The 57269-nt window shown below is 72.4% G+C and carries 49 protein-coding genes (1 of these 49 running past the window's edge); 34 read left to right on the forward strand and 15 right to left on the reverse strand.

Annotated elements, in window-relative coordinates; genetic code table 11:
- Window positions 1-141: 141 nt before the first annotated feature.
- Together ACIBI5_RS31255 and ACIBI5_RS31260 are read right to left on the reverse strand one after the other, a co-directional pair.
- Window positions 142-1170: an NAD(P)H-dependent flavin oxidoreductase gene (locus ACIBI5_RS31255; RefSeq protein WP_397252317.1), complete on the reverse strand. Its 1029-nt coding sequence runs from the start codon at window positions 1168-1170 to the stop codon at window positions 142-144.
- A 2-nt stretch (window positions 1171-1172) separates the two neighbouring features.
- Window positions 1173-1772 carry a flavodoxin family protein gene (locus tag ACIBI5_RS31260; protein ID WP_397252318.1) on the reverse strand — a complete coding sequence of 200 codons (600 nt, stop codon included), beginning with the start codon at window positions 1770-1772 and terminating at the stop codon, window positions 1173-1175.
- Window positions 1773-1822: 50 nt separating this feature from the next.
- Between ACIBI5_RS31260 and ACIBI5_RS31265 the strand changes: the two genes are divergently transcribed.
- Window positions 1823-2389 (forward strand): TetR/AcrR family transcriptional regulator, encoded by a 567-nt coding sequence (locus tag ACIBI5_RS31265; protein WP_397252319.1) that lies wholly within the window; start codon window positions 1823-1825, stop codon window positions 2387-2389.
- 12 nt (window positions 2390-2401) lie between these two features.
- On the opposite strand, the gene ACIBI5_RS31270 is transcribed toward ACIBI5_RS31265, so the two are convergent.
- Window positions 2402-3181, reverse strand: coding sequence for an alpha/beta fold hydrolase (locus ACIBI5_RS31270; RefSeq protein WP_397252320.1), 780 nt, complete (start codon window positions 3179-3181; stop codon window positions 2402-2404).
- Window positions 3182-3238: 57 nt separating this feature from the next.
- Here ACIBI5_RS31270 and ACIBI5_RS31275 point away from each other — a divergent pair, with 57 nt between their 5' ends.
- Window positions 3239-3694 (forward strand): MarR family winged helix-turn-helix transcriptional regulator, encoded by a 456-nt coding sequence (locus ACIBI5_RS31275; protein ID WP_397252322.1) that lies wholly within the window; start codon window positions 3239-3241, stop codon window positions 3692-3694.
- 366 nt (window positions 3695-4060) lie between these two features.
- Here the strand turns inward: ACIBI5_RS31275 and ACIBI5_RS31280 are convergent, their stop codons facing one another.
- Entirely contained in the window at window positions 4061-5584 is a 1524-nt protein-coding gene (locus tag ACIBI5_RS31280) for a beta-N-acetylhexosaminidase (protein ID WP_397252323.1), read from the reverse strand.
- Between the two features lie 96 nt (window positions 5585-5680).
- Here ACIBI5_RS31280 and ACIBI5_RS31285 point away from each other — a divergent pair, with 96 nt between their 5' ends.
- Together ACIBI5_RS31285 and ACIBI5_RS31290 are read left to right on the forward strand one after the other, a co-directional pair.
- Complete coding sequence (locus ACIBI5_RS31285; RefSeq protein ID WP_397252324.1) at window positions 5681-6028, forward strand: DUF1801 domain-containing protein; 348 nt, start codon at window positions 5681-5683, stop codon at window positions 6026-6028.
- A 61-nt stretch (window positions 6029-6089) separates the two neighbouring features.
- A complete protein-coding gene (locus ACIBI5_RS31290) occupies window positions 6090-6716 on the forward strand; it encodes a S1 family peptidase (protein WP_397252325.1) in 627 nt (208 codons plus the stop codon).
- Here the strand turns inward: ACIBI5_RS31290 and ACIBI5_RS31295 are convergent.
- From ACIBI5_RS31295 to ACIBI5_RS31305, 3 genes are all read right to left on the reverse strand, one after another.
- On the reverse strand, window positions 6670-7494 hold the full coding sequence (locus ACIBI5_RS31295) for an ion transporter (protein ID WP_397252326.1): 825 nt from the start codon (window positions 7492-7494) through the stop codon (window positions 6670-6672). The two genes, ACIBI5_RS31290 and ACIBI5_RS31295, sit on opposite strands and share 47 nt — an antisense overlap.
- Before the next feature lie 248 nt (window positions 7495-7742).
- Complete coding sequence (locus ACIBI5_RS31300; RefSeq protein WP_397252327.1) at window positions 7743-8933, reverse strand: FAD-dependent oxidoreductase; 1191 nt, start codon at window positions 8931-8933, stop codon at window positions 7743-7745.
- 6 nt (window positions 8934-8939) lie between these two features.
- Window positions 8940-9491 carry a TetR/AcrR family transcriptional regulator gene (locus tag ACIBI5_RS31305; RefSeq protein ID WP_397252328.1) on the reverse strand — a complete coding sequence of 184 codons (552 nt, stop codon included), beginning with the start codon at window positions 9489-9491 and terminating at the stop codon, window positions 8940-8942.
- Window positions 9492-9684: 193 nt separating this feature from the next.
- On the opposite strand from ACIBI5_RS31305, the gene ACIBI5_RS31310 reads away from it, so the two are divergent.
- The 7 genes from ACIBI5_RS31310 to ACIBI5_RS31340 all read left to right on the forward strand — a co-directional run bounded on the left by ACIBI5_RS31310 (window position 9685) and on the right by ACIBI5_RS31340 (window position 15959).
- On the forward strand, window positions 9685-10524 hold the full coding sequence (locus tag ACIBI5_RS31310; RefSeq protein WP_397252329.1) for a geranyl diphosphate 2-C-methyltransferase: 840 nt from the start codon (window positions 9685-9687) through the stop codon (window positions 10522-10524).
- A 24-nt stretch (window positions 10525-10548) separates the two neighbouring features.
- Window positions 10549-11685: a family 2 encapsulin nanocompartment cargo protein terpene cyclase gene (locus tag ACIBI5_RS31315; protein ID WP_397252330.1), complete on the forward strand. Its 1137-nt coding sequence runs from the start codon at window positions 10549-10551 to the stop codon at window positions 11683-11685.
- 143 nt (window positions 11686-11828) lie between these two features.
- Window positions 11829-12404, forward strand: a complete 576-nt coding sequence (locus ACIBI5_RS31320; protein WP_397252331.1) for a biotin transporter BioY — start codon at window positions 11829-11831, stop codon at window positions 12402-12404.
- Window positions 12395-13618 carry a class I adenylate-forming enzyme family protein gene (locus ACIBI5_RS31325; RefSeq protein ID WP_397252332.1) on the forward strand — a complete coding sequence of 408 codons (1224 nt, stop codon included), beginning with the start codon at window positions 12395-12397 and terminating at the stop codon, window positions 13616-13618. Before ACIBI5_RS31320 ends, ACIBI5_RS31325 begins: the two co-directional genes overlap by 10 nt.
- Window positions 13615-14736, forward strand: a complete 1122-nt coding sequence (locus tag ACIBI5_RS31330; protein WP_397252333.1) for a thiolase family protein — start codon at window positions 13615-13617, stop codon at window positions 14734-14736. Before ACIBI5_RS31325 ends, ACIBI5_RS31330 begins: the two co-directional genes overlap by 4 nt.
- On the forward strand, window positions 14737-15411 hold the full coding sequence (locus ACIBI5_RS31335) for an energy-coupling factor ABC transporter ATP-binding protein (protein WP_397252334.1): 675 nt from the start codon (window positions 14737-14739) through the stop codon (window positions 15409-15411).
- Entirely contained in the window at window positions 15408-15959 is a 552-nt protein-coding gene (locus tag ACIBI5_RS31340; protein ID WP_397252335.1) for an energy-coupling factor transporter transmembrane component T family protein, read from the forward strand. Before ACIBI5_RS31335 ends, ACIBI5_RS31340 begins: the two co-directional genes overlap by 4 nt.
- 43 nt (window positions 15960-16002) lie before the next feature.
- On the opposite strand, the gene ACIBI5_RS31345 is transcribed toward ACIBI5_RS31340, so the two are convergent.
- The 3 genes from ACIBI5_RS31345 to ACIBI5_RS31355 all read right to left on the reverse strand — a co-directional run bounded on the left by ACIBI5_RS31345 (window position 16003) and on the right by ACIBI5_RS31355 (window position 18855).
- Entirely contained in the window at window positions 16003-17331 is a 1329-nt protein-coding gene (locus ACIBI5_RS31345) for a sensor histidine kinase (RefSeq protein ID WP_397252336.1), read from the reverse strand.
- 78 nt (window positions 17332-17409) lie between these two features.
- Window positions 17410-17952 (reverse strand): dihydrofolate reductase family protein, encoded by a 543-nt coding sequence (locus ACIBI5_RS31350; protein WP_397252337.1) that lies wholly within the window; start codon window positions 17950-17952, stop codon window positions 17410-17412.
- A gap of 99 nt (window positions 17953-18051) precedes the next feature.
- Window positions 18052-18855: an alpha/beta fold hydrolase gene (locus ACIBI5_RS31355; RefSeq protein WP_397252338.1), complete on the reverse strand. Its 804-nt coding sequence runs from the start codon at window positions 18853-18855 to the stop codon at window positions 18052-18054.
- A 74-nt stretch (window positions 18856-18929) separates the two neighbouring features.
- Between ACIBI5_RS31355 and ACIBI5_RS31360 the strand changes: the two genes are divergently transcribed.
- Together ACIBI5_RS31360 and ACIBI5_RS31365 are read left to right on the forward strand one after the other, a co-directional pair.
- Entirely contained in the window at window positions 18930-19550 is a 621-nt protein-coding gene (locus ACIBI5_RS31360) for a TetR/AcrR family transcriptional regulator (protein ID WP_397252339.1), read from the forward strand.
- A gap of 55 nt (window positions 19551-19605) precedes the next feature.
- A complete protein-coding gene (locus ACIBI5_RS31365) occupies window positions 19606-20751 on the forward strand; it encodes a cytochrome P450 (protein ID WP_397252340.1) in 1146 nt (381 codons plus the stop codon).
- On the opposite strand, the gene ACIBI5_RS31370 is transcribed toward ACIBI5_RS31365, so the two are convergent.
- Both ACIBI5_RS31370 and ACIBI5_RS31375 read right to left on the reverse strand, forming a co-directional pair.
- Window positions 20708-21514 carry a family 1 encapsulin nanocompartment shell protein gene (locus ACIBI5_RS31370; RefSeq protein WP_397252341.1) on the reverse strand — a complete coding sequence of 269 codons (807 nt, stop codon included), beginning with the start codon at window positions 21512-21514 and terminating at the stop codon, window positions 20708-20710. The genes ACIBI5_RS31365 and ACIBI5_RS31370 overlap by 44 nt on opposite strands.
- The gene (locus tag ACIBI5_RS31375; RefSeq protein ID WP_397252342.1) at window positions 21511-22500 is read right to left on the reverse strand and encodes a Dyp-type peroxidase; all 990 of its coding nucleotides are present in this window, start codon (window positions 22498-22500) and stop codon (window positions 21511-21513) included. The genes ACIBI5_RS31370 and ACIBI5_RS31375 overlap by 4 nt, the downstream gene beginning before the upstream one ends.
- Before the next feature lie 99 nt (window positions 22501-22599).
- Between ACIBI5_RS31375 and ACIBI5_RS31380 the strand changes: the two genes are divergently transcribed.
- From ACIBI5_RS31380 to ACIBI5_RS31415, 8 genes are all read left to right on the forward strand, one after another.
- Window positions 22600-23982, forward strand: coding sequence for an MFS transporter (locus ACIBI5_RS31380; RefSeq protein WP_397252343.1), 1383 nt, complete (start codon window positions 22600-22602; stop codon window positions 23980-23982).
- A gap of 240 nt (window positions 23983-24222) precedes the next feature.
- Complete coding sequence (locus tag ACIBI5_RS31385; RefSeq protein WP_397252344.1) at window positions 24223-25134, forward strand: hypothetical protein; 912 nt, start codon at window positions 24223-24225, stop codon at window positions 25132-25134.
- Window positions 25131-26222 carry a low-specificity L-threonine aldolase gene (gene ltaE, locus ACIBI5_RS31390; protein ID WP_397252345.1) on the forward strand — a complete coding sequence of 364 codons (1092 nt, stop codon included), beginning with the start codon at window positions 25131-25133 and terminating at the stop codon, window positions 26220-26222. Before ACIBI5_RS31385 ends, ltaE begins: the two co-directional genes overlap by 4 nt.
- Window positions 26191-27081 carry a cupin-like domain-containing protein gene (locus ACIBI5_RS31395; protein ID WP_397252347.1) on the forward strand — a complete coding sequence of 297 codons (891 nt, stop codon included), beginning with the start codon at window positions 26191-26193 and terminating at the stop codon, window positions 27079-27081. The genes ltaE and ACIBI5_RS31395 overlap by 32 nt, the downstream gene beginning before the upstream one ends.
- A 26-nt stretch (window positions 27082-27107) precedes the next feature.
- Complete coding sequence (locus ACIBI5_RS31400; RefSeq protein WP_397252348.1) at window positions 27108-27626, forward strand: CGNR zinc finger domain-containing protein; 519 nt, start codon at window positions 27108-27110, stop codon at window positions 27624-27626.
- 7 nt (window positions 27627-27633) lie between these two features.
- Window positions 27634-28929, forward strand: coding sequence for a pyridoxal phosphate-dependent aminotransferase (locus ACIBI5_RS31405; protein ID WP_397252349.1), 1296 nt, complete (start codon window positions 27634-27636; stop codon window positions 28927-28929).
- Between the two features lie 747 nt (window positions 28930-29676).
- A complete protein-coding gene (locus tag ACIBI5_RS31410) occupies window positions 29677-30195 on the forward strand; it encodes a hypothetical protein (protein WP_397252350.1) in 519 nt (172 codons plus the stop codon).
- 145 nt (window positions 30196-30340) lie between these two features.
- On the forward strand, window positions 30341-31849 hold the full coding sequence (locus ACIBI5_RS31415) for an MFS transporter (protein ID WP_397252351.1): 1509 nt from the start codon (window positions 30341-30343) through the stop codon (window positions 31847-31849).
- Window positions 31850-31928: 79 nt separating this feature from the next.
- Here ACIBI5_RS31415 and ACIBI5_RS31420 read toward each other — a convergent pair whose 3' ends face one another.
- Both ACIBI5_RS31420 and rplK read right to left on the reverse strand, forming a co-directional pair.
- On the reverse strand, window positions 31929-32564 hold the full coding sequence (locus ACIBI5_RS31420) for a helix-turn-helix transcriptional regulator (protein ID WP_397252352.1): 636 nt from the start codon (window positions 32562-32564) through the stop codon (window positions 31929-31931).
- 45 nt (window positions 32565-32609) lie between these two features.
- Window positions 32610-33035, reverse strand: a complete 426-nt coding sequence (gene rplK / locus ACIBI5_RS31425) for a 50S ribosomal protein L11 (protein WP_397094681.1) — start codon at window positions 33033-33035, stop codon at window positions 32610-32612.
- 45 nt (window positions 33036-33080) lie between these two features.
- On the opposite strand from rplK, the gene ACIBI5_RS31430 reads away from it, so the two are divergent.
- Complete coding sequence (locus tag ACIBI5_RS31430; protein WP_397252353.1) at window positions 33081-33968, forward strand: MerR family transcriptional regulator; 888 nt, start codon at window positions 33081-33083, stop codon at window positions 33966-33968.
- Here the strand turns inward: ACIBI5_RS31430 and ACIBI5_RS31435 are convergent.
- The gene (locus ACIBI5_RS31435; RefSeq protein WP_397252354.1) at window positions 33965-35134 is read right to left on the reverse strand and encodes an MFS transporter; all 1170 of its coding nucleotides are present in this window, start codon (window positions 35132-35134) and stop codon (window positions 33965-33967) included. The genes ACIBI5_RS31430 and ACIBI5_RS31435 overlap by 4 nt on opposite strands.
- Window positions 35135-35238: 104 nt before the next feature.
- Here ACIBI5_RS31435 and ACIBI5_RS31440 point away from each other — a divergent pair, with 104 nt between their 5' ends.
- The 12 genes from ACIBI5_RS31440 to ACIBI5_RS31495 all read left to right on the forward strand — a co-directional run.
- Entirely contained in the window at window positions 35239-36255 is a 1017-nt protein-coding gene (locus ACIBI5_RS31440; RefSeq protein ID WP_397252355.1) for a cysteine synthase family protein, read from the forward strand.
- Window positions 36252-37643, forward strand: a complete 1392-nt coding sequence (gene argH, locus ACIBI5_RS31445) for an argininosuccinate lyase (protein WP_397252356.1) — start codon at window positions 36252-36254, stop codon at window positions 37641-37643. The genes ACIBI5_RS31440 and argH overlap by 4 nt, the downstream gene beginning before the upstream one ends.
- A complete protein-coding gene (locus ACIBI5_RS31450; RefSeq protein ID WP_397252357.1) occupies window positions 37640-38836 on the forward strand; it encodes an ATP-grasp domain-containing protein in 1197 nt (398 codons plus the stop codon). Before argH ends, ACIBI5_RS31450 begins: the two co-directional genes overlap by 4 nt.
- Before the next feature lie 69 nt (window positions 38837-38905).
- Window positions 38906-41881: an amino acid adenylation domain-containing protein gene (locus ACIBI5_RS31455; RefSeq protein ID WP_397252359.1), complete on the forward strand. Its 2976-nt coding sequence runs from the start codon at window positions 38906-38908 to the stop codon at window positions 41879-41881.
- Window positions 41878-42120 carry a phosphopantetheine-binding protein gene (locus ACIBI5_RS31460; protein WP_184966298.1) on the forward strand — a complete coding sequence of 81 codons (243 nt, stop codon included), beginning with the start codon at window positions 41878-41880 and terminating at the stop codon, window positions 42118-42120. The genes ACIBI5_RS31455 and ACIBI5_RS31460 overlap by 4 nt, the downstream gene beginning before the upstream one ends.
- 3 nt (window positions 42121-42123) lie before the next feature.
- The gene (locus ACIBI5_RS31465; RefSeq protein WP_397252360.1) at window positions 42124-42360 is read left to right on the forward strand and encodes a phosphopantetheine-binding protein; all 237 of its coding nucleotides are present in this window, start codon (window positions 42124-42126) and stop codon (window positions 42358-42360) included.
- Complete coding sequence (locus ACIBI5_RS31470; protein ID WP_397252361.1) at window positions 42357-43517, forward strand: acyl-CoA dehydrogenase family protein; 1161 nt, start codon at window positions 42357-42359, stop codon at window positions 43515-43517. Before ACIBI5_RS31465 ends, ACIBI5_RS31470 begins: the two co-directional genes overlap by 4 nt.
- A 2-nt stretch (window positions 43518-43519) precedes the next feature.
- A complete protein-coding gene (locus ACIBI5_RS31475; RefSeq protein WP_379608903.1) occupies window positions 43520-44245 on the forward strand; it encodes a thioesterase II family protein in 726 nt (241 codons plus the stop codon).
- On the forward strand, window positions 44242-45603 hold the full coding sequence (locus tag ACIBI5_RS31480; RefSeq protein ID WP_397252362.1) for an amino acid adenylation domain-containing protein: 1362 nt from the start codon (window positions 44242-44244) through the stop codon (window positions 45601-45603). Before ACIBI5_RS31475 ends, ACIBI5_RS31480 begins: the two co-directional genes overlap by 4 nt.
- On the forward strand, window positions 45600-48698 hold the full coding sequence (locus tag ACIBI5_RS31485; RefSeq protein WP_397252363.1) for an amino acid adenylation domain-containing protein: 3099 nt from the start codon (window positions 45600-45602) through the stop codon (window positions 48696-48698). Before ACIBI5_RS31480 ends, ACIBI5_RS31485 begins: the two co-directional genes overlap by 4 nt.
- An 11-nt stretch (window positions 48699-48709) precedes the next feature.
- On the forward strand, window positions 48710-48877 hold the full coding sequence (locus ACIBI5_RS31490; RefSeq protein ID WP_184966286.1) for an MbtH family NRPS accessory protein: 168 nt from the start codon (window positions 48710-48712) through the stop codon (window positions 48875-48877).
- A gap of 18 nt (window positions 48878-48895) precedes the next feature.
- Window positions 48896-57269, forward strand: the 5' portion of a protein-coding gene (locus tag ACIBI5_RS31495) for an amino acid adenylation domain-containing protein (protein ID WP_397252364.1). Its footprint extends 167 nt past the window's final position; 8374 of the gene's 8541 nt are visible here — the first part of the coding sequence; it begins with the start codon at window positions 48896-48898; the stop codon falls past the right edge of the window.

Below are 57269 nucleotides of genomic sequence, written 5' to 3' on the forward strand. Positions count from 1 at the left end.
TACTGTGACGTCGGGTCGGTCTGTGACGTCGGGTCGGTCTGTGACGTCGGGTCGGTCTGTGACGTCGGGTCGGTCTGTGACGTCGGGTCGGTCTGTGACGTCGGGTCGGTCTGTGACGTCGGGTCGGTCTGTGATGCCGGCTCAGTCTGTGGTGAGGGCGGCCAGGACGTCGGCCGCCCTGGCCGCGCGGGCCAGCGGGGCCGCCTGGCCCGCCCACAGGTTGACCAGGCCGGGCAGGCCCCTGGCCGCTGCTTCACGGCGGATCGGGAGCATCAGGGCGTTCTGCACCGGGTAGGGCGGGACGTCCTGTTCGTGGGGTTCCATCTCGCGCAGGAAACGGTTGGGGATGGCGCGGGCCGTACGCCCGGAGAACAGGCGCGTCAGGACGGTCACCCGCGCGTCCGGCCCGAGCAGCGCGTCCTTGTGCGTACGGCTCGCGCCCGACTCCTCGGTGGCCAGGAACGCGGTGCCGACCTGCACACCGTCGGCCCCGAGCGCCAGCGCGGCGCGCACCCCGCGGCGGTCGGCGACGCCTCCGGCGGCGATCACCGGGATGTCCACGGCGTCGGCCACCTGCGGCACCAGCGAGAACGTGCCCACCAGCGACTCGCGCACCGGCCGCAGGAACGCGCCCCGGTGGCCGCCGGCGTCGCTGCCCGAGGCGACGACGGCGTCCAGCCCCGCCTCGCGCAGGGCCACCGCCTCCTCGACCGTGGTCGCGGTGCCGATCGTGACGACGCCCGCCCGCCTGGCCCCCTCCAGAACCCATGCGGGCGGCACGCCCATCACGAAGCTGATCACCGGCGGCGCCGCCGCGAGCAGCGCCTCCGCCTGCTCGGCGAAGCCGGGGTGAGCCGCCCGCGCGGGCGGCTCGACCCCCAGTTCCTCGTAGTACGGCCGCAGCCGCTCCACGTCCGCCGGTACGGCCCGCAGCCCCTCCTCCTCCGCCAGCGGCACCCACAGGTTGACCGCGAACGGCCGCCCGGTGGCCGCCTTCAACTCGCCGACCAGCGACACGAGCTCGTCGGCGCCGAGGATGTGCCCGCCGTAGGAGCCGAGCCCGCCGCCTTCCGACACCGCGGCCGCCAGGGTGACCGACGACAGCCCGCCGCCGAACGGCCCCTGCACGACCGGATGCTCGATGCCCAGCAGCTCCTGGAGCCTGCCCATGGTCAGGCCACCGCCCGTTCGTGCCGCCCGCGGGCGAACTGCGCGGCGGTCGTGGCCACGCGCCGCCCGAGGTGTTCGGCGGTGCGCAGGTCGGACTCCATCGGCGCCGCGTCGGGGCCCAGGTCGGAGGGCGACTGCGCCATCGCGCCGAGGAAGCCGCCGAGCCGGTTGAGGTCCTGCGGGGAGCCGCCGGAGGTGTACAGCCAGCCGGGCGGCAGCCCGAGCGTCACCCAGTGCATGCCGTGCTGGGCGCCGAACAGGGCGAGGGAGGTCAGGGTGTTGAGCTTGTCGCCGTTGACGCCGGCGGAGTTGGTGAAGCCCGCGCCGATCTTGTCCCGCCAGCCCATCTCGCTCCAGACCTTCACGCTGGCCTCGGCGAAGGACTGGAAGGCCGCCGACTGGCTGCCCATGTACGTGGGGGTGCCGAAGATGATCGCGTCCGCGTCGGCCAGGGCCTGCCAGAGCGCCTCGTCCAGGACGCTCACGTCGCGCAGGTCGGCGCGGGCGCCGTCAACGGAGTCCACTCCTGCGGCCACGGCGCGGGCCTGGCGGGCGGTGTGGCCGTAGCCGCTGTGGTAGGCGATCGCCACTGTTGTCGTCATGAGACGGACACTAGACGACCGGTCAACTATTTTTCAAGTAGACTGCTCTCATGGGACGACAGAGTGACGCTCGCGAACGCCTCCTCGGCGCGGCCTGCCGGCTGATCCACAGCCGGGGCTACTCCAGCATCGGCGTGGCCGAGATCTGCGCGGAGGCCGACGTGCGGAAGGGAAGCTTCTACCACTTCTTCGACTCCAAGCAGGCGCTCACGCTGGAGGTCATCGACGCCCACTGGGCCGGTCAGCGCGCCTCCTGGCAGGCCATCCTGACCGCGGCGGCCCCGGCCGAGGACCGGCTCGAACGCCTCTTCCGCTCCCAGGCCGACGCCCAGCGCCAGACCAAGCAGAGCACCGGCGTGGTCAACGGCTGCCTGCTCGCCAACCTCGCCCTGGAGCTCAGCAACCAGGACGAGACGGTCAGGGCTCGGCTGCGGCAGATCTTCGACGAGCAGGTGGAGCTGGTCAGAACCGCCCTCGGGCCGTCGGGCACGCCGGAGACCGCCCGCGCGATGGTCGCCCAGTTGGAGGGCATGGTGTTGTTCGCCAAGCTCGGCAACGACCCGTCGCTCCTGGACGGTGTCTGGACCCAGGCCAGGCTGCTGCTGTCCTCCTCGTAGAGGTGAGGTCCGTCAGGTGTGTTCGCGGAGGAAGTCGGCGAGGATCCGGTTGTAGGCCACCGGCCGTTCCATGTTGGGGTGGTGCGCGGCGTCGCCGATCGTGACCGCGCGGCCGTGCGGGACGCTCGCGGCGAGCCGTTCCGCCATCCCCACGAGGTCGGGCGAGTCGAGGGCCCCGCTGATCGCGAGCACCGGAACCTCGATCTTGGCCGCACGCTCCCAGGTGTCGCGCACGGGCACGAGCAGGTTGGGCTCGCCCGCGGCGTGCTTGGACATGGTGCCCGTGGCCATGGCGCGCAGCCGCCGGGCGACGTCCGGGTCGAGGCCCTCGGGCCCGAGGCGCGGACCGGCGGACAACGTCATGAACCCCTCGACGGAACCGCAGAGATCCCCCGCGCCCATCGCGGCCTGCCACGCCGTCCACTCCCGGACGGTCCAGGGATCGGAGTAGTACGGCTCGCTCGTCCCGGCCCCGCTGACCACCACCGCGCTGACCAGATCGGGATGCTCGATCGCGGTGTCGACCGCGATGCCCGCGCCCATGGAGACGCCGGCCAGCACGGCGGGCCAGGCGCCGAGATGCCGCAGCAGCGCCGCGAGATCGTCGGTCTGCCGGTACGGCCGCGCCGCGTTGCCCGAGCGCCCGTGCCCCCGGGCGTCGGGCGCGATGACGCGGTGACCTGCGGCGAAGACCGGAATCTGGTCGTCCCACATGTGGTGGTCGAGGAAGCCGCCGTGCAACAGGACGAGCGGGCGGCCCTGGCCCTGGTCGGTCCAGAAGATGTCATTCATGACACCTAAGGTGTCATTTCTGCGTGAGAATGACAACTTGGGTGTCATTATGGTGGAGTGAGTGAGACAGAGAGGGCCGAACGGCTCGTCGCGGTGTTCGACCTCGTCGGCCCGCTGTACCGGCGGGCCTGGCGTCAGGTGGAGCAGGACGCGCCCGTCGAAGGGCTGACGGTGGGGCTGCGGGCCGTGCTCAGCATGCTCAGGCAGAACGGGCCGACGACCGTCCCGCAGCTCGGCCGGACGCTGGCGCTCAGCCGCCAGTTCGTGCAGCGCACCATCAACGACGGCGCCGCCCTCGGCCTGGTGGAGTCCGTGCCCAATCCGGCGCACAAGAAGTCCTCGCTCATCCGGCTCACCGGCCGGGGCGCCGCCGCCGTCGACGCCCTGGTCGGCCGCGAGCGCGCCGTCCTGCGCGAGGTCGGCCGCGACCTCACCGACTCCGACGTCGAAGCGTGCGTCCGCGTCCTCGCCCGCCTCCTCCACCACCTCGACGACCCCGCCCCAGCCCACTGAAACCACCAGCGGTACCCCCGGCGAACCGCCACCGCCCCACACCTCACCACCCAAGCCGACGCCGCGCCCGGCGAGGGGGCGCGCCGGAAGCGGTCTTCTGCCGGGCGCCGGGAAACCGCCGCCCCTACGCGCCGCACCACCCGGCCCGCACCAACCCGGCTGACGCCCGGCGGCGGCTGGTCCGCCACCGGTATGGCGGCCTTTGCCGGAGCCGGTGGCGGAGAAGCCGGTCGTGGTCTGCCCGGCCGGTCGGCGTTGCGGTCCGGCCGCAGCTCGGGGTGTAGGAGCGTGGGGTCGGGTGCCGGCCGGGTGTGGGAGTGCGGGGGCGGGGTGCTCGGCCGGGGAGAGGTGTTCTCGGGTGGGGGGCTATTTGGCCATGTGCCAGGTCTTTCGGGGTTTGTTGTGCATGCGGCCGGGGATTCCGGGGCGTCGCTGCCAGGGGAGCGGGCCGGTGGGCGGGCGGTAGGCGACGCCCAGCGCGTCCAGGCGGGCGTAGTGGGCGGCGTGCATCCGGTGCTCGAAGCCGGCGAAGTCGCGCTCGTCCGGCCCCGGCAGCCGCGACCACGCCACCTCGGCCAGCGCCGCGAGCCTGGGGAAGGCCTGATAGTCCACGCGCCCCCGGTTCTCGGCGACCTCGGTCCAGAGGTTGGCCTGGGCGCCGATCACCCGGGCCGCGTGCGGCGTACCGGCCAGGCGGGGTGGCACGGGCTCGAAGCGGTAGACGTCCTCCAGCGTGTGCACCCATCCGAACGGCACCGGCTCGTCCTCGCCCGCCGCCTGCACGTGGTCCAGGTACACCTCCTGCTGCGGGCACATCACCACGTCGTGCCCGGCCTCGGCGGCGGCGATGCCGCCGGCGTACCAGCGCCAGCACATGACGGCCGCGCCCGAGGCCAGGCCGCCCTGCGCGATCTCGTCCCACCCGATGAGACGGCGCCCGCGCGCGGCGAGGAACCGGTCGAAGTGCCGCACGATCCAGGACTGGAGCTCGTCCTCCCCGGCCAGCCCGAGCTCCCTGACGCGCGCCTGGGCCGTGGCCGACGCCCGCCACTGGTCCTTGAGGCACTCGTCGCCGCCGAGGTGCACGAACCGGCTCGGGAAGATCTCCAGCACCTCGTCCAGAACGTTCTCGTAGAAGCGCAGGACGCCCTCGGTGGGGGCCAGCACGTTGGGGTTGATCAGCCAGTCGCCGAGCACCTCCAGGGCGGAGGTGTCGATCACGTCGGTGTTGCCCAGCTCGGGATAGGAGGCGATCGCCGCCTGCGAATGGCCGGGCAGGTCGATCTCGGGGACGACGGTGACGTGGCGTTCGGCGGCGTACGCCACGATCTCCCGCAGATCGTCCTGGGTGTAGAAGCCGCCGTGCGGGCGTTCGTCCCAGGTGACCGGCTCGCCCCACCCGATCCGCGTCCGCCGCCGCCACGCCCCGACCTCGGTGAGCCGCGGATAGCGCCGGATCTGGACCCGCCACCCCTGATCATCGGTGAGGTGCAGATGAAGGACATTGAGCTTGTGTACGGCCAGCAGATCGACATACCTCAGCACGTCATCCTTGGGCAGGAAATGCCGGGCGACATCCAGCATGAACCCCCGCCAGGCGAACCGCGGCGCATCCTCGACGACCAGATACGGAACGTCGGCTGGCCCCGCCTCGATCGCCGCGCGCCGGAACGCGTCCGGCCCCCGAAGCTGCCGCAACGTCTGCCGCCCCCAGAACACCCCGGCCGGATCGCCCCCCACGATCTCCGCCCCGAGCGCGGACGTGCTCAGCCGGTAAGCCTCCGCCCCGAGCCCCGGATCCACCCGCGTCCGCACGTCCCCGCCCAGCGGCCCGGTCTCGCCCTGCCAGTCGACCCGCACGGGCGCGGGGACTAAGTTCACCTCGGTCACCCGCCCATTGTCCGCCCTGACGAACCGGGCGTCCGCGTTCCCTGTCACATCGTTCGATCGACGCGTAGATGTCAGCAACCTGAAGGGAACACCGAGATGACCGTCAACGACTACACCGCCAAGCTCGACCAGCCGCTGCGTGAGATCGCGGAGAAGCTCCAGGCCCTGATCGACGCGGCGATGCCCCAGCCCGGCGCGGTATGGCACGGGCACCCGGTCTGGAGCCTCGGGGGCGCGCCCGGCAAGACGCCGGTCGCGTTCTTCAAGGCCTACAAGAACTACGTCACCTTCGGCCTGTGGCGCGGCCAGGAGATCGAGGACCCGTCGAGCCGGCTGACGGCCGCCAACCGGCAGATGGCGGTGGTCAAGCTCCAGAGCGTCGAGGAGGTCGACGACGCCCTGTTCGCCTCCTGGATCCAGGCGGCCCGCGCCCTTGAGGCATAACGCGGGCGTTATAGCTGGTTGCGCATTGTTGAGGGCGGGCGGCCGCCGTACCGTCGAAGGCATGGCATTACGGAGCATCACCGTGAGCCTTCTGCTGGGCTTGGGGCTCATCAGCGCGCCGGCGGCCTACAGCGTCCGAGGTGGCGACGCGTTCTACGCCGGGCCGACGCGCTGCACGATCGGCGCGTCCGTCCAGGGCGGCTATGTGACCACCGGCGACTGCGCGCCCGCGGGTACCGCCGTGACCGGGCTCAACCGGGTGGCCCAGGGCACCGTCCAGGCGGTGGCCTTCCCCGGCAAGAACATGGGCTGGGTCCGGGTGAACGCGAACTGGACGCCACGCGGCGTGGTCAGCGACGGCCGGGGCGGCGAGATCCGGGTCGCCGGCGCGCAGCAGGCGCCGGTCGGGGCCGCGGTCTGCCGGTCGGGCGCCACCACCGGGTGGCAGTGCGGCATCATCCTGCGCCGCAACGCGTCCATCACCTACCCGCAGGGGACCGTTCACGGGCTGATCGAGACCAACATCTGCGCGGAGCCGGGCGACCGCGGCGGGCCGCTGCTGTGGAACGGGCACATCCAGGGCATCCTGGTCGGCTCCACGGGCAACTGCGCGACCGGCGGGCGCTCGTTCTACCAGCCGATCATCCCGATCCTTCAGACGTTCGGGCTGACGCTCCTGTCGTCGTGAGCTCGCGGGTGACCAGGACGTCCAGTTTGGCGGTCAGGGCGGCGAGCTCTTCTCGCACTGCCTTCAGCTCCTTCTGGGTCTCGGCTTCGGCGGGGGAGGCCTCGGCGTCGTTCATGGCGTTCACCACTACCGCTATGAAGAGATTTAGGGCGACAAATGTGGACATGAGGATGTACGCGATGAAGAAGAGCCACGCCCACGGCTTGTGATCCATGACCTCCTGGGCCACGTTGCCCCAGTCGTCCCCGGTCATGATCTGGAACAACGTGAACAACGAGCGCGGCAGCTCGTCGAAGCGCTCCGGCATGATCTCGCCGAACAACTTCGTGGAGACGACCGCGGCGATGTAGATCAGCAGGACGAGCAGGCCCATGATGGAGGCCATCCCGGGCACGGCGGCGAGCAGCGCGTGCACCACGCGGCGCATGCTCGGCACCGCCGAGATCAGCCGCAGCGCCCGCAGGATCCGCAGCGCCCGCAGGATCGAGGTCGGCCCGCTGGCCGGGATCAGGGAGACGATCACGATCACCGCGTCGAACCAGTTCCACGGGTCCTTGAAGAACGATCGCCCGTTCGCGTAGAGGCGGGCGGCGATCTCGACCGTGAAGATCGCCAGTGCTATGTGGTCGATCGTGACCAGGACGCCGCCGACGTGGCGCATCAGGTAGGTGCTGGTCTCGCAGCCGATGGTGACCGCGTTGACGATGATGACCAGGATGATCGCCCTTTGGACGACCTGTCGTTCGAGAAAGGCGCGCACCTGCGCTCGCCTTGTCACCTGTACCGCTCCAGGGGGTAGGAAGACTGCCATAAAGATCATCCCAGGGGAGATCTGGCAGTGTCCGGAAATCAGGCGATAAGCGGGTTTCTCCACCACCTCGCCCGGCTGCGCGCCTCCCGGAGCCGGCTCGCCCCGGCCCGCGACGCCACCGGGGTCCCGCTCGGGATGGTGAGCCCCGACGACCCGCCGGTGAAACGCCTCAACGGCGCGTGCGAAACGCCCCAGCGGTGCGCGTGGGAAGGGGCTCAGGAGCGGACGTGCTCCGGCCGTACGCCCAGCCCGACGAAGCGGCCCATCAGGTGGCGCAACGGCGGCAGGGCGCGGAAGAGCGAGAAGACCGCGGGCACGTGCTCCGTGGTGTCGTCCGACAGCCGCTTCGGATACAGGTCGCGCAGGATCGTCGTCTGGAACGCCTGCGTGACCCTGGCCGGGAACTGTCTGCGTGCCTGCACCGCCGCCAGCACCCGCTCGGGGGGCGGCCCGGAACGGCGCAGCGCCGGGCCGACCAGGTTGGCCGTGGCCACCGCGTCCTGCACGGCCAGGTTGATGCCCACCCCGCCGGCCGGCGACATGGCGTGGGCCGCGTCGCCGATGCACAGCAGGCCGGGCCGGTGCCAGCGGCGCAGCCGGTCGACCCGGACGGCCAGGTGGTGCACCTCGCTCCAGCCGAGCTCCCCGACCCGCTCGCGCAGGCCGGGGACGAAGGCCGCGATCCGCTCGTGGAAGGCCGGCAGCCCGCTCGCCTGGAGCCGGTCGTACGCGCCGGTCGGGATCGTGTAGGCGAACTGCCAGAAATCGCCCCGGTCGATGGCGACCAGCGAGCCCCTCCCGCCCTGGAAGAACGGCACCCGCTCACCCTCCCGCCGAGGCAGGCGGAACCACAGCACGTCCATGGGCGGCGAGCCCGCCAGAGGCCGCAGCCCGGCCTGGGCGCGCAGCACGGAGTGCCGGCCGTCGGCGGCGACCACCAGGTCCGCCCTGATCTCGATCGGGCCCTCCGCACCCGTGGCCCGCAGACCGGCGACCCGGCCGTCCTCGACGATCAGACCGGTCGCCTCCGTGGAACGCATCAGCCGGAAGCCGGGACAGGAGGCGGCCTTGCCGTACAGGAAGTCGAGAAGGTCCCACTGTGGCATGAACGCGATGTACGGGTGGCGCACCTTCAGCCGGGTGAAGTCGGCGAAGGTGACGCTCTGGCCGCCCATGCGTACCGCGACCTCGCTCATCTTGTTGTGCGGCAGCTTCAGGAACTCGCCGCTCCAGCCGAGCTCGGCGATGATCTCCAGCGTCGACGGGTGGACGGTGTCGCCGCGGAAGTCGCGCAGGAAGTCGGCGTGCTTCTCCAGCACGACCACCTCGACTCCCCGGCGGGCCAGCAGCAGTCCGGTCATCATGCCGGCGGGTCCGCCGCCGGCGACGAGCACTCTGGTACGCACCTCGTGTCACCTTCCCGTGGGGTAGAGCAGGCCGACCAGGGCGGGGACGTCGATCGGCGTGCCCGTGGCCCGGCTGACCGCCACCGCCGCGAACAGCGTCTTGGCGGCGGTCCCGGTGTCGTGCGGCGGCAGCTCGCCCGCCGCGACCCGGTCCGCCAGGAACGCGCCGATGAGCCGCTGCCCCTCGCCGGTCAGCTCGGCCAGCGCCGCGCGGGCGCGGGTGGCGCTGAAGAAGACCGCCACCAGCTCGGCGTTGCCCGCCAGCAGTCCGTCGAAGGCGGTGAGCAGCTCGGTCAGGACCTCCCTGGCCGGCCGTCCGGAGTGGCCGGCGGTCAGGAGCTCGCGCAGGCGCGTCATGAACCCACGCTCGCGCAGCAGGGTCTCGACCAGCGCCTCTTTGCTGTCGAAGTACCGGTAGAGCAGCCCCGGCGTCACGCCCGCCGCCTCGGCGAGGTCCTTGACCGACGCCCCGTCCACGCCCTTGGCGGCGAACACCCGCAACGCCGCGTCGAGCAGCTGCTCACGCCGCCACTCCGCCTGTTCCTTACGCGTCGCCATGATCTCCACATTTCATTGAATAAACGTTTACTCAACGAAATCTAGACGATCGGGTACGGCCCCGGCAAGCCGCACCTCGTTCCCTCCACCCGCACAGGAGAAACGGCGGTTCCGGAGACCGGAACGCCACATTTCACTTTCGGTAGCCGGGAGATAACTTCGCGTCGCACTCCTTCTCAGAAAGGCAGGCTTCATGTCCGTGGTCATCACCAGCCCCTACCAGCACTCCGTGGCCGACTACTGGAACCGCGAGAAGAACGCCGTCAACCTCCGCCTCGGCGAGGTCTCCGGCACCTACCACCACCACTACGGCATCGGCGCCGTCGACTGGTCCGTGCTGGACGAGCCGGAGGAGACCCGCGACGAGCGGATGATCGCCGAGATGCACCGGCTCGAGACCGCACAGGCCGTACTGCTGCTCGACCACCTCGGCCAGGTCCAGCCCACCGACCGGCTGCTCGACGCCGGATCGGGCCGCGGCGGCAGCAGCTTCATGGCGCACGAACGCTTCGGCTGCCGCGTGGACGGCGTCTCGATCTCGCAGAAGCAGGTCGACTTCGCCAACGAGCAGGCCCGCCTGCGCGGCGTGCAGGACAAGGTGGAGTTCCACTTTCGCAACATGCTGCAGACCGGCCTCGAACCCGGCAGCCTGAAGGCCATCTGGAACAACGAGAGCACGATGTACGTCAACCTCTCCAAGCTGTTCGCCGCCCACTCCCAGCTGCTCGCGCCCGGCGGCCGCTACGTGACCATCACCGGCTGCTACAACGACGTGTACGGGCTGCCCTCCAAGGCCGTCAGCGAGATCAACGCCCACTACGTCTGCGACATCCACCCGCGCAGCGCCTACTTCAAGGCCATGGCCGACAACCACCTCGTGCCCATCGACGTGATCGACCTGACCGAGGCGACCATCCCCTACTGGGAGCTGCGCGCGCGCTCATCCGTGGTCACCGGCATCGAGGACGCGTTCCTGACGGCCTACAAGGACGGCAGCTTCCAGTACCTGCTGATCGCCGCCGACCGCGTCTGACCTCAGCCCAGCGAAAGGAACGTCATGCCCAACCCCTCCGCGTTCCTGCCCGGACCCACCGGGCTCGGCACCTCCGCCGCCCGCCTGTTCGCCCAACCGGCGGGCGGCCTCGCCGTACCGCAGGACCTCGGGTGTGTGCCAGGTCCCCGCACCGTCAGACAGCCGCCGCTGGTGTTCGCGCAACGGCCCTGGGCCGACGGGAGCATGCCCGCGCTGTACTGCCCGCTCGCCGTGCGCGTGGACCACGCGCTCGGCGAGGTGGTCAACGAGCGGCTGGTGGAGTGGGCGGAGAAGATCGGCCTGCACGAGGGGCGCATCGAGACGTTCCGGCAAGCCGGCTTCGGCCACCTGGTCACCCTCGCCCACCCCGACGTCGACGACCCCGACCGGCTGCTGCTGGCCGGGCAGATGAACGCCGCCTGGTGGGCCTGCGACGACTACTACGCCGACGAGACCGAACTCGGCGCCGACCCCGCGTTGCTGGCCAGCCGGCTGGCCCTGGCGATGTCGGCCATGGACGCGCCGCCGCCGGCCGACGAGTTCGGCGACGAGCTGGAGGCGCAGCTCAGGAGCGACCCGGTGCTCGTCTCCCTGACCTCGGCCCGCGACCACGTGGCCGTGCACTCGACGCCGTCGCAGCTCGCCCGCGTCAACCTGACGTCCTTCCAGATGTGGGTCAGCTGGAACGCCTACGGCGCCTGGCGGCAGAGCGGCGAACCCGTGGAGGCCTGGCGCTACCTGGCCGCCCGCCAGCACGACAGCTTCTACACCTCGATGACCCTGTCCGACATCGTGGGCGGCTACGAGGTGCCGGGCAACCTCTTCTACGAGGAGCGGGTGCACCGCGCCGTCATGCGGGCGGGCACCGCGGCCGTCATCGTCAACGACCTGCACTCGGCGATCCGCGAGGCCGCCGACGAGCTGCCCGACTGCAACATCGTGCTGCTGGTGGCCGCCGAGCGCGGCTGCACCCTGCGCGAGGCGGCGGAACGCGCTGTCGCCCTGCACAACGACATCGTCGCGGCCTTCGAGGCCGACTGCCACGAGCTGCGTGCCCTACCCTCGCCCGAGCTCCACCACTTCCTGTGGGCGCTCGGCGCCTGGCTGGGCGGCGGCCTGGAATGGCACGGCACCACCAACCGCTACACGACCACGGAGTAGTGGGTCGTCAGGGGTTAAGGGCATTGACCGGCATCTCCTAGAGTCTGGGTGGCGCGCCACGACGACCGCGCTGGTTCCTCGGGGTGGATCTTGTCGTATACCTCCATACCTGGATCGCCGGAATGTGATGTGGGATCGATGCCATGAAGAACGCGGGAGACCTGGCGAGGGTGAGCGTGTTCGCCGCGCTCATCGCCGTGCTCGGACTACCGGGCACGCTCAACGTTTTCGGCAACGCCGTGCCGATCACTCTGCAGACCTTCGGCGTCATGCTCGCCGGTGCCATTCTGGGCACCTGGCGGGCGGCGCTGGCGGTGACCGTGCTGCTCGTGCTCGTCGCGGTCGGCCTGCCGCTGCTGGCGGGCGGACGGGGCGGGCTGGGGGTGTTCGCCGCCGCCTCGGCCGGCTACCTGATCGGCTGGATCCCCGGCGCCGCCCTCACCGGCTGGATCGTGCAACGCGGCGGGCGCAAGCCGGGCATCGTCCGGCTGCTGCTGGCCTGCGTCGCCGGCGGCATCGGGGTGATCTACCTGTGCGGCGTGCCCGTGCAGGCGCTGGTCACCGGCATCCCCCTGGGCAAGACGATGCTGCTCAGCACGGTGTTCCTGCCCGGCGACCTGATCAAGGCGGTGCTCGCCGCCTTCGTCGCGAGGGGCGTCCAGCGGGCCTACCCCGACGCCGTGCCGGCCATCTGGCAGGAGCGGCACACGTGGCGGTAGCGGCACACGTCCTGGAGCACGCCGCGCGCGACCCCGACAGGGTCGCGCTCGTCGGCCCGGAGGAGGAGGTCACCTACGCGGAACTGGCCGAGCGGATCAAGGCGCGCGACGTGCGTGCCACCGCCGGTCCCGCCGTGATCAGCGTGAAGGACCCGGTGGCCGCCCTCACCCAGGCGCTCGCCGCCGACCTGGCCGGGATCACGCCGCTGGTCTGCGACGACCGCGCCGCCCGCCTGCTGGCGGACCTCCCACCCGCTCCTCCGGCCGAGGGCGGGTGGGCCTGTTTCACCTCCGGCAGCACCGGGCGGCCGCGTGCGGTGGTCCGTTCGCGGGCCTCCTGGACCGACTCCTTCCGGCACCTCGGCCGCCTGTCCGGCATCGGCGGTGAAGACGTGGTGCTGATCCCGGGTCCGCTCGTCACCTCCCTGTACGCCTTCGCCGCCGCCCACGCCCTGGGCGCCGGCGCGACGGCGATCGTCCCCGGCCGGTGGTCCCTGGAGCACCTCGACGCGGCCACCGCGGTCCACCTGGTACCCCACCAGCTCCAGGAGGTCCTGCCCAAGCCCGACTCCCTGCGCGTGGCCCTCGTCGGCGGCGCCGCGCTCGACCCCGCCGCCCGCGAACGCGCCCAGGCCGGCGGCCTCCGGGTGCTGTCCTACTACGGGTCGAGCGAGCTCTCCTTCGTCGCCGCCGACGCCGACGGCACCGGCATGCGCGCCTTCCCCGAGGTGGAGATCGAGGTCAGGGCGGGCGAGGTGTGGGTGCGTTCGCCCTGGGTGGCCGACGGCTACCTGGCGGGCGCCGCCGGCCCGCTGCGCCGGGACGCCGCGGGCTGGGCCACGGTCGGCGACCTGGCGGAGCCGTACCGGCCGGGCGGGGTTCTGCGGGTGCGCGGCAGGGGCGACGGCGCGATCCAGACCGGCGGCGCGACCGTCGTGCCCGAGGACGTCGAGGCGGTGCTGCGGCGGGTGCCGGGCGTGGCGGACGCGGTCGTCGTCGGCGCGCCGCACCCCGACCTGGGCGCGCTCGTGTGCGCGGTGGTCGAGGGCCCGGTACGGCGGGCCGACCTGGAAGCCGCCGCCCGCGCGGGACTGGACCGGGTGCAACGGCCGAGACGCTGGTACGCGGCCGACACCCTGCCGCGCACCCCCACCGGCAAACCGGCCAGGGCGCTGATCGCCGAGACGCTGACCGGCTTCAGGAGGCTGGCGTGAGGCCGGTGGTGGTGGCCGCCCGGCGTACCCCGATCGGTACGGCAGGGCACGCCTTCAAGACCCTCACCGCCGACCGGCTCGCCGCCCCGGTGCTCGCGGCGGTGCTCGCCGACGTGCGCAAGGCGGCCGGCGGGTACCGGGACGTGGACGACGTGGTGCTCGGCAACTGCATGGGCCCCGGCGGGAACCTGGCCCGCGTCTCGGCGCTGGCCGCCGGGTTCGGGCACGAGGTGCCCGGTCTGACCGTCGACCGGCAGTGCGGCAGCGGCCTGGCCGCGATCCTGCTGGCCGGGCAGGCGGTGAGCGCCGGTGAGGCGGAGTTCGTGATCGCCGGCGGGGCCGAGAGCGCCTCGACCGCTCCGCTGCGCACGCGACGGGGGGCGGCGCAGCCGTACGAGCGGGCGCCGTTCACCCCGGACGGGCATCCGGACCCCGACATGGGACCCGCCGCCGAGGCGCTGGCGCGCGCCCGCGGCGTCGGCCGCGAGCGTCAGGACGCCTACGCGATCGACAGCCACGCCAAGGCGCTGGCCGGTGACTTCACGGGGGAGATCGTCGCGGTCGGCGAGCGGGAGACCGACGAGCGGCCGCGCGTCCTGCGGGAGCGGTCGCTGGCCAGGCTGCCGGCGGCGTTCGTGCCCGGCGGCACGGTCACCGCGGGCAACTCCTCGCCGATCAGCGACGGCGCGGCGGCGGTGGCCGTCGTGGACGAGCGGCTGGGGCTGCCGGGCCTGCGGCTGGTGGCCGGTTCCGTCGTGGGATGCGACCCGGAGCTGCCCGGCTGGGGGCCGGTGCCGGCCGTACGGCGGGTGCTGCGGCGGGCCGGGGCCGAGCTCGGGCAGGTGGCGGCGGTGGAGATCGTGGAGGCGTTCGCCGCGCAGGTGCTCGCGGTGACCGACGCGCTCGGCCTCGACCCCTTGGGCGCCGACCGTACGCGCGTCTGCGCCGACGGCGGAGCCCTCGCCCTCGGCCATCCGTGGGGGGCCAGCGGCGCGGTCGTGGTCACCCGCCTGTTCCACCGGCTGGTGGGCGCGGGCGCGCCGCGTGGCACGCTGGGGCTGGCGACGGCCGCGGTCGGCGGCGGTCTCGGGGTCGCGGCGTTGTTCGAGGTGGTGTAGATGATCGAGCTGAGCGGCGTCGGCGTACGGCTGGCGGAGCGCGAGGTCCTGGACGGCCTGACGCTGACCCTGTCCGAGCGGCGGATCGGCGTGGCCGGGGCCAACGGCTCCGGCAAGAGCACCTTCGCCCGCCTCCTGAACGGCCTGGCCCTGCCCACCACCGGCACCGTCCGCGTCCTGGGCATGGACACCCGCCGCGAGGCGGCCAAGATCAGGCGCCGGGTCGGATTCCTGTTCACCGACCCCGACGCGCAGATCGTGATGCCGACGGTGGCCGAGGACGTGGCCTTCTCCCTGCGCCGCAGGGGCCTGCCGAAGGCGGAGGTGGCCGCGCTGGTGGAGGAGGTGCTGTCGCGCTACGGCCTGGCCGCCCACGCCGACCACCCCGCGCACCAGCTCTCCGGCGGCCAGAAGCAACTGCTCGCCCTGTGCTCCGTGCTGGTCCTCGAACCCGACATCCTCGTCATGGACGAGCCCACCACCCTGCTCGACCTGCGCAACTCCCGCCAGGTGGCGCGCATCCTGCGTGAGCTTCCCCAGCACGTCGTGGTCGTCAGCCACGACCTCGCGCTGCTGGCGGACTTCGACCGGGTTCTTGTGCTCGACCAGGGCAAACTCGTCGCCGACGGCGCGCCCGAGGCAGCGCTCGACCACTACAGGGACCTGATGGCATGACCGGTCTCAAGCTGCTCGGACTGGCCGCCGGATGCACGGTGCTGGTCCTGCTCCAGACCCCGGCGGCGCTGGCCGGCGCGACCGCCGTCGTCCTGGCTCTGTACGCGGTGGCCCGGGTACGCCCGGCGGCCGCCTGGGGGCAGATCCGGCCGGTGCGCTGGTTCGCGCTCGCGCTGTTCGTCACCCAGCTCCTGCTGGCCGACCTGCCGGCCGCGACGGTCACGACGATGCGCGTGGTGCTCATGGTCGCACTGGCCGGGCTGGTCACGCTCACCACGCCCGCCTCGGTGATGCTCGCCGCCCTGGAGCGCGGGCTCGCGCCGCTGCGGCTGGTGCGGGTGGACCCGTTCCGGGTCTCGCTCATGCTCACGCTCACCCTGCGCAGCGTGCCCCTGCTCACCGACCTCGCACGCCGGGTCAGGGAGGCGCAGCGGGCGCGCGGGGTGTCGTGGAGCGTGCGGGCCTTCGCCGTACCGCTGGTGGTGGGAGCGCTGCGGCACGCCGACGCGCTCGGCGAGGCCCTCAGCGCCCGCGGCCTGGACGACTGAGCCCCTACGGCGCGAGTCGCCCGCGGTCTGGACGACTGAGCCCCTACGGCGCCAGCGGGAAGACGGCGCGGAACTGCGCGCCGGGCCCGTGATCGGTGATCGCGAGGCTGCCCCCGTGGACCGAGGCGATCTGCCGCGACAGCGCCAGCCCGAGCCCGCTGCCGCCCTGGTCGCGCTCGCGTCCCTCCCGCAGGCGGGTGAAGCGCTCGAAGACCCGCTCCCGGTCCTGCGGGGCGATGCCGTTGCCGTCGTCGGTGACGGTCAGCACCACCTCGCCGCCGTCCACGGCGACCGCCACGTCGACGCGCGAGCGGGCGTGGCGCTCGGCGTTGTCGAGCAGGTTCGTCAGCAGCCGGTCGAGCTGGATGGGGGAGCCGTCCACGAAGGCGCCGTCCGGGGCCTCCGCGTGGACGCCCGCCCGCCGGTCCGCCTGTTCGCGCGCCAGCTCGCCGAGGTCCACCCGCCTTCTGTCCGGTACGGCTCCCGCGTCCAGCCTGGCCATCATCAGCAGCTCGTCGATGATCCCCGACAGCCGGTCGACGGCTTCGAGCGAACGGGCGCCCACCTCGGGCCAGTCGGTGTCCGCCGGGTAGGCGACGGCCAGCTCCAGCTGGGTGCGCAGCGCGGTGATCGGGCTGCGCAGTTCGTGCGAGGCGTCGCTGACGAAGTGGCGCTGGGTCTCGGCGGAGCGTTCGAGGCGGGCGAGGGTGTCGTTGGTGGCGGCGGCCAGGGTGGCGATCTCGTCGCCCGTCCCCGGCACGGTCACCCGTTGCCCCAGGTCACCGGCGGTGATGGCGGCGAGCTGGGTGCGTATCCGCTTGACCGGGCGCAGGGCCTGGCCGACCGCGGTCCAGGCGGCCAGGCCGACCATGAACAGCAGCGCGGGCAGGGCGACGGCGAGCGTGAAGTAGAGCAGGCGGATCGCCTCCCGGGTGGCGGAGACGTCCTCGGCGCCGTACACGGTGATCGGGCCGCTGGGGGTGGTGGTGCGCAGGGCGGCGATGTAGTACTCCTCGCTCGCCTCGGGCAGATCGGGCCGGCCGTAGGTGGTGGTGAGGCGTTCCGGCGCCGGGGTGGGCAGGGCGGCGAATCGGTTCTGGTCGCCGGCCTGCGTCGAGGTGCCGAGGACGGCGCCGTCGGCGGCGATGACCTGCAGGAGGTCGATGCCGGGCGGGGTGGACAGCTCGGCGGGCAGGTCGCCGCGGCGGGCGTCGGCGGCCTGCGCCTGCACGGCCTGGTTCACCCGGGCGGCGAGCTGGGCTTCGAGCGTGCGGGGGATGGTCATGGCGAGGATGGCCGCGGCGGCGCCCAGCGCGATCGCGGCCGCGAACGTGGCGGCCAACGTCACCCGGCCCCGAACGGAGCGCGGCATGACCTTCATGGGAAGGTCGTTGCCGCGACCGGTTCGGGGCAAAGCCAGCAACGCTGCCGGATTCGCCCAAGCGGCGGGCTATGCCTTGGGCTTGTAGACGAGCACCTGGACGCCCGAGCTCAGCGGCGTCGACTTCACGAAGTCCAGGTGGGTGATGTCCAGGCCCTCGAACACCCGGGTGCCCTCACCGCCGATGACCGGCATGACCCAGAGGTGGTACTCGTCCACCAGCTTGTGCTCCAGCAGCGTGCGGTCGAGCTCGCCGGTGCCGTACTTCAGGATGCTCTGGCCGGGCTCCTGCTTCAGCTTGGCGACCGTCTCGGCCACGTCGCCCTCGATGAGGGTGGCGTTCCACTTGGTCTCCTTCAGGGTCCTGGAGGCCACGTACTTGGGCAGGGCGTTCATCCGCACGGCGTACTCGCCCTCGGACGCCTCCATCAGCGGCCAGACCTCGGCGAAGCCCTCGTAGGTCTCCCGGCCGAGCAGCAGGGCGTCGGCGCCGTACAGCAGGTCGGCGGCGTATCCGGCATAGTTCTCGTCCCAGTAGGGAGTGCTCCACTTCTCGGGCGAGCTGATGACTCCGTCGATGGTCATGAAGGTGGACTCGATGAGCTTACGCATGTCCGGCGTCCTCTTTCGGGGGTTGTTCTCGGTTCGATGAGGTAACTCTGCCGGACCGTTCTTACCGTTTCTTTTCCGCCCGCCGTAACCCGGCGGAAGTCAGAGGGCGCGGAGGACCTCGCGCAGCCGTACGGCGAAGCCCTCCGCGTCCTCCGTCCAGGCGACGTGCCCGCCGGGGAACATCGTGGGCTCGGTGCCGATCGAGGTGGCCAGCGCCCTGGAGGCGCGGTCGCAGAGCTGGCCGGTGGAGTCCTCGCCCAGCCCGACCAGCACACGGACCGGTCCGTCGCGCAGCGCGGCGACGTCGGGTTCCCAGCGGACGGTGCCGCGCATCATGTGCAGGTAGGAGTAGCGCTCGTCGGCGACGTACTGGGGGTCGGGCTCGGCGGGGAACATGTGCTCCAGGGCGCCCTCCGGCAGGTGGATGTCGGCGTTCTCGAAGAAGATCGCCCATGCGGTCGCGGTGTCGCCGGCGGCGTAGGCGGCGATCATGTCCTCCATGCGGGCGTCGAGCTTCTCGCGGTCGGGCAGCTGCGTGTAGTGGGGCGGCTCGTGCGCGATCACCGCGCGTACCCGCTCGGGGTGGGCCTGGGCGAGGGCGAGCACGCTCACGGCGCCGCCGCTGCTGCCGAACACGACCGCGGGGCCCGCGTCGACCTCGGCGAGGAGCAGGGAGAGGTCCGCGGCGCGGAGGGCGGGGGTGGAGTCTCGCCCGGGGTCGTCGAGCACGCTGCGGTGGATGCCGCGGGGGTCGGTGGTCAGCACCGTGTACTCATCGGCCAGCAGGTCGGCCAGCGACGCGAACGCCCCGGCGTCCATCGGCGCGCCGAACAGGACGACGAGCGGTCCCTGGCCGCGCACCTCGTAGTGCAGCGTGCCGTCGGGGGTCTTCAGGGTGGGCATGTTCATCTCCTCGGCTCCGGTACTGGACGGTACAGTACTCGCTTCGGTACTGGACCGTCCAGTACTATTCCGTCATGGACACCGGACGCACCGCCCAGAAGCGTCGCGCGATCGTCGACGCCGCGCGCACCCTCTTCCTGCGCAACGGCTACGCGGGCACCAGCATGGACGAGATCGCCGCGATGGCCGAGGTCTCCAAGCAGACCGTCTACAAGCACTTCGCCGACAAGCAACGGCTGTTCACCGAGCTGATCACCCTCGACATCTCGCGGATCGAGGTCGAGGTGCACCCGCTCGAAGCCGCCATGCCCGGCACCGACGACCTGGAACGCGACCTGCGGGAGTACGCCCGCACGCACCTGGCCGTGGTCATGCAGCCGCATCTGCTCCGCATGCGCCGCGTCCTCATCGGCGAGGCGGACCGCTTCCCCGACCTGGCTCGTGCCTGGTACGAGAACGGGCCGGTGCGATCGAGCGCGCTGTTCGCCGGGTGGTTCGAGGCGCTCGGGCGGCGCGGGCTGCTCAACGTGCCGGACCCGCTGCTGGCGGCCCAGCACTTCAACTGGCTGGTGTTGTCGATCCCGCTGAACAGGGCGATGTCCTTGCCGGTCGAGGCGGCGCTCTACGAGGAGAAGGAACTGCACCACTACGCCGACGAGGGGGTGCGCGTCTTTCTGGCCGCCTACGGAAGATGACTTCACGATAGAGATACTTTATGGTGGAGGTATATCTGCGACCTCTGGAGTGCCGATGATCGACCCCTTCGCCCCGAGCACGCGCGGCCTCGCCGACCCCGACCCCGCCCGCGAAGCGCTGCGCGCCGCGGGGCCGATCGTGAAGGTGGCCGCGCCCTCCGGCGGCTCGGTGTGGATCGTGACCGAGGAGAACCTGGCCCGCGAGGTGCTGGCCCATCCCGACATCGCCAAGGACCCGGCCAACGCGCCGGAGAGCTGGGACCCGCGGCGCGCCGGGCTCGAACCGGCCGCGGCCGCGCGGCCGTCCCTCACCACGCTCGACGGACCCGCCCACACCGAGCTGCGCCGCGCCCACGCCCCGCTGCTCAACGCCAGGCGGATCGCCGCGCAGTCCGATCGCGTCCACGAACTGGCCCGCGAACTGCTGACCGAGCTCGCCGGCGGGCCGCAGCCGGTCGACCTGATGGCCGGATTCACCGTCCGCTACCCGCTCACCGTCCTGCTCGACCTGCTCGGCATCCCGCTCGACCGGGTGGAGCAGGCGACGGAGGCGTGCAAGCTGATGTTCGACCCCGAGCCGGGCGCGCAGGGCCGCGCGATGGCCGAGCTCGCCCGGCTGGCCGAGGCGGGACTGGACGGCGAGCGCGGCGGGCTCGCCGCCGAACTGCGCGAGCGCGTGCCCGAGGGCACCACCCGCGAGCAGCTTCTCTACTACCTCTTCGGGCTGATCTTCGCCGGCCAGCTCACCACCGACGCCGCGCTCGGCTTCCTGGTCGCCCGCGCGCTCGCCACTCCGTCCGTCGGGGACGATCTCGTGCGCGAGACGTTGCGTGACCACCCGCCCGCGCCCTACACGCTCTGGCGGTTCACCACCGCTGAGATCGAGCTCGCCGGGGAGCGTGTGCCCGCCCGCTCGCCCGTCCTGGTGGACATCCAGGGCATCAACACCGATCCCGGCCGCGAGCCCGGCCCCGACCTCACGTTCGGCGCCGGCGCGCACTTCTGCGTCGGGGCCCAGCTCGCCCAGCTCGAACTGCGCGCGGTGGCCGACGTCCTGGCCGCCGACTTCCCCGACGCCCGGCTCGCCGTACCCTACGACGAGCTGCGCCAGAGCACCTACGGCGGCATCATGGGCGTGCGGCTCACCGCCCTGCCCGTCACCCTTGGCGCTGGGCGAGCGGGACCGCCGCCTCGCTCGTGAAGGGCAGGAACGTGAACGACTCCTGCAGGTAGAGCGTCACCGTGTCGGCGGTGTGCGACAGGTAGCCGATCGACAGGTCCTCGCCCAGGTGCAGGTCGTAGTCGCCGCCGCGGGTGGTCAGCACCAGTGCTCCGGCGAGCGCGGGCGCCCAGATGATGTCGCCGTCCACCATCCGCTCGATGTGCGAGCGCACCGGGTAGCCGTGGTCGCTGGTCTCGGTGACGCCCGTGTACGCCTCCGGGCCCAGCAGGACCGTGTACGGCCCGTCCACGCCGGCCACCCGCAGGGCGCTGAGCGCCTGGGCGATCGCCTCCGGGTAGCCGGTGAACTCGGCAGGCAGCGGGATCGGGCGGTGCGAGCTGGCCGGGACGATGCCGGTGATGCCGGCGGCGCCGTACCCCTGGAAGATCGCGCGGTCCTCGGCGATGGCGAGCGCGGTCGCGGCGTCCTTGGCGGGCTGCCAGTCGGAGTCGCCGGAACCGCGCTCGACGTCGTCGATCGCTTCACGGCTCAGCTCGAACGGCCGGCGCAGCTCCACCAGCGCCGCCACACCCCGCTGCCGGGCCTCGACGCCGTCGCCGGGCGGCTGGATCCCGGTGACGTGGCCGGTTCCGACGGCAGAGCTGTCGGCGCCGGTCGGGCCGTGGGTGTCGACCACGCGGCGGCCGGCGAGGTTGCGCTTGAACGTGCGGGCCACCTCCTCCTCGATCTGCGCCCAGGCGGCGTCGGAGATCGGGGCGAGCTCGCGGTGCAGGTTGTTCATGACTGCGGGACTCCTTTGAGGCTGCCGATCTCCAGAGCGCCCGGCGCCTGCGGTTCGGCTAGCCGTTCGAGCAGGTCGGGCGTCGGGACGAAATAGGTCGAGCCGGTCAGGGCGGTGGAGAAGTCCAGGATCCGGTCGTAGTTGCCGGGAGGGTCGCCGGCGAACATGTTCGTGATCATCCGGTCGATGACGTCAGGGGTCCTGGAGTAGCCGATGAAGTAGGTGCCGAACTCGCCGGCCGCGGCGTTGCCGAACGGCATGTTGTCCCGCACGATCTTCAGCTCCCTGCCGTCCTCCTCGATGACGGTCAGCGCGTTGTGCGCCCAGGTCGGCTTGGTCTGGTCGTCCAGCTCGACGTTGGCCAGCTTGGTACGGCCGATGACGCGCTCCTGGTGCTCGACGGGCAACGCGTTCCAGGCGGCCAGGTCGTGCACGTACTTCTGCACGGTGACGTACGTGCCGCCGGCGAACAGCGGGTCCTCCTCGCCGATCAGCACCGAGTCGGCGGCCAGATCGTCCTCGGGGTTCTCCGTGCCGTCCACGAAGCCGAGCAGGTCGCGGGCGTCGAAGTAGCGGAAGCCGTGCACCTCGTCCACGCCCGACAGCGCGCCCGACAGCCGGTCCATGATCAGCGCGGCCAGCTCGAAGCAGAGGTCCATGCGTCCGGCCCGCAGGTGCAGCAGCAGGTCACCGGGCGTCGAGGGCGCGTGGTGGACGCCGCGCACCTCGGGCATCGGGCGCAACATGGCCGGACGCGGCAGGTCGAACCACCGGTCCCACGCCTCGGCGCCGATACCGAGCACGCAGGACAGATCGCCGTCCAGACTGCGGAAGCCGACCGTGCGCCGCAGCGCCGCCAGGTCGCCGCAGAGCGCCCTGACCGCCTCGCGGGCCGCGGCGTCGTGCTTCACCGTCGCCACGGTGAAGACGGCCGCCCTGCTCAGCGGCCCGAGAACCGCCTGCAGTCCATGCTGTCGTGAGCTCACCTGTCGAACCTTGCCGCCCGGCGGTAAGGCCAACCTCACGGCTCAGCCAACGGAGAGAATGTCAGGTTTCCCCTGGTCTGTGGCGGACACAGGCCCAGCGTGAGACGACTGCCCGCCCTGGGTGTCTGCCTGACGGCCGCGTTCATGTCCGGCCTCGACGTGAGCATCGTCAACGTGGCGCTGCCGTCCATCCAGGAGAGCCTGCACGCCGGTGAGGACGGCCTGCAGTGGACGCTGTCCGGGTACGCGCTCACGTTCGGGCTGCTGCTCGTGCCCGCCGGACGGCTCGGCGACGCGCGCAGCCGGCGGGCCGTGTTCATGGTCGGCGTCGCCCTGTTCACGCTGGCCAGCACCGCCTGCGGTTTCGCGCCCACCATGCCGCTGCTGATCGCCGCCCGGCTGGTCCAGGGCGTCGCGGCCGGCATGCTCAACCCGCAGGTGTCCGGGCTGATCCAGCAGATGTTCCAGGGCCAGGAACGTGGCAGGGCCTTCGGCGCGTTCGGCGCCACGATGGGCATCGCGACCGCGGCCGGGCCCACGATCGGCGGCGCGCTCGTCACCGCGTTCGGCCACCAGGAAGGCTGGCGGTGGGTGTTCCTGGTCAACCTGCCGATCGGCGTCATCCTGCTGCCGCTGGCCTGGAAGCTGCTGCCGCCCGGCGTGAAGGGGCGCCAGGAGAGCATGGATCCCGTCGGCGTGCTGCTGCTCGGAATCGGCGTGTTCGGCCTGCTCCTGCCATTCGTGCAGCAGCACCAGTGGGAGGGACAGGTCAAGTGGCTGCTCGTGCCCGCCGCGCTGGCCGTACTGGCGCTCTTCGTCGCCTGGGAACGCCGCTACAAGCGTGAGCCGCTGATCCAGCTCGGCCTGTTCGCCAAACACTCCTACAGCCTCGGCGCCGTCATCGCCCTGTTCTACTTCGCCGGATTCACCGGCATCTTCTTCATCTACACCCTCTACCTGCAGAACGGCCTGCACTACACCCCGCTCCAGGCAGGGCTGGCCATCACCCCGTTCGCCATCGGCTCCTCCCTGGCCGCCATCGCCGGCGGACGCCTGGTCGGGCGGGCCGGGCGGCTGCTCGTCGCCGTCGGCCTCGCCGTCGTCATCGCCGGACTCGCCGCCACCATCGTGGTCACCGGAATCTGGACCGGGCCCGAACTCGGCTGGGCCAACGCGCCGACCCTGCTGATCGCCGGACTCGGCAGCGGGCTCGTGATCGCGCCCAACCAGGCGATCAGCCTGTCGGAGGTGCCACCGGTCCACGGCGGCAGCGCCGTCGGCGTGCTCCAGACCGGCCAGCGGCTCGGCTCCGCCTTCGGCATCGCCGCCACCGGATCGATCTTCTTCGGCGCGCTCCACGCCGGGTGGCCCTCGGCGTTCCGGCACGGGCTCGTGGTGGTCATCGCCTTCGTCGCCGTGGCGCTCGCCGCCGCCGTCTTCGACCTGGTCCACAGCAGGAGTACGGCCCGCCGTACCGGATAGCCGGATCTTGCAACCTACCCCCCAAACCCACTGTGACCTGCGACTATCGCCGCGCGTTCGGGGCGATAGCGAAACGGTAGTGGGACGATGCCCGCCCGCTTGAGCCTGAGGCCAGTTGATCCACAGGAACCAGCCCAATACGGGTGAGGCGAAGGAGACGCAGGCCATGTTCACCGCCAAATTGACTCGGACTCTCCGGCTTCTGGTATCGCGCTCCGCCAACAACCCCTGGGAATAACGGTGTCGATCCACGTAGAGGTGCCGGCGATCTCCGAGACTCTCGGAACCGGACAGGCGTGCGGCACCTTCGGCGAACTGCTCCAAGGCGCACTGGCGGACCCGCAGGTGGACTTCCTGGTCACCCTGCCGATCGAGGCGGGCAGCACCGCCCGCTTCCGCTACGACCGGCGGACCACCGACATCCGGGTGGTCCCCGGAGACCGGAAGAAGGCCAGGTCGCTGGCCCGCTCGATGCTCACGTTCCGCGGCTACCGCGGCGGCGGCGACCTCCACGTCGACACCGACCTGCCCATCGGCAAGGGGCTGGCCAGCTCCTCCGCCGACCTCGTGGCCACGGCGTGGGCCGTGGGCCGGGCGCTCGGCGAACTGCCCACACCGGGCGAGATCGAGGAGCTCATGCGGAGGATCGAGCCGTCCGACGGCGTGATGTACCCGGGCACCGTGGCCTTCCGCCACCGCGACGTACGGCTCCTCGAACGCCTCGGCCACCTTCCCGACATGACCATCGTCGGCGTCGACGAGGGCGGCAGCGTGGACACGGTCGCCTTCAACCGCGGCCACCGGCGTTTCTCCGACTCCGCCCGGCAGGAGTACCAGCGGCTCCTGGACACGCTACGCGTCGCGGTCCCGGCCGGCGACACCGCCGAGATCGGCCACGTGGCCAGCAGGAGCGCCGCCATGCACCAGCGGATGCACCCCAAGCGCATGCTCCGCGACATGCTCGGCATCTGCGGCGCCGTCGGCGGCCTCGGCGTCGTCACCGCGCACAGCGGCACCATGCTCGGCATCCTGCTCGACGAGGCCGACCCCGACTACACCGCCAAGCTGGGAAAGGCGATCGGCGAATGCTCCGCGCTGGCCGGCGGCTCCCACCTCTTCCGCACCGCCCGCCCGGCTAGGAGGCCGACGTGAGTTCCCCCAAGCGGCGAGTCGAACTGCGCAGCGACACCTTCACCCTGCCCTCGCCGCGGATGCTGGAGGCGATGGTGGCCGCCGAACTCGGCGACGACGTCTACGGCGAGGACCCGACCGTCAACGCGCTGGAGGTCCTGGCCGCGAGACTGCTCGGCAAGGAGGCCGCCTGCTTCATGCCCAGCGGCACCATGAGCAACCTGGCCAGCATCATGACCCACTGCCCGCGCGGCTCGAAGGTCATCGTCGGCGAAGAATCCGACATCTACGTGTACGAGGCCGGCGGGGCCTCGGTATGCGGGGGAGTGATCTACCACCCGATCCCCAACAAGCTCGACGGCACGATGGACCTCGACGCCATCGCCGCCGCCTTCCCGCCCGACTCCGACGATCCGCAGTTCGCCCTGCCCGCGCTGCTCTGCCTGGAGAACCCGCAGAATCACCGGGGCGGCAAGGTGCTGCCCGCGGCGTACCTGCGCGAAGTCACGGACTTCGCCCGGGAGAACGGCCTGACCGTGCACATGGACGGCTCGCGCATCTTCAACGCCGCGCTGGCCGCCGACGTGCCCGTCGCCGAGCTGGCCGGCTACGCGGACTCCGTCATGTTCTGCCTGTCCAAGGGGCTCGGCGCGCCGGTCGGCTCGATGGCCGTCGGGACCGGGCCGTTCATCCGCGACGTGCGCCGCCTGCGCAAGATGCTCGGCGGCGGGATGCGGCAGGCCGGCGTACTGGCAGCGGCCGCGATCGTCGCCCTGGAGAACAGCGGGCGGCTGGCCGAGGACCACGAGAGCGCCCGGCGGCTCGCCGACGGCCTCGACACCATCCCCGGCATCGCGGTCGACCGCGCCGAGCCCGGCATCAACATGGTCTTCTTCCGCGTCCTCACCATGGACAACCCCACGTTCGTCGCCGCCGCGCAGGCCCAGGGCGTGGCACTGGCCGAGCTCGGCCACGGGCAGATCCGGGCCGTGACCCACTACGGAGTCGAGCCAGAGGACATCGGCTACGTGCTCGACGTGATCCGTTCGATCCTCGCCGACTCCACCAGGAGGAGCCATGCCGATCACAAGCCCGTACTCGCCGGTTGACGTCCGGCCGCAGCTCTCCGCCGAGGAGTTCTACGCCGAGTACGTCAACAAGAAGCCGGTCCTGATGCCCGGCGCCCTCGCCGAGCTTCCCGCCGCCCAGCGCTGGTCGCTGCCCTACCTCGCCTCGATCGCGCCCGACCTGCCGGTACGGCTCAAGACCGGGCGCGTGGCCGAGGGCAAGACCACGACCGTCCGGCTCGACGACTACTCCAAGACGGTCATCGCCTGGGAACAGCGCGGATCCGACGACGTGGAACGGCCCGCGTACCTGCACGACGTGCCGCTGCTCACGTTCATCCCCGAACTGCGGCAGGACCTCGAACCCTTCCCCGGGCACCTGTTCCCCGCGTTCTTCCGCGACAACTGGGCGGTCTTCCCGCAGTTCTTCGTCGGCCCCTCGCAGGCCGTCACCACGCTGCACTTCGACACCCTGCTCACCCACAACCTGTTCTTCCAGCTCGACGGCAGCAAGCGCTTCGTCATGGTCGCCAACGAGGACCGCGACCGCTGCTACACCTACAACTGGCGCTGGGCCGAGGTGAACCCGGAAGACCCCGACTACGACCGCCACCCCGACTTCCGCGGCGTACGCGTCATGGAGGCGCACGTCCAGGCCGGCGACCTCTTCTACATGCCGCCCGGCACCCTGCACCAGGTCTCCTCACTCAGCTCGTCGGTGTCGTTCAACATCGACTGGCACGACAAGGTCAGCGCCCTGCGCGGCATCGCCGCCGTACGCCACGGCATGCCGCGCCAGAACCTGCGCTACAACCTGCTGCTCGCCCTCGGCGTCTACGGCCGGGTGCCGCTCAAGGTGCTCATGCCGGCCCTCCGGTCGTACTTCACGTACATCTCCTAATCCTTCCTCTCCGGCCGGGAGAACGCATGCTGTTCAGCCAAGACCTGATCCGTTCGCTGGCCACGGCGGTCGACCTGGTCAACACGCAGCTCGTCACCGTCGCCGACCTGGTCGCGCTCGTCGAGCGCCGCCAGGTCGGATACCCCGACGAGCTGACCGGGGCCGACCTCGAAGCCGTGCGCGGTTCGCGGGAGGAGTTCCACCACGTCTTCATCGCGCCCGACCAGGGCGTCGAGCGCCTCAACAGGCTGCTCGGGCGGACCAGGCTCACCCTGCGGCTGTCCGAGTACGACGGCCAGCGGCTGCGCCTGCAGCACCACGCCGGGGAGGCGCCGGTGGCAGAACAACTCACCGCCGACTGCGGGCTCGCCCTCGCGTACCTGTTCGTCCACGGCGAGCAGACCCGGCTGCGGACCTGCGCCGCCGACGGTTGCTCCCGGGTCTTCGTGGACGCCTCACGCAACCGCTGCCGGGTGTACTGCGACAGCCGTACCTGCGGAAACCGCGCCCACGCGGCGGCACACCGAGCACGTCGCCGGACCTAGGGACGATATGAGCGCCCATGCCTTCCCGCCCTCGCCCAATCTGGCCCTCGACGAACTCGTCAACCACAGACGTCGGGCCGGGCAGCCGCTGATTCACCTGGGGTTCGGCGAATCGCAACTGCCCGTGCCCGACTTCCTCGCCGACCGGCTGCACGCCGGCGCGGCCAGGAACCGCTACGGCCAGATCGGCGGCGAACTCGACTGCCGCGAAGCCGCCGCCGGCTACTTCACCCGCCGGGGCCTGCGCACCCACGCCGACCAGGTCGTCATGGCCCCCGGCAGCAAACCCGTCCTGCTCGCCCTGATGGCGGCCCTGCCGGGAGCCGTCGTGCTGCCCCGGCCCTGCTGGGTCACCTACGAGCCACAAGCACGGCTGTTCGCACGCGAGGTCGTCGGCGTGCCCGTGCCGCCCCAGTGCGGCGGAGTACCCGACCCGGACCGGCTCGTCCCCGCGTTGCGGGCGGCACGACGAGCCGGTCTGCGCCCCCGCTCCATCGTGCTCACCCTGCCCGACAACCCGACCGGCACACACGCGCCCGCCGCCGTGGTGCGCAGGCTGGCGGAGATCGCCGACGACTGGGACCTGCTCGTCATCTCCGACGAGATCTACCGCGACATCGTCCACCCGCCCGGCGAGGACATCACCAGCCCGGCCGAGTACGTGCCCGACCGGACCGTCGTCACCTCCGGCCTCAGCAAGAGCCTGGCGCTCGGAGGATGGCGGATCGGATTCGCCCGCTTTCCCGACACGGTCGACGGGCTGGCGCTGCAGAGCCGGGTCATCGGGCTGGCCAGCGAGATCTGGTCGTCCCTGGCGGGTCCGATGCAGGAGGTCGCACGGTACGCGCTGTCGGAACCGCCGGAACTGCGCCGGCACCTGGCAGCCAGCACGCGGCTGCACGGGGCGGTGGCGGCGGCGGTACACGAGGTGATGACAGGAACGGGCGCGGCCTGCCGCCCGCCGACAGGAGGCTTCTACGTCTACCCGGACTTCTCCCCGATCCACGGCAGACTGGCCGCGATGGGCGTACGCGACTCGGCCACCCTCGAACGCCACCTGCTCGACCGGCTGGGCGTGGCGGTACTGGGCGGCCACCACTTCGGCGACGACCCCAAGGCGCTCCGCTTCCGCGCGGCGACCAGCATGTTGTACGGCGAAAGCGACGAGGAACGCTGGCTGGCCCTGGAAAGCGCAGACCCGGTGGCCCTGCCCCACATCGAACGCCTCCTGGACAACCTGACCGACGCCTTCTCTACGTTGACCGGCGCATCCACCCGGTCCGCGGTGGCCGCGCTCCACTAAAGGCATCGTGTTCCGCTTCGCTCCACGCGTTCTTCCAGTCGAGCCGGGGGCTCGACCCCGCGCCGGACCTCGCTCCGCTCGGGCTGCCTTCCTTGAGCGCTTTCGCCCGCAAGGTGGGCAGCGGTGTGCGTGGGAGCAGTTCGAGCCGGTCGGTGTGCGACCGGCTCTGGGGTGTCGGATCCGCGGCGTCGGGTGTGGTGAGGCCCGGCGAATCACGTAGACCCTTGTCGGCGCTGGGTGCAGCCAGACTGCCGGCGTTCACAGCCGCCGAGGTCGGGGCGGTCTATCTGGAGTGATCGCGCCCGCGGGCCTGACCCGGTCGTGGGCCGCCCGGCAGTAGCCGGTTCAGTGCGCGATCTCCAATCTGATGTATCAGGCGACGCTTGCGGGTGCCGGTCGCTCGGTCCGGCTGACGTCGCGTACTCGTCCAGGACGACGATCGCGCGCTGGTACTAGGCAGCCCCTGTGGCGCGGCCCGTCTGTTGGGAGGCGAGTTTCGAGTAAGTGGTAATTGGGTCTGCACCGGAATGGTGGCTGGGGCGGTATGCGGTAAAGGGGGAGATTTGTCGTGGGGGAGATTGCTCGTTCGGGCCAGGCTTCTCGCGGATTCCCATTAAGTTGGTTCGGGCTCGGACACATTAACCAAGGGCCGACGCCAGGAATGCCGGTCGAAGGCCTGGCAACTCATGTTTGAGGTGCTACGTGAGCAGACGCAGACGTTTGCAGCGGCCGTGGGATCCGCCCTGGGTGAAGATCGCCGGACTTGCCGCCGCGTTGTTCTCGGTCGTCATCGCGATCTTGAGCTTCGCGGGTGACGAGAAGGGGCGGAGGGTGGTCGCGGGCGGGCCGTCCCCCACGTCCACGCAGCGTCATGAACCCATGGAGGTTCCCGGAGTCGCTGAGCCGACACCCACCGGGGCTGCCACGTCTCCCTCGGCGGCGGTCCCGGATCGTTTCATCGGGACTTGGGTCGGACTGGTTGCCGACGAAGACATGAAAACGCCATTTCCGGTGGAGATTCTCCTTCGGCAGGGTGGGCTTGGCGAGACCATAGGGAAAGTCCACTACGAGTCGCTCAGGTGTCAGGGTGTCGTCCGGCTCTATGAAGTCTCGTCGCGAGAACTCTCGGTGCAGGAAAGTCTTTCCGTGTCCACCGATATGTGCGACGAAGATCTTGTGACGCTGAGATATGAAGCGAATGGAACTCTTCACTACAGTTATGGCGCTGGGGAGGGGCGTGCGGTATTGAGGAGGCAAGTGCCGTAGAGCCGGGGGCCATCGGCTTTTGTTACATGCGTCACTCACCGGGCCTGGCGTGACGGGCGCTTCCTGGTTTCCTACCTTCGGGGCAGGCGCCTTACCTGAGGGTACGTCCTTACCTTCGGTAAGCCCGGCTCCTAGGGTCTCGGCCATGCCTGACACATCCAAGGAGACCGCACGGGCCGGGTGGAAGCAGTGGGCGGGGCTGGCCGTTCTCGCGCTCCCCGCCATGCTCGTGATGATCGATATGAGCGTGTTGCACCTGGCCATGCCGCGCCTGAGCGCCGATCTCGATCCCAGCGCCCCCCGGCTGCTCTGGATCACCGACATCTACGGCTTCCTCATCGCCGGCGCGCTGATCCCCATGGGCGCCCTGGGCGACCGGATCGGGCGGCGGCGGGTTCTGCTCGTCGGGGCGGCCACGTTCGGGGCCGCCTCCGTGCTGGCCGCCTACGCCCCCACCGCCGAGACCCTGATCGCCGCCCGCGCGTTGCTCGGTCTCGCCGGGGCGGCGCTGGGCCCGTCCACCCTGTCGCTGATCAGCGTCATGTTCCACGATCCACGGCAGCGTACAACGGCGATCACCGTCTGGATGGCCAGCTTCATGGCGGGCGGTGCCGTGGGCCCGCTGGTGGGTGGCGTGATGCTGGAGTACTTCTGGTGGGGGTCGGTGTTCCTGGCGGCGGTGCCGGTCATGGTGCTGCTGGTGGTACTCGGGCCGATCCTGCTGCCCGAGTACCGCGACCCCCGGCCCGCCCGGCTGGACCTGCCCAGCGCGGCGATGTCGCTGACGGCGGCCCTGGCGGTGGTGTACGGCATCAAGGAGATGGCCAAGGACGGCTTCGCGTCGGTGCCCGCGGTCGCCGTCGTGCTGGGGCTGGTCGCCGGGGTTCTGTTCGTACGGCGGCAGCGGCGGCTCGCCCATCCGGTGCTGGATCTGTCGTTGTTCGCCAACCGGGCCTTCACCGTTTCGCTGGGCACGCTGACCATCACCGTGATCTTCATGCTGGGCACGCAGTTCCTCATGGCCCAGTACATGCAGATGGTGCTGGGCCTGTCCCCGCTCACGGCCGGGCTGTGGGGGCTGCCCCTGGTCATCGCGGGCACCGTCGCGATCTTCGTCGCGTCGGCGCTCGCGGGGAAGATTCACCGCGCCTCCATCATCGGGACCGGGCTGGTCGTCGCCGCCGCCGGGTTCGCCGTGCTCACTCAGGCGGACGCGTCGGCCGGGCTGCCGGTCGTGGTGACCGGGTCGGTTCTGCTGTTCGCGGGGCTCATGCCGGTGTCGGGGCTGGGCATCGACATGATCGTGGGTGCCGCTCCGCCCCCGCAGGCGGGCGCGGCCGCCGCGGCCGGGGAGACCACCCAGGAACTGGGCGGCGCCCTGAGGATCGCCCTCCTCGGCAGCCTGGTCAACGCCGTCTACCACGGCCGCATGACGGAGACCGCCTTCGGCCACCCGCCCGCCGCCGCGGAAACGCTGCCGGCCGCCCTGGCCGTGGCCCGGTCACTTCCCGGGCCGGCCGGTGACGAGCTCGTCGCCTTCGCCCGGGACGCGTTCGCCGACGGGTTGCGGCTGACCTCGGCCATCGCCGTCCCCGTCCTGCTCGGGCTGGCCGGAGTGGTGGTGTTCCTCCTCAGGAAGGTAGAGCGGACCTAGAGTCTTCGCGCGCCGGTACGGCCAGGGGTGACCTGAGCCTCACGCTCCTGTGCTCGTTCGACGAGCGCTCGTGCCGGTCTCAGCCGTATCGCTCGACGAGCGCGTTGCCGATCGAGGCCAGGTGGTCCCGCACACTCGCGGGGCCGGTCACCTCAAGCCATTCGATCAGCCCGGAAAGCTCGCCGGCGAGCGTGTACTCGTCGTGGCCGCGGATCACGACCTCGACGCGGCCGTCGGTCGTGGAACCTCCCACCTCGAGCCGGCCGCCGAACCCTATCCGGAGCGGGCCTATCCCTTGGGGCGCGCAGAGGGCCTGGATCTCGAAAGGCGTTCGCTTGCGGTCGACCTCGTCGGCGATCTCACGCCAGCTCTCGGCAAGGTCGAAGTCCTCGGGACGGCGCACGGGATCGTCGGTCGGCTCGGCGGACGACACACGATCGATCCTGAAGGTCCGCCGGCCGGCCTCGGTGTGGGAGACGAGGTACCACGACGGACCTTTGGCGACGATGCCCAGCGGGTGGACGGTTCTCCCGGATTCGGCGCCTTCGCGGTCGACGTAGCCGAGCCGCACCTGGACGCCGCGGATCACCGCGTCCTGGAGTTCGTCGAGGAAGCGGGGCGGCCGGTGCTCGACCCGGGAGTTCGTGCCGAACGTGGAGGTGGTCAGCCTGGATTGCGGCCATTTGATCCAGCAAGAAAGGCCGGAAGAAACCAACCAGGTGATTCTCACGTGGCTGGGCCGAAAGCACTCGCGACGCAGCTAGTCGCGGACCGTGAGGCCCATGGAGCGGGCCGTACCCGCGATGATCTTCTCGGCCTGGTCGAGATCGGAGGTGTTGAGGTCGGGGAGTTTGGCCTGGGCGACCTCGCGGAGCTGGGCGCGGGTGATCGAGCCGCCGTTCACGTGTCCCGGGCGCGGGCTGCCGCCGTCGAGGCCGGTGACGCGCCGGATCAACGAGGCGGTGGTCGGCTGCTTGGTGGCGAACTCGAACGACCGGTCCTCGTAGACGGTGATGACCGCGGGGATCACGAAGCCGCGCCGATCCTGGGTCTGCGCGTTGTACTGCCGGCAGAACTCCATGAGGTTGATGCCGAGCGGGCCGAGGTCCTTGCCGACGCTCGCCGGGTTCGCCCCGCCGGCCTCGAGGTGCATGGTGACGACTCTGGTCACCTTGTTCTTCGCCATGTCGGGTACGCTAAAGTCTCCAGCAACTGGAGACTCAAGGGAATTATGAGTTACACGATCGGCCGCCTGGCGAAGCTGACCGGCATGCCCGTCAAGACGATCCGCTTCTACTCCGACTCGGGGGTGCTGCCCGAGCGGGAACGGACCGCCTCCGGCTACCGGATCTACGGGGACGAGGACCGGGCCCGGCTGGAACTGATCCGTACGCTGAGGGAGATCGGGGTCGATCTGGCCACGATCCGCTCGCTCGGCGATCGCAGGCTGAGAAACGTGCTCGATCTGCACCTCAAGGCGGTCGAGACCCAGCTCAAGTCGCTCCAGCGGACCAGGGCGGTGCTCAGGGCGACGCTCGGCAGGGACGGCGATCCGGCCGAGGACGATCTGCGCAGGCTGCACGCGCTCAGCCGGGTCGGGACTGCGGAGATGGAGCTGCTGCTCGACGAGTTCGTCGACGAGGTGGGCGGCGGCATCGAGGCCCGGCACGAGTGGCTGGCCGACATGCGCGACTGCATGCTCCCCGAACTGCCCGAGGAGCCGACCACCGTCCAGCTCGACGCGTGGCTGGAGCTGGCCGGCCTGCTCGCCGACGAGGACTACCGGGAGAGCCTGCGCCGCCAGAGCAAGGACTTCTGGGAGGGAGACATCGACATCGAGGCCTGGCAGGAGGCGAACACCCAGGTCATGCGGGAGGGGCTGGCCGCGGCGCAGGCGGGCGTCGAGCCCGGCTCGCCCGAGTCGGCGGTGGTTCTCGAGCGGATTCTGGCGGTCATGGGGCAGAGCCGGGAGGAGATGCTGCGCGCGTTCGACGAGCACGATCCTCGGGCGGCCAGGTTGTGGGAGCTGGTGTCGATCATCCAGGAGACGCCCTGGCCGGCGGAGCAGACGATCGCCTACGGCTGGATCGAGGCCGCGCTCCGGAAGCTGGATGGCTAGGTGTCGAGGGCGCGTACGCAGGTCAGGCCGGTCAGTGCGACGACGGCCATGACGGCGAACAGGGGGCGCAGGCCGATCTGCTGCGCGAGCAGGCCGCCCACGAGAGCCCCCAGCGGCATCGTGCCCCACGCGATCAGCCGGTAGCAGCTGTTGACCCGGCCCAGCATCGCGTCCGGGGTGATGCGCTGGCGTAGCGAGACCATGACCACGTTGGCCACCACGATGCCGATCCCGCCGACGAAGAAGCCCGCGCCGACGAGGTACGGGCTGGTAGTGGCCGCGGGGACGCCGATGAGCACCGCGCCGGCCGGCAGGGCCAGGACGAGTGTCCGGGTACGGCCCAGCCGCCGCTCCAGCCAGGCGCCGGCCAGCGAGCCCACCAGGCTGCCTGCGGCGATGGTGCCCAGGAGCAGGCCGTATCCGGCTTCCGGCAGGCGCATCGGGCCCGTGGCGTACAGGACGAGGACGGCCGTCGCGGCGTTGCTCGCGAAGTTGAACAGGCCGGTCAGCACCGCCAGACGGCGCAGCACCTTCTGCCGCCACAGGTAGCGCAGCCCGGCCGCGATGTCGGCGCGCAGGGTGGTGGTGGGCTCGGTGCGGTCGACGCGGTAGGAGCCGCGCACGAGGAACAGGGCGGCGACGGCCAGCAGCCACAGGGCGGCGGGGGTGGCGAAGGCGAGTGCCGCGGCGGCGGCCGCCAGCAGGCCGGCGAGTGGCGGGCCGACGAACTGGTTGGCGGTCAGCTCGGCGGCGAAGAGGCGGCCGTTGGCCTGGGTGAGGCGCTCGCGGGGGACGATCTGGGGGACGATCGACTGGGCCGCGGTGTCGTAGACGGTCTCGGCGGTGCCGATGAGGAAGGCGGCGCCGTACAGGAGCCAGATGGAGCCCCACCCGAGCAGGACGGCGGCGGTCACGGCGGCCAGGAGCGCGGCGCGCGTCAGGTTGGCGGCGAGCATGGCGCGGCGGCGGTCGAGGCGGTCGACGAGCGCGCCGGCCGGTAGCGCGCACACGAGCCAGGGCAGGGTGACGGCGACGGCGAGGCCCGCCACGAGCGGCGGGGAGCGGGTGAACTGGACCGCGACCAGGGGCAGCGCGACCTTGAGTATGCCGTCGGCGAGGTTGGACAGGCCGGATGAGGTCCACAGCTGCCAGTAGGCGCGCGACATCGGTGCAGGGTTTCACGTAGATCGCCGGTCGTGCAATGGCCAGGCGATAGGGCGGCAATAGCGACATTTGGCGTAGTGGCCTCATCACGGGATGGAGGCCGGCCTTGACAGAAGCGACAGCGGCATACCAGAACCCCCGCCTGGTACGACTGGGACCGAACCTGTGGGCTGCGTGCTTCACGCTGATGAAGCTCATCCCGGCGCGCTACATCCTGCGCCGGGCCGCCGAGCAGGGACTGCTGACGCCGGACACGGTGATCGTGGAGACCACCTCCGGCACGTTCGGGCTGGCGCTGGCGATGCAGGCGGTGCACCTCGACCGCCGCCTCGTGCTGGTCAGCGATCCGGCGATCGACGAGCGGCTGTACCGGCGGCTCACGGATCTGGGCGCGGTCGTGGACCGGGTGCCCAAGGAGGCGGGCGACGGGCCCGGCGGGTTCCAGACGGCGCGGCTCAACCGGCTGGCCGAGGTACGCGCGGGGCTGGAGCACTCCTTCTGCCCGGAGCAGTACACGAACCCGGACAACCCACGCTCCTACGCGATCGTCTCCGAGCTGCTGCGCGAGCGGCTGGGCCGGGTCGACTGCGTGGTCGGGCCGGTGGGCTCGGGCGGCTCGATGTGCGGGACCGTCACCCACCTGCGCCGCACCGACCCGCACTGCCGCGCCATCGGCGTGGACACCCACGGCAGCGTGCTGTTCGGCCAGCCCGAAGGCCACCGGGAACTGCGCGGGCTCGGCATGAGCGTGCTGCCCGCCAACCTCGACCACCGCGTCTTCGACGACGTGCACTGGTGCTCGGCGGCCGCCGCCTACCAGGCCACCCGCGAACTGCACCAGAGCCACGCCCTGTTCATGGGCCCGACCAGCGGCGCCGGGTACCTGGCCGCGCGCTGGTGGGCGCAGCAGAACCCGGAGGCGCGCACGGTCGTGATGATGCCGGACGAGGGCTACCGCTACCAGGACACCGTCTACGACGACGCCTGGCTGGCCGAGCACCGCCACGACCGGCTGCTCCTGCCCGCCGAACCCAAGATCGTCGACCTGGCCGCCGCGGCGGACGCCGCCTGGACCGGGTTCGCGTGGGGACGGCGTTCCTACGGCGAGGTCGTGGGGTCGTGAACAACGACGCCGGGCGCATACTCGGCGAGCTCGGTCTCAGGACCAGGCAGGTCGTGTACGGCACGGCCGCCCCCGACGAGCTCCCGATGATCATGAAGGTGGACCGGGCCCACCTGGTGATGCTCGCCGAGCGGCGGCTCATCGGCAGGAAGGCGGCCGCGGCCCTGCTGCGCTGCCTGGAGGACCTGACCCCCGGCGACCTGAGCGGGCGCCCGGCCCCCCGCGGCACCTACCTGATGTACGAGGGATACCTGATCGAGCGGCTCGGCCCCGACGTCGGCGGCGTCCTGCAGACCGGCCGCTCGCGCAACGACCTCAAGGCCACCATCACCTCGCTCCGGTGCCGCGCCTGGCTGCTGGACTTCGCCGAGCAGGCCATCCGCCTGGAGGCGATCCTGCTGGCGCGGGCCCGCGCCCACCAGCCGGTGGTCATGCCGGTGTACACGCACTTCCAGGCGGCCATGCCGATCACGTACGGCTACTACCTCCTGGGAGTGGCGCGGGCGGTGGGCAGGGAGATCGACGCGCTGGCGGCCGCCGCAGGCGGGCTGCACATCTGCCCTCTCGGGGCCTGCGCCGTCGCCGGTACGGACCTGCCCATCGACCCGTCGCGCACCGCCGGCCTGCTCGGCTACATCGACGCCAGCAGGCACGCGCTCGACGCCGTCGCCAGCCGGGACGCCGTGCTGCGCATGCTGGCATCGGCGGCCGCGCTGAGCGTCGTGCTCAGCAGGCTGGCCACCGACCTGCAGCTGTGGAGCACAGCCGAGTTCGGCTTCATCGCCTTCCCCGACCGGCTGGTGGGAGGCAGCTCCGCCATGCCGCAAAAGCGCAACGCCTTCCTGCTGGAACACCTCAAGGCCAAGCCGGGACGGGCGATCGCCGCGTGGGCGGGGGCGGCGGCGGCCATGGCGGCGACGCCGTTCACCAACACGATCGAGGTCGGCACCGAGGCCATGGAGTGCGTCTGGCCGGGGCTGGCCGCCGTCGAGCAGGCGGTGCAGCTCGCCCAGGTCGTGGTCGGCGGGGCCAGGCCCAACGCCGACCGGATGGCGGAGCGGGCGGCGGGCGGCTTCACGACCGCGACCGCGCTGGCCAACCGGATGGTCCGCGACGGCGTGCCGTTCCGCACCGCGCACCGCGAGGTCGGCGCGGCGGTGCGCGCGGCACTCGACGCGGGCACCACCTCGCTGGCGGACCTCGACCTCGCCCAGGTCGTCCGCGAGCAGGCCTACGGCGGCGGGCCGGGCGCCTTCGCCGAGCCGTACCAGCGTGCCTACGCCTCCTGGGTCCGCCACCGCCGGTGGTGCCTGGACTGGCGCGACTCGCAGGCCGAGGCCGACGCCGCGCTGGCGACGGCCGTGACGAGCGTGATGGAGCAGGCATGAGCTGGTTCGTGCTCGTCGAAAGCAACACCACCGGGTCCGGGCGGGTGTTCTGCGAACGCGCCCGCGAGCTGGGACTGCGGCCGGTCGTGCTGGCCCGCGACCCCGCCCGCTACCCCTACGTCGCCGCCGACGGCATCGAGGCCAGGCAGGTCGACACCGGCGACCCCGCGGTCGTGCTGGCCGCCTGTCACCGGCTCGGCGGCCGGGTCGCGGGGGTGACCAGCAGTTCCGAGTACCACATCGCGACCGCGGCCGAGGTGGCCAGGCGCCTCGGCCTGCCGCACCCCGACCCCGGCGCCATCCGCGCCTGCCGCGACAAGGCGGTCCAGCGGGCCGTGCTGCGCGAGGCCGGGGTGCCGAGCGCCGCCTTCGCGCCCGCCCGCACCCCCGGCACCGCCGTCGCGGCCGCCCAGCGCATCGGCTTCCCCGTCGTCGTCAAGCCCGTCGCCGGATCGGGCTCGGTCGCCACCCGCCTGTGCCGGGACGCCGCCGAGGTCGAGGCGGCCACCCACCACGTCCTGAACACCGACGGGCTGCCGCCGCAGAGCGCGGTCATGGTCGAGGAATACCTGCGCGGCGCCGAATACTCGGTCGAGACCTTCGACGACCAGGTGGTCGGCGTCACGCGCAAGCACCTCGGCGCGGAGCCGTACTTCGTGGAGGTCGGGCACGACTTCCCCGCGCCGCTCGACCCGGCCGCGCGCGCCGCGGCCGGCGAGCTCGCGCACGCCGCGCTGAAGGCGCTGGAGCTGTGCTGGGGTCCCGCCCACGTCGAGATCCGGTACGGCGCGGCCGGCGCGCGCATCGTCGAGGTCAACCCCCGGCTGGCCGGCGGCATGATCCCGCGCATGGTCGAGGAGGCCACCGGGATCGACCTCATCCGGCACACCGTGGCCAAGGCCGCCGGCCGCGACGAACCCCTGCGGGCCGGCCGGGAACGCGCGGCCTCGATCCGCTTCCTGGTGGCCGGCGAAGAAGGCACCTTGGCCGGGATCGACGGGACGGAGGACGCCGGCCGCGTGCCCGGCGTGGTCGAGGTGGGCCTCACCCGCGCGCCCGGCCAGTACGTGGTGCTGCGCCGCTCGTTCCAGGACCGGCTCTGCTACGTGATCGCGGCCGCCGACACCGGCGCCGCCGCGGCCAGGGCCGCCACGACAGGACTTCACGCACTGAAGGCACGCATCACGACATGAGCGCGATAGGGCGCCGATAGGGAGACGAAGGGCGGTCCGACCACCGTGAACGCAGCGAACGGAGGAGTGGTGAAGACGGTAACGGCGCTGGTGGAAGCGCGGGTGGCGGCCTCGCCCGACGCGATCGCGATCGTGGACTCGACAGGATCGACGTCGTACGGCGAGCTGAACGGCCGGGCGGACGCCGTGGCGGCCCGGCTGCGCGCGAAGGGCGCCGGCCCGGGTTCGATCGTCGGCATCCGGCTGGGCCGGTCGGCGGCGATGGTCACGGCCTGGCTCGGCGTCCTGAAGGCCGGGGCGGCCTACCTGCCCCTGGACGGCTCCTACCCCGAGGCGCGGCTGCGCTTCATGCTCGACGACTCGGGCGCCGAGCTGGTCCTTTCCGAAGCGGACGTCCTTGGGATCGACAGGCCCGAGGCCCCCGGATCCGACGCGCCCGCAGCGCGCGTCGAGCCCGGGGACCTGGCCTACGTGATCTACACCTCCGGCTCCACGGGCCTGCCCAAGGGCGTCATGATCGAGCACCGGAGCATCGCCAACACCCTGGAGTGGTACGCCGGTGTCCTGGGCGTGCGCCCGGGTGACCGGGTGGGGCAGACGGCGGCGAGCGGGTTCGACATCGCCGGCTGCGAGATCTGGGGCGCCCTGATCGCCGGCGCCGAACTGCGCATCGCCCCTGAACAGGCCAGGAAGTCGCCCGAGGAGCTCTGCCACTGGGCCGCGGACAGCCGCCTGGACGTGTTGTTCATGGTGACCCCGCTGGCCCAGCTCGCCATCGAGCACGGCTGGCTGGACGGCTCGTCGCTGCGCGTGCTGGCCACCGGCGGCGAACGGCTGCTGGTCGCCCCGCCCCGGGGAGCCGGCTACCGCTTCCTCAACATGTACGGGCCCACCGAGACCGCCGTGGTGGCGACCTGCACCGAGGTCGCGCCGGGCGCCGAACTTCCGCCGCCGATCGGGGCGCCGATCGCGAACACGACCGCGTACGTGCTGGACGAGGACGGCGCGCGGGTGCCGGACGGGGCCGAGGGCGAGCTGTACCTCGGCGGTGCCGGGGTCGGCCGCGGCTACCTGGGCCGGCCGGAGCTGACCGCCGAGCGCTTCGTCGTCCGCGACGGTGAGCGGCTCTACCGCACCGGCGATCTGGTGCGCCGGCTCGCCGACGGCAACCTGCGCTTCGTCGGCAGGACCGACGACCAGGTGAAGGTCCGCGGCTTCCGCATCGAGCTGGGCGAGGTCGAGGCGCAGTTGCGCGCCTGTCCCGGCGTGGGCGAGGCGGCCGTGGTCGTGTGGGAGCCGGAACGCGGCTTCCCCCGCCTGGCCGGGTACGCCTGCGGTGACTTCGACGCCGCCCGCGTACGGTCGCTGCTGGCCGAACGGCTGCCCGAGCACATGGTGCCCGCGGTGATCGTGCCGATGGCGAGCCTGCCGCTGACCCCCAACCAGAAGCTCGACCGGGCCGCCCTGCCCGACCCGGCGGACCACGCCGCCGAGCTCTGCCCGGCCGCCGGGTTCGACCCCGCGCAGGCGGCGCTGGCCGAGGACTGGCGGCAGGCGTGCGGGGTCACCGCGCGCGACGCCGAGGACAGCCTCGTCGTGCTCGGCGCCGGCTCCCTCGACCTGATCATGCTGCAGGCGCGGCTGGGGGACCGGATCGGGCTGCCCGTCCCCTCTGGTCTGCTCAACCTCTCCCAGCCGCTCAAGGAGCAGGCCCGCCTGCTGGCCGGGATCGAACCCGGCGCCGCCGTACCCGCGCGGGCCGCGCGGGCGTACCAGGGGCCGGGCAGCCTGGGGCAGGAGGCGGTCGTCTTCCTGGAGGAGCTGACCGGCAGCGGCATGGGCTACCAGTACCAGATGATCCTGGAAGGGCCCGGCGCGCCGGACGTCTCCCTCCTGGAGAAGTCGCTGCTGGCGGTCCTCAGGAATCAGGCGGCGCTGAGCTGCCGGTGGCGGATCACCGCCGCGGGCCTCGAAGGCCGGCGCGAGGAGCCCGACACCGCCCCGCTCGCCCTGCACCGGGTGGACACCGAAGAGGTCGAGGCCCTGGTGGCCCGCCTCGTGGACCGGCCCTTCCGCTACGACGACTTCCCCCTGGTCGGCTGGGACCTCATCCTGCACCCGGGCGGCACCGTCCTGCTCCAGCGCGAGCACCACCTGATCCACGACGGCTGGTCGGTGGGCGTCTTCCTCAGCCAGCTCCAGGCCGCCTACGACGGCACGGAGCCGAGGGAGAGCCAGGTCAGCTACTTCGACTGGGCCGGCGACCAGCGCGAGTGGGCCGACGGCGACCGCAGCGCGGCGACCAGGGCCTACTGGCACGAGCAGCTGAAGGACTGGCGCCCTGACTCCGATCCGCCCAGTGAGCTGCGCACCCACCTCAGCCTCCAGCCGCTCGGCGAGGAGCGCTCGGCGCTGCTGGAGGCCGCTGCCGCGCGGCTGGGCGTCACGCCGTACGCGCTGATGCTGGCGGTCTTCCGCCAGATCACGGCGGAGAGCGTGGTCGGCGCCAGCTTCGCCAACCGCGACGTCGACACGCAAGAGCTGGTCGGCCTGTTCGTGAACGTGCTGCCCCTCGTCAGGAGCCGCCGCCACGGCGAGAGCCCGGCGGACGCGGCCCGCGCCGAGATGGCCCTGGTCGTCGCGGCCGACCGGCACCAGAGGCTGCCCACGCCCGAGATCCTCCGGGTCAGCGCCCCGGGCGCCAGGAGCCCGCTCTACCCGATCATGTTCAGCCAGCACGACTCGCCGCTGCCCGAGCTGAGCCTGGGCGCATGGCGGCCGCGCGTACGCGAGCTGGGCAACGGTCGCGGCAAGACCGACCTCAACGTGATCGTCATGAACCGCGGCCTCCAGCACGGCAGAAGCACCGGACGCCGTGACGCGAGCGCCTACGCCCTGCGCTGGGAGCACGAGCTCACCCGCTTCCCCGACCACGTGGTCACCGAACTCCAGCGGCGGTTCACCCGGCTGCTGGACCACGCCTGCGCGCACCCGGACCAGCCGTGGCCGCCCGCCGGCGACAACCGGAACGGAGAGTCCAGATGATCGAATCACAGGTCGCCGAGATCGTCCGCAAGCGCTGGTGCGAGGTCCTGGAGACCCCGCAGGTCGCGCAGGACGACGACTTCTTCCTCTCGGGCGGGCACTCGCTGCTGGCCGTACGGCTGACCGCCGCGCTGAGGGAGGACCTCGCCGTCAGGATCCCCGTCTCGGTGCTGTTCGAGTCCAAGACCCTCGAGTGCTACGCCGGCCGGGTCGCCGACTTCGTCCTGGCGGAAACCTGAGCGATGGACGAGCTGACCACGGCCGTGCGGGCCGCATGGGAACAGAGCCTCAACGTGTCCGTCGGCGACGACGCCGACTTCTTCCGCCTCGGCGGTGACTCGATGAAGGCCATCACCATCTGCGCCAAGGTCGAGGAGTCGTGCCAGGTACGGCCCAGGCTCAGGGTGCTGTTCGACAACCCGCGCTTCGACGCCTACGTGAACGCGGTCTCCGAAATCGTGCGGGAGAAGCGGCGATGAACGACTTCGTGCCTTCGACGTCACCGGAGGAGATGCTCAAGGACCCCTGGGTCTCCCGGGCCATCCTCGCCGAGGTGCTGGACTGGCTGCGGACGCACGCGGCGGACCGGCCGGAGAGCGAACAGCGGGCGCTGGCCCGCGCGGCCGGGGTCGCCTCCGGGCTGTTCGCGGCGGAGTTCCCCGAGAAGTACGGGGGCTGGTCGCTGCCGGAACTGGTCGTCGCCGATCTGCGGGAGGAGGCGGCCGCCAGCGGCCTGCCGTACTCGCGGCACATCCTGTCCTGTCCGGACGGGCCGAGCAGGATCGTGCTGTGCGGCACCCCCGAGCAGCGCGAGCGGTGGCTGCGCCCGATGATCGAGGGGCGCATGCGGCGCTGCCTGGCGATGACGGAGGAGAGCGGCGGCTCGGACGTGTCGGCGATGAGCACGACCGCGACCCGCGCGCCCGGCGGCTGGGTGCTGAACGGCCGCAAGTTCATGATCAGCAACGCGGAGACGGCGGACGCCGCGGTCGTGCTGGCCAACGTCGTGGGCGAGCCCGTAGCGGGGCCGACGTTCTTCATCTTCACCACCGACGTCCCCGGCTGGCGGATCGTACGGCGGCTGCCGGGCATGGAACCCGGCTACGACCCGTACGAGGTCGAGCTGGACGGGGTCGAGGTCGGCGAGGAGGCGGTGCTCGGCGGCCCCGGCCAGATCGGCGGCGCGAACGGCATGGCCATCGAGTGGCTGCCCTACGGCCGGGTCTCGCTGGCCGCGCGGGCGATCGGCCTGGCCCGCTGGGCGCTCGGTGTCGCGCGGGCCCACGCCTCCCAGCGCAGGATCGCCGGCGGGCGGCTCAGCGACAAGCAGTACATCCGCGAGTTCATCGTCCGCTCGGACGTCAAGATCGAGGCCTCCCGCGCGCTGATCAGGCAGGCCGCCCGCGTGCTCGACGAGGGCGGGATCGCGGTGCGCGAGGCGGCGATCGCCAAGCTCCACGCCACCGAGTCGGCCTGCGAGGTCATCGACGACGCCATGCAGACGCTCGGCGGGCGCGGCTGGCTGCAGGAGTACGGGCTGGAGCGGGCCTACCGGGAGGCGCGCGTCTTCCGCATGGTGGACGGCGCCTCCGAGCTGCTCAAGGAGACCATCTTCCACATCCCGGGCGGAGAATGATCATGAGCGACTGGCTTCAGCCGATCCGCGAGCAGGGCAGGGACAGGTTCGTCTTCTTCCCCTCGGCCGGTTCGAGCGCCTCGGCCGCGCTGGCCCTGGCCGACGCCGTGCCCGACGGGTGGTCGCTGTGGAGTGTGCAGTACCCGGGCCGCGGCCCCCGGCTGCGCGAGCCGCAGGCCGCCTCGGTCAGGGAGATCGCGGTGGGCTGCCTGCCCGAGCTGCTGCGGGCGCCCGGCCGCCTGCTGCTGTTCGGCCACAGCTTCGGCGCCTTCGCGGCCTACGACACCGCCCAGCTGCTGGCGGCCAAGCAGCGGCCCGCCGCCGGGCTGGTGGTCTCCGGCTCGGCGGCGCCCGGCTCGCCCATGCCCGACCTGTCGCCGGAACGGCTGAGCGCCGGATCGCTGATCGCCTCGATGACCCGCCAGGGCGGCACCGCGGCCGAACTGCTCGACAACGAGGAGCTGATGGAGCTGGTGCTGCCCGCGCTGCGGGCCGACCTCGCCCTGGGCAGGCAGTACGTGGACGACCATCCGGCGCCGCTGGCCACCCCCGTGCTCGCGCTGGCAGGGCGGCACGACCCGGTGATGACCGAGGCGCACCTGGCGACCTGGCGTCGGCACACCGCCGCCTGGCTCGGCTGCGAGTCCAACGAGGGCGACCACTTCTTCTACCTGCGCGACCCGGCGGTGCTCGCCGGGGCGGTCGACCGGCATTGGCGGGCGGCATGATCTACGACCAGGTGATGAGCTGGATCAGGAAAGACCCCGAGCGCGCCTGCGTGCTGGAGGGCGGCAGGGTCTACACCTGCGGCCGGATGTTGCGGGACATCGAGGCGTTCAGGACCGAGCTGGCCCGCGCCCGCGTCGGCCCCGGCGACCTCGTGGCCGTGGCCTGCGTGGGCCGGGGGCGGGCGATCGCGGGCATGCTCGCGGCCTGGTCCGCCGGCGCCGCCTACCTGCCGCTGGCCCACGGACTGCCCAAGGCCAGGGTGCGGACGATCGTCGACACCGCCCGTCCCGCCGTGGTGCTCACGGACGACGACGGTGACGGGCCGGGCTCCGGCGGCTGCCGTCTGCTGGCCGATCCGGCCCCGATCGACCCGTCGACCGCGTACGTGATCTTCACCTCGGGCTCCACCGGGAAGCCGAAGGGCGTGGTCGTCAGCCACGCCGGACTGGGCCCGATGACCCGCTGGTACAAGGAGATCACCACGCTGGAGCCGGGCGACGTGGCCGGCCAGGTCGCGCAGCTCAGCTTCGACGCCAGCGTGCTGGAGATCTGGGGCGCGCTGGCCAACGGCGCCGTGCTCGCGGTGCCCTCGCTCGACGCCGTGCTCGACCCGGTCGACTACCAGGACTTCCTGCGCGAACACGAGGTCAGGGCGTCGTTCGTGCCGACCGGGATGGTCGCGGGCGTGCTCGACCAGGACTGGCCGGCCGACTTCCCGACCCGCATGCTGTTCACCGGCGGCGACCGGCTCACCCGGCGGCCCGAGCCGCGCCACCCGTTCGCCTTCTACAACATCTACGGCCCCGCCGAGTGCACCGTCGCCGCGACCTGCCAGCAGGTAGGTCCGGGTGAGGGGCCGCCGCCCATCGGGCGGGCGCTGCCGTACGTGCGGGTCCGCGTCAGCGACGACGGCGAGCTCTGGCTCGGCGGGCCCGCCGTGGCCCTCGGCTACCTCGGCGCGGGCGACGAGGCCTTCGTCCGCCACGACGGCGAGCGCTGGTACCGCACCGGCGACCTCGTCTCCACCGACGCCGACGGCGTGCTCCACTACCTGTCGCGCGCCGACGACCAGATCCAGATCGGCGGGCGCAGGACCGAGCCGGCCGAGATCGTCCACGCCATCCTCATGCTCGCCGGCCTCACGGACGCGGTCGTCTACACCCGGGAGACACCCTCGGGAGAGGTACGGCTGGCCGCCGCCGTCACCCCGGCCACCGCGAACCGGCAGGACATCCAGCGCCACCTCCAGGACCTGCTCCCCGCCTACATGATCCCGTCGGAGATCGTCGCGATGGACGCGCTCCCGCTCACCCGCCACGGCAAGATCGACGTCGACGCCCTGAGGGGAAGCCCGTGAACCACGTCCGCGTGCCCCGCGTCCAGCACCGCCTCTGGCTGGCCGACCAGCTCACCCCCGGCGACGCCGGCTACCTGGGCAGCACCTTCCTGCGCCTGCGCGGCCCCCTCGACACCGGGGCGCTGGAGCGGGCGCTCACCACGATCGTCACCCGGCACGAGGTGCTGCGCACCTCCCTGGACACCCGCGACGGCGAGCTCGCCGGAGTTCTGAGGCCGGTCGCCGGCTTCCGCCTCGACGTGCGCCCGATCGACGAGGACGACCTCGGCCCGGCGCTCGCGGCGGAGGCGGCGACGCCGCTCGACATCTCCGCCGGTCTGCCCCTGCGCGCGCTGCTCCTGCGCCTGGCGCCGGACGAGCACGTGCTCTGCCTGACCGTGCACCACCTCGCCTTCGACCGCGGCTCGGTCGGCATCCTCTACCGCGAGCTCACCGAGCTGTACGCCGGGCGCGATCTGCCGCCGATACCCCGGCAGTTCCGCGACCTGGCCGCCGCCGACGACGCCGCGTACGACGCGGGCGAACTCGCCTCGATCGTGGCGGAGCGGCGCGACGCGCTGGCCGACCTGAGCCCGTTCGAGCTGGCCCCCGACCATCCCCGGCCGCAGATCCGCGGCGGCGAGGGAGCGCTGCGGCACGGGTTCGAGCTGCCGGAGGAGACCGCCCGCGGGCTGGCCGAGCTCGCCCGCGCGGAGGGCGCCTCCCTGTACATGGTGCTGCTGGCGGGCGTGCACGCCCTGCTCTACCGCTACAGCGGGCGGGGCGACGTCACCACCGGCGCGTCCTCGTCGACCCGGCGCGAGCCGGTGATCGGCCCGTTCTTCAACATGCTCGTGCTGCCCGGCGACGTCTCGGCGAACCCGGCCTTCACCGAACTGGTCGGCCGCGTGCGCGACGCCGCCCTGGACGCCTACGACGGCCGGGCGCTGGCCTTCGACTCCCTCGTCACCGAGCTGCGGGTCGAGCGCGACCCCGCCAGGACGCCGCTGTTCCAGATCCTCGTGGACCTCACCGCCCCCGTCACCCTGCCCGACCTGGACGGCGTCGAGACCGTCGAGATCCTGACCCCAGGCGGCGGCTCCAAGTACGACCTCACGATCGAGTTCCGCCGCGAGGGCGACGGCGTCGCCTACTCCGTCGAATGGGACACCGCGCTCTACGAGAGCACCACCGTCATGCGGCTCATGGCGCACCTGCGGGCGGTGCTCGACGCGGTCGCCGCCGACCCGTCGCTGCGCGTGGACGACGTGCCCGTGCTCGCCGACGCCGAGGTGCTCGGCCTGCGCGCGCATGCCGAGCCCGGCCGGGTCGAGCTGCCCGAGCTCTGCCTGCACGAGCTCTTCGCCGAGCAGGCCGCCCGCACACCGGCCGCCCCCGCCGTCCAGGACGGCGAGCGCCTGCTCACCTACGCCGAGCTGGAGCGCCGGGTCGCCGCGATCGCCCGCGCGCTGGCCGCCCGCGGCGTCGGCGCCGACACGCCGGTCGGCGTCATGCTGGAGCGCTCGGCCGACCTCGTGGCCGTGGTGCTCGGGGTGCTGAAGGCCGGCGGCGCGTACCTGCCGATCGAGCCCGACACCCCGCCCGCCCGCGTGCGCAGGCTCCTCGACCTGGCCGGCGCGGAGGTCTGCGTGAGCGCGGGCGACCTCGCCGAGCTGCTGCTCGGCGACGGCCCGGACCCCGATCCGGTACGGCCCGGCCACCTGTGCGCCGTCTACTTCACCTCCGGCTCGACCGGCGAGCCCAAGGGCGTGGCCTGCACCCACGGGGGCTGGGTCGGCCAGATGGCCAACCTGCAGGAGCGCTACCAGCTCGCCCCCGGTGAGGCCGTCCTGCTCAAGACGCCCCTGACCTTCGACGACGTGGCCAGGGAGATCTTCTGGCCGCTCATGGCCGGCGCCCGCATCGTGGTGCTGCCGCCCGGCCTGCACCGCGACGCGCAGGCGCTGCTGCGGGCGGCGATCGAGCACGAGGTGGTGTGGCTGCAGTTCGTGCCGAGCATGCTGGTGATGTTCCTGGACGAGATCGGGCCGGGCGCGCGCGAGGGCCTGCACGCCCTGCGGCACGTCGTCTCCGACGGCGACCGGCTGCGGCCGGAGACCGTCGCCGCCTTCTACGACCGGCTCGGCTGCCGGCCCAGGCTCAACAACCACTGGGGCACCACCGAGGTGTCCATCGACTCCACGCACCACGTGTGCACGCCCGCCGACGCCGACGGCGGCGAGGCGGTCTGCCTGGGCCGGCCGATGGAGAACCACGAGGTGTACGTGCTGGACCACACCCTCCAGCCGGTACCGCACGGGGCGGTCGGCGAGCTGTGCATCGGCGGGGTCGGACTGGCCCGCGGCTACGTGGGCGATCCGGGCAAGACGGCGCGGGCCTTCGTCCCCCATCCGTGGCGGGCGGGCGAGCGCGTCTACCGGACCGGCGACACCGGACGGCTGCGGCCCGACGGCTCCCTGCAGTACCGGGGCCGGCGCGACCACCAGGTGAAGGTGCGGGGGGTGCGGATCGAGCTGGGTGAGGTGGAGGCGGCTCTGCGCGCCTACCCCGGTGTGACCGACGCGGTGGTCGCCACCTGGGAACCGCTCCCAGGCGACAAGCGCCTTGCCGCCTATGTGAGCTTCGACGGGCCCGCGCCCGCCGTGGGCGAGGTGCGGGCGTTCCTGGGGGAGCGGCTGGCCCCGCAGGCGGTGCCGAGCGCGATCGTGGCGCTGCCGAAGCTGCCCAGGATGCCCAGCGGCAAGGTGGACCGCAGGTCGCTGCCAGAGCCGGACCCCGACACCCTGAGCGACGAGCCGTTCGTGCCTCCGCGCACCGACACCGAGCGGGCGATCGCCGAGGTGTGGGCGGCCGTGCTGGGCGTGCCCAGGCTGGGCGCCAACGACGACTTCTTCGCGATGGGCGGGCACTCGCTGCTGGTCACCAGGGCGGTCAACCGGATGCGGGAGGCCTTCGCCCTCGACATCCCGCTGCGCCTGGTGTTCGAGCACTCCACGGTACGCACCGCGGCCGCCCGGCTCGAAGAGCTGATCTTCGCCGAGATCGAGGCGATGAGCGACGACGAGGCCGCCCGCCTCATGGTCGCCGAGACGTGAGGAGAAACCCCATGTACAAGGTCGTCGTCAACGACGAGGAGCAGTACTCCATCTGGCCCGCCGCCCGGGACGTCCCCGCCGGCTGGCACGAGGAGGGCACGAGCGGCACCGAGGAGGAGTGCACCGCCCACATCGAGCGGGTGTGGGTGGACATGCGCCCGCGCAGCCTGCGCACCTGAATCCTTGAGGGAGCGACGATGAACATCGACAGCCTTTCGCCCGAGAAGCAAGCCCTGCTGCGCAGGCGCCTGCAGGGCCGGGCCGGTGGCGGCGACGGAGGCATCCCGCGCCGCCCGGACGGCGCCGCGCCGCTCTCGCCGGTGCAGCACGCCATGTGGATCACCAACCAGTTCTTGGACTCGAACGCGGTCTACACCGTCCCCCGGCTGCTGCGGATCCCGGGCGAACTGGATGTCGACGCGCTGCGCCGCGCCCTCGGCGCCCTGGTGGAACGGCACGAGATCCTGCGCACCGCCTACCGGGGCACGCCGCCGCTGCAGGAGGTCGCCCCTCCCGGCCCGGCCGCCCTGCGCCTGACGGCGGCCGCCGACCGGGACGAGGCGCTCGCCCTGGCCCTCGCCGAGATCGCCACCCCCTTCGACCTGGCGGACGGCCCGGTCTTCCGCGCGCTGCTCATCCGCGTCGCCGAGCCCGGCGAGCACCTGCTCGCGCTCACCACCCACCACGTCGCCTCCGACGGCTGGTCGTGCACGCTGATGGTGCGCGAGCTCGACGAGCTGTACGGCGCCGCCGTGGCCGGCCGTACCCCGTCGCTGGCCCCGCTGCCCGTCCAGTACGCCGACTACGCCCACTGGCAGGCGCGCCGCGTCGCCGAGCGCGAACCCGCCCAGCTCGCCTACTGGCGCGCCGCGCTGGACGGCGTCCCGCAGGTCCTGGAACTGCCCACCGACCGGCCCAGGCCGACGACCGAGTCGCACGCCGGCGACGCCGTCGACCTGGAACTCGCCCCCGAGCTGAGCGACCGGGTGCGCGCCCTGGCCGCCGACCACGGCGTCACCGTGTACACCGTGCTGCTGGCCTGCTACGCGATCGTCCTGAGGCACTACTGCGGCCAGCGCAGGTTCGCGATCGGCTCGGTGCTGTCGGGGCGCAACGCCGCCGAGACCGAGGCGCTGCTCGGCCTGTTCGCCAACGCGGTGGCACTGCCCATGGACCTGTCGGGCGAACCGGCCTTCGCGGAACTGCTGCGCCGTACGCACGAGGTGGTCCTGGGCGCTTTCGACCACCAGGACGTCACCTTCGACCAGGTGGTGGCGGCGGTGAAGGCCACCAGGTCGGCCGCGCGCAACCCCGTCTACCAGGTGCTCTACCAGTGCTTCGAGACCGGCGAGCGGGCCGGTGAGCTGCCCGCGCTGAAGGGCGAGCCGGTCGGCTTCGCCGACCCCACCGCCAAGGTGGACCTGACGCTGATCGCGGTCAACGGCGGCGCGGGCATCGAGCTGTCGCTGAACTACGCCACCGACCTGTTCACCGCCGACACCGCCCGGCGGCTGCTCGGCCATCTGGTGAACGTCGTCGAGCACGTGGCCGCGAACCCCGGCGAACCCGTCGGGAGCGCGGCCGTCATGGGGGACACCGAGACGCACCTGCTCACCCACACCTGGGCCGGGCCCGCCAGAGGGGAACCACCTACCGGGACGGTGGTGAGCCTCGTCCGGGCGCAGGCGGCGGCCTCGCCCGGGGCGACCGCCCTGGTGTGCGGTGAGCAGGTGTTCAGCTACCGCGAGCTGGACGCGGTCACCGACCGGCTGGCGCGCGGGCTGCTGGCCGAGGGCGTACGGCCGGGGGACGTGGTCGGTCTTGCGCTGCCGCGGGGCGCGGAGCTGGTGCTGTCGGCGCTGGCCGTGATGAAGGCGGGGGCCGCCTATCTGGCGCTGGATCCCGCCTATCCGGCGGCGCGGCTGGCGTACATGCTGGAGGACGTCGACGCGGCGTTCGTGATCACCGACGACCGCTTCGGCGAGCTGGGGGCGGACGAGGGCGAGCTGCCCGAGCCCCGGCCCGGCGATCTGGCCTACGTGGTGTACACCTCGGGCTCGACCGGGCTGCCCAAGGGGACCGACGCGACCCACGCGGCCGTGGTGAACCTGCTGCACGGCGCGCGCGCGTACCTGGGCGCGAGCCCGGATGACCGCTGGCTGCTGCTCGCCTCGATGGGCTTCGACGCCTCGACGCTGGAGCTGTACCTGCCGCTGATCTCCGGGGCGCGCGTGGTCGTGGCGCCGGAGTCGGCGCGGGCCGACGGGGCCGAACAGTGCCGGGTGATCCGCGAGCACGGCGTCACCCACGTGCAGGCCACCCCGTCGGGCTGGAGGCTGCTCATGGCCGGTGACGTCGGCGCCTTGCTGCGGGTCGCGCTCTACACCGCCGAGCCCATGCCCGAGGCCCTGGCCACCGCGATCAGGGCTCGGGCGGCCCGGCTGGTCAACGGCTACGGGCCCACCGAGACCACCGTCCACACCACGTACGCCGACGTGCCGGCGGGCGCGCCGCCCTTCTGCATCGGCCGGCCGATCTCCGGTGCCGCCGTCTACCTGCTCGACGAGCAGTCGCGGCCGGTGCCGCTGGGCGCGCTCGGCGAGCTGTGCATCGGGGGGCGTGGCCTCGCGCTCGGCTACCACGGACGTCCCGGGCTGACCGCGCGCCGGTTCGTCCCCGACCCGTTCGGTACGCCGGGCTCGCGCATGTACCGCACCGGCGACCGGGCCAGGTTCCTGCCCGACGGGCGGCTGGAACTGCAGGGCCGGATCGACAACCAGGTGAAGATCCGCGGCAACCGGGTCGAGCCAGGCGAGGTCGAGGCCGTGCTGCTGGCCCACCCCGGTGTCAGGCAGGCGGCGGTCGTTCCGGTCGAGGGGCCGGGCGGGCTGCGGCTGGCCGGATACGTCGTGCCGTCCGGCGCGATCGAGGTGGCCGAGCTGCGGCAGCACCTGGCCGGGGCGCTGCCCGGGTACATGGTGCCGGCGGCGCTGGCCGTACTGGAGGAGATACCGCTCACCCCGAGCGGCAAGCTCGACCGCAAGCGGCTGCCCGCGCCCGAGGACGGCGAGCCGGCCGACGCCGAGCCCGCCACCGACACCGAGCGGGCGCTCGCGCGGGTGTGGGCGGACGTGCTCGGCCGCGAGACCGTCGGCGCCGGCGACAACTTCTTCGACATCGGCGGCGACTCCGTGCTGGCCATCTACGTCGTCGCCGGGGCGCGCGCGGCCGGGCTGGAGATCACCCCGCGCCAGGTGCTGTCGCGGCAGACGCTGCGGGAGCTGGCCGCCGTCGCCGTCCCCGCCGCCGCGCAGGAGGACGACGACGCGGCCGCGGAGAGCTATCCGCTCTCGCCGCTGCAGGCCGGGATGGTCTTCCACACGCTGTTCGAGCCCGAGAGCACCGACTACATCGTGCAGTTCGTCCACACCATCGAGGGCGACCTGGACGTGCCCGCGCTGCGCCGCGCCTGGGAGCACGTCGTCGCGCGCCACCCCATCCTGCGCACCACGTTCGCGTGGGACGGACTGCCCGAACCCATGCAGATCGTCCACCCCTCCGCTCCGGTACGGCTGCGCGAACTCGACTGGACCGGCATCCCCGCGCCCAAGGTCGCCGAGCGCCTGGCCGGACACCTCGCCGACGAGCGCGCCCGCGGCGTCGACCTGGAGAACGAGCCCCCACGCCGCTTCGACCTGATCAGGCTGGCCGACGGCACCCACCGGCTGATCTGGCACGGCCACCACGTCCTGCTGGACGGCTGGAGCGTCCGCCTGATCCTCGACGAGGTCCGCGAGGTCTACCGGAGCCTGCGCGAGACGGGCGAACCGCCCGTGCTGCCCGAGCCGATGCCGTTCAGGAAGTACATCGAGTGGGTGCGCGGCCACGACCCGGCCGCCGCCGCGGGCTACTGGCAGGCCATGCTCGCCGACGTCACCAGCCCCACCCCGCTGACGATCCTTCCGCCCGAGCGCGGCGACGGCCGCGGCGCGACCAGCCAGGACGTGGCGCTCCTGCACGAGCGGCTGCCCGCCGAGGTCACCCGCCGGCTGCGCGAACTGGCCCGCGAGCACCGCATCACGGTCAGCGCGATCGCCCACGCCGCCTGGGGTCTGCTGCTCAGCCGCCACGCCGGCGCCCGCGACGTCGTCTTCGGCTCGACCGTCTCGGGACGCTCCGGCGGCCTGCCGGGCGTCGAACGGACCGTCGGGCTGCTGATCAACACGCTGCCCGTCCGGGTGCGCGTGCCCGAGCGGGCCACCGTCGCCGGCTGGCTGCGCGAGGTCCACGAGCAGCTCGTGGAGCACCGCGACCACGAGCACTGCGCGCTGGTCGAGGTGCAGCGGCAGTCGCGGGTGCCCGCAGGGCAGCGGCTGTTCCACACGATCCTCATGTTCGAGAACTTCCCCCACAAGGAACAGGAACCCGGCGGCCTGAAGATCGCCGCGGCCCAGACGTGGGAGCAGACCGGCTACCCGCTGGTGCTGAACGTCGGCCTCAACGACGAGCTGCGGCTGCGGCTGGACTACCAGCCCTCCCGGGTCACCGCGGACGGCGCCGGGCGGCTGCTCGCCCACTACCGGATGCTGCTCGAAGCGCTGGCCGCCCGGCCCGGCGCGGCCCTGGCCGAGCTGGCGCCGCTGCCCGCCGAGGAGTGGCGCGCCGTGGTCGAGGAGTTCAACGACACCGCGGCGCCGTACCCTCGCGAGCGCTGTCTGCACGAGCTGTTCGAGGACAGCGCCGAGCGCGCGCCCGGCGCGGTCGCGGTCGTCTCCGGCGGGCTTACCGTCACGTACGGTGAGCTGGACGCGCGGGCCAACCGGCTCGCCCACCACCTTCGCGACCTGGGCGTCGGACCGGAGACGCTGGTCGGCATCTGCGTCGAGCGCGGCGTGGAGATGGCGGTGGCGGTGCTGGGCGTGCTCAAGGCCGGCGGCGCCTATGTGCCGCTCGACCCGGAGTACCCGGCGGATCGGCTGGCGTTCATGCTGGCCGACACCGCGGCCCCGGTCGTGCTCACGCAGGAACGGCTGGCCGGGCGGCTGCCCGAGCACACCGGCCGGGTGGTCGTGCTCGACGGCGAGCACGACGCGGCGCGCATCGCCGCCCGCGACCCCGGCCGCCCCGGGCGCGCGGCCCGTCCCGGCAACCTGTCGTACGTCATCTACACCTCCGGCTCGACCGGACGGCCGAAGGGCACGCTCATCCGGCACCAGGGCATCGTCAACTACATCTGGTGGATGGTGAGCGGCTTCCCCCTCGACGACGGGGACAAGGTCCTGCAGCTGGCCGGGCTGAGCTTCGACATCTCCGTCTACGAGATGTTCTGGCCCTGGGCCTCCGGGGCGGCGGTCGTCCTGGCCAGGCCGGACGGCTACCGCGACCCGCACTACATCGTCCGGGTCATGACCGAGGAGAACGTCACCGCCGCGCACCTGGTCCCCTCGATGCTGCGGGCCATGCTGCCGCTCGTGGAGGACGGCGGGCTGCCGCTGCGCTGGTTGTTCGCCAGCGCAGAAGCGCTCACCACCGACGTGCTGCGCGCATGGGGCAAACGCTGCCCGGACACGCGCCTGCTCAACCTCTACGGCGCCACCGAGGTGTCCGTGGACTCCACCGTGTGGGTCTGCGACCCCGCCGCCGAGCGGGTCTCGGTGGGCGGCCCGATCGCCAACACCCGCGTGTACGTGCTCGATCCCGGCGGCGATCCGGTGCCCGTCGGGGTGGCAGGGGAGGCGTACCTGGCCGGGGACAGCGTGGGCCGCGGCTACCACGGCCGGCCCGGACTGACCGCCAGGCGCTTCGTGCCCGACCCGTTCGGCCCGCCGGGCGGACGGCTCTACCGCACCGGCGACCTGGTCCGATGGATGCCGGAAGGGACGCTGGAGTTCCTGGGGCGGCTCGACCACCAGGTGAAGATCCGCGGCTTCCGGGTCGAGCTGGGCGAGGTCGAGGCGGTGATCGAGACGCATCCGCTGATCGACCAGGCCGTCGTGGTCGCCCGCGAGGAGGAGGGCGCGCCCAAGCGCCTCGTGGCCTACGCGGTGGCCCGCGGCCGCACGCCGACCACCTCGGAGCTGCGCGCGCACGTGCAGTCGCGGCTGCCCGACTACATGGTGCCGAGCGCCTTCGTCATGCTCGCCGAGATGCCGCTGAACCCGAACACCAAGGTCGACCGGCAGGCCCTGCCCGCGCCCGACGCCGTCCGCCCCGACCTGGCCGCCGCCTTCGTGGCCCCGCGCACCGAGGTGGAGAAGATCCTCGCCGAGGCGTGGAGCGAGGTCCTGGGCGTGCCCGACGTGGGCGTCCACGACAACTTCTTCGACCTCGGCGGCGACTCGATCCTGTCCATCCAGGTCATGGTCAAGGCCCGCCGCGCCGGGCTCGCGCTGACCCCGCGGCAGATGTTCGCCGACCCGACCATCGCGGAACTCGCCCACGCCCTGGAGAGCACGGACGTCCCCGCCGCCGCCCACGCCGAGCAGGGCACGGTCACCGGCGCGGTCCCGCTCACCCCCATCCAGCGCTGGTTCACCGCGCTCGACTGGCCGCACGACCACTACAACCAGACGGTACGGCTGCGCTGGACCGAGACCCCCGACCCCGATCGGCTGCGCGCGGCGCTGACCCGGCTCACCGCCCACCACGACGCCCTGCGGCTGCGCCTGCGCAGGTCGCCGGCCGGCTGGACCCAGCACCTCGCCACGACCGAGGACGCCGACCTGCTCCACGAGGGCCCGCCCCTGAGCAGCGGCCTCGACCTGGAGCACGGCCCGATCGTGCGCGCGCACCTGGACGGCCGCGAGCTGACCATCACCATCCACCACGTGGCCGTGGACATCGTCTCGTGGGGCATCCTGCTCGACGACCTGGCCACCGCCTACCAAGGGCTGGAACTGCCGCTGAAGACCACCTCCTTCCGGCACTGGGCCGTCAAGCTGGCCGAGCACGCGGAGTCCGCCGAGTTCGCCGCCGAGGCCGCGTACTGGCGGATGCCGCGCCCACGGGCGGTGCCCTTCCCCGTGGACACCCCCGGCGGCGAGAACGTCGAGTCCTCCACCGCCACGGTGGTCCGCACCCTGGACGCCTCCTACACGCAGGCGTTGCTGCGCTCCGCGCACACCGCCCACCGCACCTCCGTGCACGACCTGCTGGTGACGGCGCTGGCCCAGACGGCCGCCGACCACACCGGCAGCCCCGACGTCCACATCGACCTGGAGGGACACGGGCGCGAGCCGCTCTTCGACGACGTCGACCTGTCCAGGACCGTCGGCTGGTTCACCGCGCTGCACCCGCTGCACGTCCACCTGCCCGACGCCCTCGACACCGGCCGCTGCGTCAAGATCGTCCGCGAGCACCTGCACACCACGCCGCACCATGGCATCGGGCACGGCCTGGCGGTCGAGCACGAGGCGGCGCCGATCAGCTTCAACTACCACGGCCAGGTGCGCACCGCCGCCGAGACCGGGCTGTTCACCCGGATCAGGTCGGCCGGGGGCGGCGACCGCGCGCCCGCCGGGCGCCGGCCCCACCTCATCGAGATCAACGGAGCCGTGGTGGACGGCGTCTTCCAGGTCGCCTGGAACTACTCGGCCGACCTCCACCGCGAGGAGACCGTGGGCGCGCTGGCCGACCGCTTCCTGGACCGGCTGGTCGCGCTGCTCATCCCGGCCCAGGGGCACACGCCGCACGCGCGCGCGTTCCTGGACCGCTTCTTCCCCGGCATCCCGGCCACGCGGCTGCGCCTGCGGCGCCACCGGGTGCCCGGCGCCGCCGTCGCGCTCGTCGCCGACGGCTCGGTGGCCGAGGCGTGGGGCGAGGGTCTCGCCTCGGCCGCCACCGGAGCGCTGGTCAGGCCGGACACCGTCTTCCAGGCGGGCTCGGTGAGCAAGCACGTCACCGCGGTCGGCGTGCTCAGGCTGGCCCAGGACGGCATCGCCGACCTCGACGAGGACGTCAACCACTACCTGCGCGGCTGGCGGCTGCCGTCCGCGGGCGTGACGCTGCGCGGGCTGCTCGCTCACACCGCGGGGCTCACGCGGGACGAGTTCGGCGGGCTGGGCGCCCGGCTGCCGGACGATCCCGAGCCGAGCCTGCTCGACGTGCTGGACGGCCGCCCGCCCGCGGCCACCGCGCCGATCCGCGCCGAACTGGCGCCGGGCGAGCGGTACCGGTACTCGGGCAACCACTTCGTCGTCGTCGAGCAGGTGTTGCGCGACCTGACCGGCCGGCCGTTCCCCGAGCTCATGCGCGAGCTCGTCTTCGGCCCGCTCGGCATGCGCGACAGCGGCTACGGCACCGCCTTCGCCCGTTCGCTCGGCGAGCGCGCGGCGGTCGGCCACGACCAGGACGGCCGGCCGCTCGACGGCGGCTGGCGGGTCTACCCGAGCGCCACCGGCGGGCTGTGGACCAGCGCCGCCGACCTGGCCAGGGTGGCGGCGGAGATCCAGCGGGCGCACACGGGCACCGGCCGGCTGCTCGACCGGTGGGCCGCCGGGCAACTGCTCACCCCGGCCGCCGGCGCCGCGTATGGGCTGGGGACCGTCGTCAGGGAGGTCGACGGGATCCGCT

The sequence above is a fragment of the Nonomuraea sp. NPDC050540 genome (assembly GCF_044457485.1).
Classification (GTDB): Bacteria; Actinomycetota; Actinomycetes; order Streptosporangiales; family Streptosporangiaceae; genus Nonomuraea.

What these genes read in the sequence shown, in the direction of transcription:
- ACIBI5_RS31255 (WP_397252317.1), bottom strand. Translation starts at nt 1,170, where the DNA reads ATGGGCAGGCTCCAGGAGCTGCTGGGCATCGAGCATCCGGTCGTGCAG.
- ACIBI5_RS31260 (WP_397252318.1), bottom strand. Translation starts at nt 1,772, where the DNA reads ATGACGACAACAGTGGCGATCGCCTACCACAGCGGCTACGGCCACACC.
- ACIBI5_RS31265 (WP_397252319.1), top strand. Translation starts at nt 1,823, where the DNA reads ATGGGACGACAGAGTGACGCTCGCGAACGCCTCCTCGGCGCGGCCTGC.
- ACIBI5_RS31270 (WP_397252320.1), bottom strand. Translation starts at nt 3,181, where the DNA reads ATGAATGACATCTTCTGGACCGACCAGGGCCAGGGCCGCCCGCTCGTC.
- ACIBI5_RS31285 (WP_397252324.1), top strand. Translation starts at nt 5,681, where the DNA reads ATGACCGTCAACGACTACACCGCCAAGCTCGACCAGCCGCTGCGTGAG.
- ACIBI5_RS31290 (WP_397252325.1), top strand. Translation starts at nt 6,090, where the DNA reads ATGGCATTACGGAGCATCACCGTGAGCCTTCTGCTGGGCTTGGGGCTC.
- ACIBI5_RS31305 (WP_397252328.1), bottom strand. Translation starts at nt 9,491, where the DNA reads ATGGCGACGCGTAAGGAACAGGCGGAGTGGCGGCGTGAGCAGCTGCTC.
- ACIBI5_RS31310 (WP_397252329.1), top strand. Translation starts at nt 9,685, where the DNA reads ATGTCCGTGGTCATCACCAGCCCCTACCAGCACTCCGTGGCCGACTAC.
- ACIBI5_RS31315 (WP_397252330.1), top strand. Translation starts at nt 10,549, where the DNA reads ATGCCCAACCCCTCCGCGTTCCTGCCCGGACCCACCGGGCTCGGCACC.
- ACIBI5_RS31320 (WP_397252331.1), top strand. Translation starts at nt 11,829, where the DNA reads ATGAAGAACGCGGGAGACCTGGCGAGGGTGAGCGTGTTCGCCGCGCTC.
- ACIBI5_RS31335 (WP_397252334.1), top strand. Translation starts at nt 14,737, where the DNA reads ATGATCGAGCTGAGCGGCGTCGGCGTACGGCTGGCGGAGCGCGAGGTC.
- ACIBI5_RS31340 (WP_397252335.1), top strand. Translation starts at nt 15,408, where the DNA reads ATGACCGGTCTCAAGCTGCTCGGACTGGCCGCCGGATGCACGGTGCTG.
- ACIBI5_RS31345 (WP_397252336.1), bottom strand. Translation starts at nt 17,331, where the DNA reads ATGCCGCGCTCCGTTCGGGGCCGGGTGACGTTGGCCGCCACGTTCGCG.
- ACIBI5_RS31350 (WP_397252337.1), bottom strand. Translation starts at nt 17,952, where the DNA reads ATGCGTAAGCTCATCGAGTCCACCTTCATGACCATCGACGGAGTCATC.
- ACIBI5_RS31355 (WP_397252338.1), bottom strand. Translation starts at nt 18,855, where the DNA reads ATGCCCACCCTGAAGACCCCCGACGGCACGCTGCACTACGAGGTGCGC.
- ACIBI5_RS31360 (WP_397252339.1), top strand. Translation starts at nt 18,930, where the DNA reads ATGGACACCGGACGCACCGCCCAGAAGCGTCGCGCGATCGTCGACGCC.
- ACIBI5_RS31365 (WP_397252340.1), top strand. Translation starts at nt 19,606, where the DNA reads ATGATCGACCCCTTCGCCCCGAGCACGCGCGGCCTCGCCGACCCCGAC.
- ACIBI5_RS31370 (WP_397252341.1), bottom strand. Translation starts at nt 21,514, where the DNA reads ATGAACAACCTGCACCGCGAGCTCGCCCCGATCTCCGACGCCGCCTGG.
- ACIBI5_RS31395 (WP_397252347.1), top strand. Translation starts at nt 26,191, where the DNA reads ATGCCGATCACAAGCCCGTACTCGCCGGTTGACGTCCGGCCGCAGCTC.
- ACIBI5_RS31400 (WP_397252348.1), top strand. Translation starts at nt 27,108, where the DNA reads ATGCTGTTCAGCCAAGACCTGATCCGTTCGCTGGCCACGGCGGTCGAC.
- ACIBI5_RS31405 (WP_397252349.1), top strand. Translation starts at nt 27,634, where the DNA reads ATGAGCGCCCATGCCTTCCCGCCCTCGCCCAATCTGGCCCTCGACGAA.
- ACIBI5_RS31415 (WP_397252351.1), top strand. Translation starts at nt 30,341, where the DNA reads ATGCCTGACACATCCAAGGAGACCGCACGGGCCGGGTGGAAGCAGTGG.
- rplK (WP_397094681.1), bottom strand. Translation starts at nt 33,035, where the DNA reads ATGGCGAAGAACAAGGTGACCAGAGTCGTCACCATGCACCTCGAGGCC.
- ACIBI5_RS31430 (WP_397252353.1), top strand. Translation starts at nt 33,081, where the DNA reads ATGAGTTACACGATCGGCCGCCTGGCGAAGCTGACCGGCATGCCCGTC.
- ACIBI5_RS31435 (WP_397252354.1), bottom strand. Translation starts at nt 35,134, where the DNA reads ATGTCGCGCGCCTACTGGCAGCTGTGGACCTCATCCGGCCTGTCCAAC.
- ACIBI5_RS31450 (WP_397252357.1), top strand. Translation starts at nt 37,640, where the DNA reads ATGAGCTGGTTCGTGCTCGTCGAAAGCAACACCACCGGGTCCGGGCGG.
- ACIBI5_RS31460 (WP_184966298.1), top strand. Translation starts at nt 41,878, where the DNA reads ATGATCGAATCACAGGTCGCCGAGATCGTCCGCAAGCGCTGGTGCGAG.
- ACIBI5_RS31465 (WP_397252360.1), top strand. Translation starts at nt 42,124, where the DNA reads ATGGACGAGCTGACCACGGCCGTGCGGGCCGCATGGGAACAGAGCCTC.
- ACIBI5_RS31470 (WP_397252361.1), top strand. Translation starts at nt 42,357, where the DNA reads ATGAACGACTTCGTGCCTTCGACGTCACCGGAGGAGATGCTCAAGGAC.
- ACIBI5_RS31475 (WP_379608903.1), top strand. Translation starts at nt 43,520, where the DNA reads ATGAGCGACTGGCTTCAGCCGATCCGCGAGCAGGGCAGGGACAGGTTC.
- ACIBI5_RS31480 (WP_397252362.1), top strand. Translation starts at nt 44,242, where the DNA reads ATGATCTACGACCAGGTGATGAGCTGGATCAGGAAAGACCCCGAGCGC.
- ACIBI5_RS31490 (WP_184966286.1), top strand. Translation starts at nt 48,710, where the DNA reads ATGTACAAGGTCGTCGTCAACGACGAGGAGCAGTACTCCATCTGGCCC.